The 57,671-nt window shown below is 62.6% G+C and carries 50 protein-coding genes and 2 pseudogenes (2 of these 52 only partly in view); 25 read left to right on the plus strand and 27 right to left on the minus strand.

Annotation, left to right across the window (positions count from 1 at the left end; translation table 11 throughout):
- Positions 1-3,657 carry the 3' portion of a translocation/assembly module TamB domain-containing protein gene (locus IB264_RS17030; RefSeq protein WP_025425023.1) on the plus strand. The gene continues 519 nt to the left of window position 1, outside the view, so the window shows 3,657 of its 4,176 coding nt (coding positions 520-4,176); the start codon falls outside the window, past its left edge; its stop codon occupies positions 3,655-3,657.
- A gap of 141 nt (positions 3,658-3,798) precedes the next feature.
- Here IB264_RS17030 and IB264_RS17035 read toward each other — a convergent pair whose 3' ends face one another.
- Positions 3,799-4,884 (minus strand): MerR family transcriptional regulator, encoded by a 1,086-nt coding sequence (locus IB264_RS17035; protein WP_025425024.1) that lies wholly within the window; start codon positions 4,882-4,884, stop codon positions 3,799-3,801.
- A gap of 301 nt (positions 4,885-5,185) precedes the next feature.
- On the opposite strand from IB264_RS17035, the gene IB264_RS17040 reads away from it, so the two are divergent.
- A complete protein-coding gene (locus tag IB264_RS17040) occupies positions 5,186-5,977 on the plus strand; it encodes an APH(3') family aminoglycoside O-phosphotransferase (protein ID WP_025425025.1) in 792 nt (263 codons plus the stop codon).
- A gap of 37 nt (positions 5,978-6,014) precedes the next feature.
- Here IB264_RS17040 and IB264_RS17045 read toward each other — a convergent pair whose 3' ends face one another.
- Together IB264_RS17045 and IB264_RS17050 are read right to left on the minus strand one after the other, a co-directional pair.
- A complete protein-coding gene (locus IB264_RS17045) occupies positions 6,015-6,512 on the minus strand; it encodes a VOC family protein (protein ID WP_025425026.1) in 498 nt (165 codons plus the stop codon).
- A 115-nt stretch (positions 6,513-6,627) separates the two neighbouring features.
- A complete protein-coding gene (locus tag IB264_RS17050; protein ID WP_025425027.1) occupies positions 6,628-7,062 on the minus strand; it encodes an Lrp/AsnC family transcriptional regulator in 435 nt (144 codons plus the stop codon).
- A 141-nt stretch (positions 7,063-7,203) separates the two neighbouring features.
- Between IB264_RS17050 and rocF the strand changes: the two genes are divergently transcribed.
- From rocF to IB264_RS17070, 4 genes are all read left to right on the plus strand, one after another.
- Positions 7,204-8,127, plus strand: coding sequence for an arginase (gene rocF / locus IB264_RS17055; RefSeq protein WP_025425028.1), 924 nt, complete (start codon positions 7,204-7,206; stop codon positions 8,125-8,127).
- Between the two features lie 24 nt (positions 8,128-8,151).
- Positions 8,152-9,357 (plus strand): ornithine--oxo-acid transaminase, encoded by a 1,206-nt coding sequence (gene rocD / locus IB264_RS17060; protein ID WP_025425029.1) that lies wholly within the window; start codon positions 8,152-8,154, stop codon positions 9,355-9,357.
- 431 nt (positions 9,358-9,788) lie between these two features.
- Entirely contained in the window at positions 9,789-10,268 is a 480-nt protein-coding gene (locus IB264_RS17065) for a chemotaxis protein CheW (protein WP_025425030.1), read from the plus strand.
- A gap of 448 nt (positions 10,269-10,716) precedes the next feature.
- The gene (locus IB264_RS17070; protein ID WP_025425031.1) at positions 10,717-12,501 is read left to right on the plus strand and encodes a PAS domain-containing methyl-accepting chemotaxis protein; all 1,785 of its coding nucleotides are present in this window, start codon (positions 10,717-10,719) and stop codon (positions 12,499-12,501) included.
- A gap of 174 nt (positions 12,502-12,675) precedes the next feature.
- Here the strand turns inward: IB264_RS17070 and IB264_RS17075 are convergent, their stop codons facing one another.
- The 7 genes from IB264_RS17075 to IB264_RS17105 all read right to left on the minus strand — a co-directional run bounded on the left by IB264_RS17075 (position 12,676) and on the right by IB264_RS17105 (position 20,526).
- Complete coding sequence (locus tag IB264_RS17075; protein WP_025425032.1) at positions 12,676-12,906, minus strand: formate dehydrogenase subunit delta; 231 nt, start codon at positions 12,904-12,906, stop codon at positions 12,676-12,678.
- Positions 12,896-13,750: a formate dehydrogenase accessory sulfurtransferase FdhD gene (fdhD, locus tag IB264_RS17080; protein ID WP_025425033.1), complete on the minus strand. Its 855-nt coding sequence runs from the start codon at positions 13,748-13,750 to the stop codon at positions 12,896-12,898. The genes IB264_RS17075 and fdhD overlap by 11 nt, the downstream gene beginning before the upstream one ends.
- A gap of 5 nt (positions 13,751-13,755) precedes the next feature.
- Positions 13,756-16,635, minus strand: a complete 2,880-nt coding sequence (gene fdhF, locus IB264_RS17085; RefSeq protein WP_025425034.1) for a formate dehydrogenase subunit alpha — start codon at positions 16,633-16,635, stop codon at positions 13,756-13,758.
- Between the two features lie 11 nt (positions 16,636-16,646).
- Positions 16,647-18,203, minus strand: coding sequence for an NADH-quinone oxidoreductase subunit NuoF (locus IB264_RS17090; RefSeq protein ID WP_025425035.1), 1,557 nt, complete (start codon positions 18,201-18,203; stop codon positions 16,647-16,649).
- Positions 18,200-18,679: a formate dehydrogenase subunit gamma gene (locus IB264_RS17095; protein ID WP_025425036.1), complete on the minus strand. Its 480-nt coding sequence runs from the start codon at positions 18,677-18,679 to the stop codon at positions 18,200-18,202. Before IB264_RS17095 ends, IB264_RS17090 begins: the two co-directional genes overlap by 4 nt.
- A gap of 172 nt (positions 18,680-18,851) precedes the next feature.
- Complete coding sequence (locus IB264_RS17100; RefSeq protein WP_025425037.1) at positions 18,852-19,748, minus strand: LysR family transcriptional regulator; 897 nt, start codon at positions 19,746-19,748, stop codon at positions 18,852-18,854.
- 10 nt (positions 19,749-19,758) lie between these two features.
- Positions 19,759-20,526: an SDR family NAD(P)-dependent oxidoreductase gene (locus tag IB264_RS17105; protein ID WP_025425038.1), complete on the minus strand. Its 768-nt coding sequence runs from the start codon at positions 20,524-20,526 to the stop codon at positions 19,759-19,761.
- Between the two features lie 173 nt (positions 20,527-20,699).
- On the opposite strand from IB264_RS17105, the gene IB264_RS17110 reads away from it, so the two are divergent.
- From IB264_RS17110 to IB264_RS17145, 8 genes are all read left to right on the plus strand, one after another.
- A complete protein-coding gene (locus tag IB264_RS17110; protein WP_025425039.1) occupies positions 20,700-21,464 on the plus strand; it encodes a DeoR/GlpR family DNA-binding transcription regulator in 765 nt (254 codons plus the stop codon).
- A 130-nt stretch (positions 21,465-21,594) separates the two neighbouring features.
- Positions 21,595-23,112: a glycerol-3-phosphate dehydrogenase gene (glpD, locus tag IB264_RS17115; protein ID WP_025425040.1), complete on the plus strand. Its 1,518-nt coding sequence runs from the start codon at positions 21,595-21,597 to the stop codon at positions 23,110-23,112.
- A gap of 51 nt (positions 23,113-23,163) precedes the next feature.
- Entirely contained in the window at positions 23,164-24,234 is a 1,071-nt protein-coding gene (locus IB264_RS17120) for an ABC transporter ATP-binding protein (protein ID WP_025425041.1), read from the plus strand.
- A 23-nt stretch (positions 24,235-24,257) separates the two neighbouring features.
- A complete protein-coding gene (locus tag IB264_RS17125) occupies positions 24,258-25,328 on the plus strand; it encodes an ABC transporter ATP-binding protein (RefSeq protein WP_025425042.1) in 1,071 nt (356 codons plus the stop codon).
- A 2-nt stretch (positions 25,329-25,330) separates the two neighbouring features.
- Positions 25,331-26,197 carry a carbohydrate ABC transporter permease gene (locus IB264_RS17130; RefSeq protein WP_025425043.1) on the plus strand — a complete coding sequence of 289 codons (867 nt, stop codon included), beginning with the start codon at positions 25,331-25,333 and terminating at the stop codon, positions 26,195-26,197.
- Between the two features lie 20 nt (positions 26,198-26,217).
- Positions 26,218-27,042 carry a carbohydrate ABC transporter permease gene (locus tag IB264_RS17135; protein WP_057210833.1) on the plus strand — a complete coding sequence of 275 codons (825 nt, stop codon included), beginning with the start codon at positions 26,218-26,220 and terminating at the stop codon, positions 27,040-27,042.
- Between the two features lie 12 nt (positions 27,043-27,054).
- The gene (locus tag IB264_RS17140; RefSeq protein WP_025425045.1) at positions 27,055-27,339 is read left to right on the plus strand and encodes a DUF2160 domain-containing protein; all 285 of its coding nucleotides are present in this window, start codon (positions 27,055-27,057) and stop codon (positions 27,337-27,339) included.
- Positions 27,340-27,417: 78 nt separating this feature from the next.
- A complete protein-coding gene (locus tag IB264_RS17145) occupies positions 27,418-29,139 on the plus strand; it encodes an ABC transporter substrate-binding protein (RefSeq protein ID WP_025425046.1) in 1,722 nt (573 codons plus the stop codon).
- 95 nt (positions 29,140-29,234) lie between these two features.
- On the opposite strand, the gene IB264_RS17150 is transcribed toward IB264_RS17145, so the two are convergent.
- Together IB264_RS17150 and IB264_RS17155 are read right to left on the minus strand one after the other, a co-directional pair.
- Positions 29,235-30,455, minus strand: coding sequence for an MFS transporter (locus IB264_RS17150; RefSeq protein ID WP_025425047.1), 1,221 nt, complete (start codon positions 30,453-30,455; stop codon positions 29,235-29,237).
- A 115-nt stretch (positions 30,456-30,570) separates the two neighbouring features.
- Complete coding sequence (locus tag IB264_RS17155; protein ID WP_025425048.1) at positions 30,571-30,930, minus strand: antibiotic biosynthesis monooxygenase; 360 nt, start codon at positions 30,928-30,930, stop codon at positions 30,571-30,573.
- 160 nt (positions 30,931-31,090) lie between these two features.
- On the opposite strand from IB264_RS17155, the gene IB264_RS17160 reads away from it, so the two are divergent.
- Complete coding sequence (locus tag IB264_RS17160) at positions 31,091-32,002, plus strand: LysR family transcriptional regulator (RefSeq protein ID WP_025425049.1); 912 nt, start codon at positions 31,091-31,093, stop codon at positions 32,000-32,002.
- Positions 32,003-32,017: 15 nt separating this feature from the next.
- Here the strand turns inward: IB264_RS17160 and IB264_RS17165 are convergent, their stop codons facing one another.
- Positions 32,018-32,479 (minus strand): hypothetical protein, encoded by a 462-nt coding sequence (locus tag IB264_RS17165; protein ID WP_128090430.1) that lies wholly within the window; start codon positions 32,477-32,479, stop codon positions 32,018-32,020.
- Positions 32,480-32,770: 291 nt separating this feature from the next.
- Between IB264_RS17165 and IB264_RS17170 the strand changes: the two are divergent.
- A pseudogene (locus tag IB264_RS17170) lies at positions 32,771-34,314 on the plus strand (nucleobase:cation symporter-2 family protein).
- A 39-nt stretch (positions 34,315-34,353) separates the two neighbouring features.
- Complete coding sequence (locus IB264_RS17175; protein WP_192433865.1) at positions 34,354-35,265, plus strand: DMT family transporter; 912 nt, start codon at positions 34,354-34,356, stop codon at positions 35,263-35,265.
- A 72-nt stretch (positions 35,266-35,337) separates the two neighbouring features.
- On the opposite strand, the gene IB264_RS17180 is transcribed toward IB264_RS17175, so the two are convergent.
- Positions 35,338-35,766, minus strand: a complete 429-nt coding sequence (locus tag IB264_RS17180; protein WP_025425052.1) for a Fur family transcriptional regulator — start codon at positions 35,764-35,766, stop codon at positions 35,338-35,340.
- A gap of 121 nt (positions 35,767-35,887) precedes the next feature.
- Between IB264_RS17180 and IB264_RS17185 the strand changes: the two genes are divergently transcribed.
- The 4 genes from IB264_RS17185 to IB264_RS17200 are packed head-to-tail and all read left to right on the plus strand — an operon-like array spanning position 35,888 to position 39,430.
- Complete coding sequence (locus tag IB264_RS17185) at positions 35,888-36,793, plus strand: metal ABC transporter substrate-binding protein (protein ID WP_025425053.1); 906 nt, start codon at positions 35,888-35,890, stop codon at positions 36,791-36,793.
- Complete coding sequence (locus tag IB264_RS17190; RefSeq protein WP_025425054.1) at positions 36,790-37,725, plus strand: manganese/iron ABC transporter ATP-binding protein; 936 nt, start codon at positions 36,790-36,792, stop codon at positions 37,723-37,725. The genes IB264_RS17185 and IB264_RS17190 overlap by 4 nt, the downstream gene beginning before the upstream one ends.
- On the plus strand, positions 37,722-38,582 hold the full coding sequence (locus tag IB264_RS17195) for a metal ABC transporter permease (RefSeq protein ID WP_025425055.1): 861 nt from the start codon (positions 37,722-37,724) through the stop codon (positions 38,580-38,582). The genes IB264_RS17190 and IB264_RS17195 overlap by 4 nt, the downstream gene beginning before the upstream one ends.
- Complete coding sequence (locus IB264_RS17200; protein ID WP_025425056.1) at positions 38,579-39,430, plus strand: metal ABC transporter permease; 852 nt, start codon at positions 38,579-38,581, stop codon at positions 39,428-39,430. Before IB264_RS17195 ends, IB264_RS17200 begins: the two co-directional genes overlap by 4 nt.
- A gap of 47 nt (positions 39,431-39,477) precedes the next feature.
- On the opposite strand, the pseudogene IB264_RS17205 reads toward IB264_RS17200, so the two are convergent.
- Positions 39,478-40,223, minus strand: a pseudogene (locus tag IB264_RS17205) (F0F1 ATP synthase subunit A).
- 362 nt (positions 40,224-40,585) lie between these two features.
- Positions 40,586-41,491 carry an aminoglycoside phosphotransferase family protein gene (locus tag IB264_RS17210; protein WP_025425057.1) on the minus strand — a complete coding sequence of 302 codons (906 nt, stop codon included), beginning with the start codon at positions 41,489-41,491 and terminating at the stop codon, positions 40,586-40,588.
- A gap of 334 nt (positions 41,492-41,825) precedes the next feature.
- Between IB264_RS17210 and IB264_RS34650 the strand changes: the two genes are divergently transcribed.
- Complete coding sequence (locus IB264_RS34650) at positions 41,826-42,041, plus strand: LysR family transcriptional regulator (RefSeq protein WP_025425058.1); 216 nt, start codon at positions 41,826-41,828, stop codon at positions 42,039-42,041.
- 148 nt (positions 42,042-42,189) lie between these two features.
- A complete protein-coding gene (locus IB264_RS17220; RefSeq protein WP_025425059.1) occupies positions 42,190-43,134 on the plus strand; it encodes a DUF6030 family protein in 945 nt (314 codons plus the stop codon).
- Between the two features lie 122 nt (positions 43,135-43,256).
- Here the strand turns inward: IB264_RS17220 and IB264_RS17225 are convergent, their stop codons facing one another.
- Positions 43,257-43,688, minus strand: coding sequence for an Lrp/AsnC family transcriptional regulator (locus IB264_RS17225; RefSeq protein ID WP_038575742.1), 432 nt, complete (start codon positions 43,686-43,688; stop codon positions 43,257-43,259).
- A gap of 126 nt (positions 43,689-43,814) precedes the next feature.
- Here IB264_RS17225 and IB264_RS17230 point away from each other — a divergent pair, with 126 nt between their 5' ends.
- On the plus strand, positions 43,815-44,918 hold the full coding sequence (locus IB264_RS17230) for a saccharopine dehydrogenase family protein (protein WP_025425061.1): 1,104 nt from the start codon (positions 43,815-43,817) through the stop codon (positions 44,916-44,918).
- 125 nt (positions 44,919-45,043) lie between these two features.
- Here IB264_RS17230 and IB264_RS17235 read toward each other — a convergent pair whose 3' ends face one another.
- The 8 genes from IB264_RS17235 to IB264_RS17270 form a co-directional block, all read right to left on the minus strand.
- Positions 45,044-46,471 carry a mannose-1-phosphate guanylyltransferase/mannose-6-phosphate isomerase gene (locus IB264_RS17235; protein ID WP_025425062.1) on the minus strand — a complete coding sequence of 476 codons (1,428 nt, stop codon included), beginning with the start codon at positions 46,469-46,471 and terminating at the stop codon, positions 45,044-45,046.
- Between the two features lie 267 nt (positions 46,472-46,738).
- Positions 46,739-47,143: a F0F1 ATP synthase subunit epsilon gene (locus tag IB264_RS17240; RefSeq protein ID WP_025425063.1), complete on the minus strand. Its 405-nt coding sequence runs from the start codon at positions 47,141-47,143 to the stop codon at positions 46,739-46,741.
- Between the two features lie 126 nt (positions 47,144-47,269).
- Entirely contained in the window at positions 47,270-48,784 is a 1,515-nt protein-coding gene (gene atpD, locus IB264_RS17245; protein ID WP_025425064.1) for a F0F1 ATP synthase subunit beta, read from the minus strand.
- Positions 48,785-48,808: 24 nt separating this feature from the next.
- Positions 48,809-49,690, minus strand: coding sequence for a F0F1 ATP synthase subunit gamma (locus IB264_RS17250; RefSeq protein ID WP_025425065.1), 882 nt, complete (start codon positions 49,688-49,690; stop codon positions 48,809-48,811).
- Between the two features lie 27 nt (positions 49,691-49,717).
- Positions 49,718-51,247, minus strand: a complete 1,530-nt coding sequence (atpA, locus tag IB264_RS17255) for a F0F1 ATP synthase subunit alpha (protein ID WP_025425066.1) — start codon at positions 51,245-51,247, stop codon at positions 49,718-49,720.
- Complete coding sequence (locus IB264_RS17260) at positions 51,247-51,813, minus strand: F0F1 ATP synthase subunit delta (protein ID WP_025425067.1); 567 nt, start codon at positions 51,811-51,813, stop codon at positions 51,247-51,249. The genes atpA and IB264_RS17260 overlap by 1 nt, the downstream gene beginning before the upstream one ends.
- Positions 51,814-52,070: 257 nt before the next feature.
- Positions 52,071-52,457: a hypothetical protein gene (locus IB264_RS17265; protein ID WP_025425068.1), complete on the minus strand. Its 387-nt coding sequence runs from the start codon at positions 52,455-52,457 to the stop codon at positions 52,071-52,073.
- A gap of 132 nt (positions 52,458-52,589) precedes the next feature.
- On the minus strand, positions 52,590-54,794 hold the full coding sequence (locus IB264_RS17270) for a primosomal protein N' (RefSeq protein ID WP_025425069.1): 2,205 nt from the start codon (positions 54,792-54,794) through the stop codon (positions 52,590-52,592).
- 178 nt (positions 54,795-54,972) lie between these two features.
- On the opposite strand from IB264_RS17270, the gene fsa reads away from it, so the two are divergent.
- The gene (gene fsa, locus IB264_RS17275) at positions 54,973-55,626 is read left to right on the plus strand and encodes a fructose-6-phosphate aldolase (protein WP_025425070.1); all 654 of its coding nucleotides are present in this window, start codon (positions 54,973-54,975) and stop codon (positions 55,624-55,626) included.
- 49 nt (positions 55,627-55,675) lie between these two features.
- On the opposite strand, the gene IB264_RS17280 is transcribed toward fsa, so the two are convergent.
- Positions 55,676-56,812, minus strand: a complete 1,137-nt coding sequence (locus IB264_RS17280; protein ID WP_025425071.1) for an AAA family ATPase — start codon at positions 56,810-56,812, stop codon at positions 55,676-55,678.
- A gap of 39 nt (positions 56,813-56,851) precedes the next feature.
- Positions 56,852-57,671 carry the 3' portion of a GNAT family N-acetyltransferase gene (locus tag IB264_RS17285; protein WP_025425072.1) on the minus strand. It continues 104 nt past the right edge of the window, so only the last 820 of its 924 coding nucleotides appear in the window; the start codon falls outside the window, past its right edge — the gene reads right to left on this strand; its stop codon occupies positions 56,852-56,854.

The following is a 57,671-nucleotide window of genomic DNA, read 5'->3' on the forward strand; positions in this document are numbered from 1 at the left end:
GAGAGCATCGCGCTCGCCATAACGGCGGCCCAGCGCGACCGGCCCGAGGCCCGTGCCGTTGCCGACATCGTCTTCAATCCGGCCGGCAACGAACTGAAACTTGAAGCGACCGTCAATGAGCCCGCCAACGGCGTTCTGGCGAAGCTCCTGCGCCTGCCGAACGAACCCGCCGTCAACATCAAGGTAACCGGCGAAGGACCGCTTTCGGACTGGGCCGGCGCCGGGACGGCTGCGCTTGACGGCACCGAGATCCTCAAGCTAGACGGCCGTCACGTCCAGTCTACCGATGGCATGCATCGGCTGACGCTTTCCGGCGGCGGCGGCTTCGGCTCGCTGATGCCGCCGGCCTTGCGCCCGATGTTCGAGGGCCAGACCAGCATCGATCTTGCTGCTGCCTTCGACGGCAAGGGCATGGTGCGCGTCGACAAGGGGCACGTGGCGACCGGCGCGCTTGCCTTCGCCGCCTTCGGCACCTTCGACAGCAAGGGCGAGAACAATCTGCAGGCAAGGCTCGCCGGTACCAATGGCGCCATCGATTTCCGCTGGCCACTGGAAAAGGGCGAGGCCCGCGTCCTGATCAATACCGTTAATCTGTCGCTGATCGGCGATGCCCAATCGGCAATCCTTGACGCGGCCGCCGACGTCGCCTCTGTCGCACTGCCGGACGTGGCCCTCGGCGCCATCAAGCTGTCGGCTGCGAGCGATGGCTTCAACCTGGCGACACAGTCGGGTCCGATCAAGACGACGGTCGAGGTCGGCCAGGTCGGCTTCGACAATGCCGATCTCGTCCGGCTGGTCCAGGCGCCGATGAAGATCGTCGGCGACATCACTGTTGCCAAGGACAGCATCACCTTTGCGCCGGTGACGCTGGAAAGCCCCGGCGTTGGCGGCACCGTCGAAGGCGCCTTCTCGCGCGAAACCAATACGGTTGCCGCGACCTTCAAGCTCTTCACGGTCCCAGGCGCCCTGCCGCCCGCTGCCGCTGCAAAATTCGACGGCACGATTGCGCTTGCCGGGAGCATCAAGACCGGCGCCAACGGCAGCGTCACCGTCGAAAACATCGATCTCAAATCCGGGACGATCGAGGCTGCCGGCTCCGTGGCGCTCGCTGAAGGCAATCTGACGGCGGATCTTAAAGGTGTCCTGCCGGATCTCGGCAAGCTGCTCGCCGACGCCAAGGGCAAGGCCGACTTCACCGCCGCTGTGACCGGACCGCTCGCCGAACTCGGCATCAAGGCGGAACTGTCCTCGAGCGGCGCGACGCTCGCCGGTCGCACGCTCAGCGACCTGACCATCAAGGCCGACGCCACCGCAAACCAGAGCAGCCCGCAGGCCAAGCTGACGGCAACCGGTGCGCTCGACGGTCAACCGATCGACGTGCGTGCCGACGTCGTCTCGAAGGACGGTCGCACATCGATCCCGGTGCTCGAAGCCACGATCGGCGAGAACACGCTCAACGGCGCCATCAACTTCACCCCCGACTTCAAACCCGACGGCACTGTCGATTTCAATCTTCCGGACCTTGGGCTGCTTGCCGCCATGGCCGGCCAGAAGGCGTCCGGAGATCTCTCTGGATCGGCGGCGATCCGGACGGCCAACGGCATCACCTCCATCGTGCTCAAGGCCGGCGGCAGCGGCATCAAGCGCGATGACCTGACGATCGCCAAGCCGACGGCCGACATCACCATTGCCGACCTTTCGGCACTGGCGATCAAGGGCAGCGTCCGGGCAGAGACAATTGCCCAGGGGGCCAACCGGGTTTCCGGATTGAGCCTCGACTTCACCCAGCAGGCCGGCAAGACAGGCTTTGCCATCGACGGCAAGTATGACGGCGGGCCTTTGACGGCGAGGGGCGACCTGACGAGTTCGAACGGGCGCACGGAAATCCGTCTTTCCTCCTTCGGCGCGACGCCGAAACAGATTGCACTAAAGCTCGCGGCGCCGACCGTGATCGCGATCGAGAAGGGCACCGTGCGCCTGAATGCGCTCACGATCCAGGCATCGAAAGGCACGATCGCGGTCAGCGGCACCGCCGGCCAAAAGCTCGATATTACCGCAAAGCTGAACGCCCTGCCGGCAGCCCTGGTCAATGCCTTCGCACCGGGCCTCGGCGCGGAAGGGGCAATCGGCGGCACCGTCGATGTCGGCGGAACGGCGGCAGCGCCGGTCGTCGCCTATAACCTCAAATGGTCCGGCGCCTCGCTGGCAGCCGCGCGCACCGCCGGCGTCGGTGCCTTCGACATCTCGGCCAATGGCAAGTTTGCCAACAACCGCGTGACGCTCGACACCACGCTCTCCGGCGCCGGCGGCCTCGCATTCAAGGGCGGCGGCAATGTCGATATCGGCGGCAACATGCCGATCGCCATGAAGTTCAACGGCAATGTGCCCTTCGCGCTCGTTGCCAACCTGATGGCCCAGCAGGGCTTCACGCTCACGGGCCAGGCCTCCGTCGACCTTTCGATTTCCGGCTCGGCCAAGGCACCGCAGATTGCCGGCACGATCACCACCTCAGGCGGACGCCTTGTCGACGTCCGGCGCAACCTCGCGCTCAACAACCTGACGGCCAACGTGGCGCTCGACGGCAAGCAGGCGACGATCTCCAAGCTTTCCGCCAACCTCGCGACCGGCGGCTCGGTCGAGGTCACCGGCACGGTCGGCACCGTACCCAGCTCCGGCTTTCCGGCCAACCTGATCATCAGGCTCAACAACGCCACCTATGTCGACGGCACGCTGTTCACTGCGCAGCTTGCCGGCGAGATGACCTTGACAGGTCCGCTGGTCGCCACCCCGACACTCGGCGGCAAGGTGACGATCCGCAAGGCAGCAATTACCATTCCCGAGAAACTGCCGACCTCGCTCTCGGCTATCGACATCAAGCACAAGAATGCGCCGGCCAAGGTCAAGCGGATGGCCAGGGACATCCGCAAGGACGAGAAGCCGGCAGGCGCCAATGCCAGCGGCGTCATCGCCTTCAACCTTGGCGTCACGGCCAATCAGGTCTTCGTGCGCGGCCGCGGCATCGATGCCGAACTCGGCGGCGACCTGACGATCCGCGGCACGGCCGTGCAGCCGACCATTTCGGGCGGTTTCGAGATGCGCCGCGGCCGTTTGGAAATCCTCGGCAAACGCCTGACCTTTACCGATGGCACCATCGGCTTCGGTGGCGACCTGATCCCGACACTCAATCTCAAGGCGACATCGACCGCCGGCGCGACGACCATCACCGTCAGCGTCACAGGCCTTGCCAACAATCCGCAGATCACCTTCTCGTCGTCGCCAGCCCTGCCCCAGGACGAAATTTTGGCGCAGCTGATCTTCAACCGCTCGCTGTCCAACCTCTCGGCCTTCCAGATTGCTCAGCTTGCCTCTGCCGTCAGCCAGCTGGCGGGCGGTGGCTCGACCTCGCTGCTCGACGGTCTGCGCAACAAGCTCGGCGTCGACGATCTCGACGTCACCACCGACGAGAACGGCGGCGCCTCGGTGCGCGCCGGCAAGTATCTTAACGACCGCACCTATATCGAGCTGCAGCAAGGCTCGGATTCAGGCTCCAGCAAGGCCGTGATCAATCTCGATGTCGGCAAGGGCGTCAAGCTGAAGGGTGCGGCCGGCGGTGACGGCTCCGCATCGGGCGGCATCTTCTTCGAAAAGGAATATTGAGGCGGCGCGTCATCAATACCGTTTTGACTGACGGCGTGCCTACCTTCGCCACAAAGAATACGCCCGCGGGTCGCTAACGATCCGCGGGCGTATTCTTTGTCGTCTTCCGTCTTCGGACGGCCGGGACGGATCAGTCGTCCGTCACAGCCCCGGGCGAAAATAGATGCCACTGAGCTTGCCGCCGGGGGCAAGCATCAGCCCGCATTCCAGCGTTCCCTTTTCGAAGCGCACGTCATAGACATCCCAACCTTCTTGCAGCACGCCCTTGAACGCCACGCTCTGCAGTGACCCCAGGCGGTCGAGTTCGGCTTTGGCGAGGGGCGCCTGCTCGCGCGCCACCGCTGCGAGCGGCGGCGTCATGCCTTCGTAGTCGGGCTCGCCGCGCTGGTGCTCGGCGATGACGCGGCGAAGCAATGCCTCACTGTCGGGAAACGGGATCTTATCCTTCACGCGCTTCTCCAGGTCGTCGGCAACGGCACGCGCCTTCGTCTCGTCGATGCGTTTCGCCGCCTGTTCGTAGCCGCCCTGATGCAGCACTACGCCTTCCACCTCACCTTGCTCGTTGCGGGTGAAAGAGAGTTGCGCCTGGACGATGCGATAGAAGAACAGGTCATCCGCTTCGGGATAGATTTCGAGCGCATTCTGCCCGGTCAACTGCGCCATCAGTCCGCCCTCGCGGCGGGTGACGCTGAGCACATCGCCGGCCTCGAACTGGAAGTCGCCCACAACAGAGCCGTGTTTTTCGGGATCGAAACGAACCTCGGTTCGAGGCCGTGCCTGCTCATAACGTCGCCACGCGACGGTATCCGGCGATAGGTCGGTCATCCTGGTCTCCTTGGCAAGAGTGATGAGTTCGCTGATAGAGACGGCCCGACCGCTCGATATTTTCTGCAGCGCCGCGCCGATCAGCGACAGGCTGTGCTCGACCCGATCACGCAGATCGACGAGCGCGGATTGCTGGATCGTCAGTGTCTGGCCGAGATCCGGCGCGGCGCCCGCCAGCAACACGGTGATCCGGGTCAGGCTCAGGCCGAGACGCTTCAATGCGAGGATCTCGGTCAGCCGGGCGATTTCCGCAGCGCCATAGAGCCGCCAGTTCTTTTCCGTCCGGCGCGGTGCGATCAGCCCACGATCCTCGTAGACACGCAGCGCCCGCACGGTCAGGCCGAGACGATCGGCACATTCGGCGGCGGACAAAAGGGGATCATGGTTTCGCTTGTCGCTCATGGGAGCCTCCTGGAACTATCTTCTAAGGTATGACCTTAGGTTCGGCTCAAGCGATATTTGGTGTGGGTAGAATCAAGATTTCGCGGAGGATGCTCGCGCTTGGGTCGGGTCGCCATGGATTTTGCACAATTCCGTCCCTACCTGCCCTCTCGCGCAAATTGCATGTTTCCCTAAATCGTATCCGATTTAAGGCTAAAAACATGCAACGGTTCATAGTGCCACAGCGACCTTTGTACGTCGAAAAAGACGCGCGGCGCTGTAGGCCGCAATTTCGGAACAACCCGTATTTTCAGGTGGTTTTTTGTCTCTCCAGCTTCTCGATATCGATCTTCCGCCCACCCTGGCACCGCTGCTCGCAGGTTATGACTGCCGAAAGGATAGCCTCGGCCAGTCAGACTCCAGCGTCTTCCTGTTCGACGCAAAAGACCGCCCGCCCCTCGTTCTCAAGGTCGAAGAGGCCGGTCCCTTTGACGAGCTTGTCGATGAGGCCGAGCGGCTCGAATGGCTGGGCAAGCAGGGAATGCCCTGTCCGCGCGTCGTCGCCCGCGACGTGTACGCGCAAAAGAACTGGCTGCTGATGGAGGCGGTCGAAGGCATCGACCTCGCCTCAAGCACCCTTGCCGCCTCGGAGCAGGTTGTTCTGCTCGCCGAAGCGCTACGCCGCATGCATGCGCTCGATGTCGATGCCTGCCCGTTCGATCACCGGATTGGTGCGCGTGTCGCGATCGCCAGGCTGCGTGCAGAAGCGGACCTGGTCGATGAGACCGACTTCGACGACGAGCGCCTCGGCAAGACCGCCGACGAACTCTTCGTCGAGCTTCAGGCGCGCATCCCTCAGGAGGGAGAGCCGGTCGTCACCCATGGCGACGCCTGCCTTCCAAACATCATCGTCAGGGATGGCCGCTTCGCCGGTTTCATCGATTGCAGCCGTCTGGGCGTCGCCGACCCCTATCAGGATCTGGCGCTGACCTGCCGCAGCATTGCCTACAATCTCGGGGAGGAATGGGTTCAGCCGTTTCTCGATCTCTACGGCATCCGTCGTGCCGATCCCGAAAAACTCGGCTTCTATTGCCTTCTCGACGAGTTCTTCTGACCTCGGGGAAAGCAAGCGCAGGATGGCCCGCGCCGCCTTATGCGGCGTCGCGGGCCTCGATATTGAGATCGACGATATCGGCATCGCCGAGGTCGATGTCTTCCAGGGCGTTGAACAACGCCCAGATATGGCCGAACGGGTCGATGAAGGCACCGACGCGGTCTCCGGTCGACAGCGTCTCCGCCGGGTTTCTGAGGGCGGCACCCGCCCCGATCGCCCGGCCGATGACCCGGTCGACATCCTTCACATGCAGTTCGAGAATGACCGCCGTCGTGCCGAGCGCATGCGGCGATCTCGGCCCGCCTAGTTTCGGCTCCGCGTCCCGCCGCGGATTGGCACCGGCGATCCGGAAGACGGATTCGCCGATCCTGAGATCGGCGCTGGTTAAAATCCCGCTCGGCCATTCATGCCGTTGCACCAGTTCGGCACCCAGCACATCACGATAAAAGGCAATGGCGCGATCCTCGTCGCCATGCCGGACAAATAGCTTCACACAGATCTGCCGATCGGCCAGCCTGCCGCCATTGATGACCATGACATCCTCCAATCTCGGGTGAGGCGCACATCATATACAAAAACGAGAACAAATCAAGAACGACTGGCGCAAAAACGCAACTTTCGACCCTCGCCCTCCACGCGGAAAGAAGGCACTAAAATGCGCCCGTCAGCTTGCTGGTCTTCAACAGGATGTTCGTCTCCGTCACGGTAATGCCGTCGATCAGCCGGATCCGCCTCAGCGTCTCGTCGAACGACACCAGGTCCCTGTCCTCAAGCTCGGCGATGAAGTCCCAGCGGCCGTTGGTGCTGTGCAGCGCCCTCACCTGTGGCAGACCGCGCAACTGCCCGGCGACCCGGTCGGCCATCTTGCCGTGGACCTCGATCATCACCACGGCCCGCACGCCGGAGGCCGGGATTTCCTGTCCCGTGCGAATGGTAAAGGCGGCGATCGTCCCGTTGGCGACCAGCCGGTCGATGCGTGCTGCAACGGTTGCGCGCGATACGCCGGTCCGCGCCGAAAGGGTCGAAACAGGCAGACGGGCATTTTGGCGCAGGGCACTGATCAGCGCCTGATCAAGGTCGTCCATATCTCTCACTTTGCAAAATCGGACTTAGCAATCTGTCGATCTTACCTTTCCAATCGACAGTTTTCCATCTTTTTGCTGTCACGCGTTTTGAGGATAATCCGCGCCATCCACGGGAATCATGACAGAAGGAACAGGGCGGATATGACGACCATCACGCTGATCGGCGCACCCATCGAGGAAGGTTCTGGACGACGCGGCGCGGCCATGGGCCCCACGGCACTTCGTATCGCCGGTATCGACACCGTTCTGCGCGAACTCGGCCACACGGTTTACGATGAAGGCGACGTCAAGCCGCTGCCGGCACGCGACCTCGCCAACCACCCCGGCGCCAACAACCTGCAGATCGTCGCCGCCTTCGCCCGCGCGCTGCACGATTCGGTCCATGACACCGTTCGCAAGGGCCATTTCCCGATCATTCTGGGCGGCGACCACGCGCTTTCGATGGGCAGCGTTTCCGGCATGGCGCGTTACGCCGCCGAAGTCGGCCGACCGCTGTTCGTGCTCTGGCTCGACGCCCATGCCGACTTCAACTCCCCGGCAACCTCGCCGTCGGGCAACATGCATGGCATGCCGGTCGCCTTCTACTGCGGCAAGGCCGAGTTTGCCCCGATCCTGCCTGCGGACCGGCCTATGGTCGATCCGACCAAGGTCTTCCAGGTCGGCATCCGCTCGGTCGACGACCGCGAACGCGAAGAGATCGCCGAACATGGCGTGCGTGTCTACGACATGCGTGCGGTCGACGAGCTCGGCATGGCGCACATCATGCGTCATATCCTCGATGAAGTGCGCTCGGCCAACGGCCTCCTGCATGTCAGCCTCGACGTCGACTTCATGGATCCCGAGCTGGCACCGGGCGTCGGCACCACCGTTCCGGGCGGCGCCACCTTCCGCGAAGCCCACCTGATCATGGAAATGCTCTGGGAGAGCGATCTCGTGTCCTCGCTCGACGTCGTAGAACTTAATCCGTTCCTCGACGATCGCGGCAAGAGCGCGCGTGTCCTGGTCGAGCTGACCGCGAGCCTTTTCGGCCGCCGTGTCCTTGACCGCCCGACCCGCAGCGCCTGAAATAGAAACAACGGAGGACGACGGATGAACACCACGGCAGACCTGATCGAAACCGAATACCGGCTCGGCGCACACAACTATAAACCGCTCGACGTTGTGCTTTCACGCGGCGAAGGCGTCTATGTCTGGGACATGGAAGGCAACCGCTACCTCGACTGCCTGTCGGCCTATTCCGCCGTCAACCAGGGCCACTGCCACCCGAAGATCTTCCAGGCGATGATGGAGCAGGCGCAGAAGCTGACGCTCACCTCCCGCGCCTTCCGCAACGACCAGCTGGCGCATTTCTATGAAGAGATCGCAGCACTCACCGGTTCGCACAAGGTGCTGCCGATGAACTCGGGCGCAGAAGCCGTCGAGACCGCCGTCAAGGCGGTGCGCAAGTGGGGCTACGAGGTCAAGGGTGTCGCGGAAAACAAAGCGGAGATCATCGTCTGCTCCAACAATTTCCATGGCCGCACGATGGGCATCGTCGGCTTCTCGACCGATCCGGACGCCCGCACCGGCTTCGGCCCGTTTGCGCCGGGCTTCAAGGTCGTCCCCTTCGGCGACATCGACGCCTTCCGCGCCGCGATCAACGAGAACACCGTCGCCTTCCTGGTCGAACCGATCCAGGGCGAAGCAGGTGTTCTGGTTCCCACCTCCGGCTATTTCCCGGCAGTGCGCGAGCTTTGCACCAAACACGGCATCACGCTGATCCTGGACGAGATTCAGACCGGCCTCGGCCGCACCGGCAAGCTGCTGGCTGAAGAACACGAGGGCATCGAAGCCGATGTGACGCTGATCGGCAAGGCGCTTTCGGGTGGTTTCTACCCGGTCTCGGCCGTGCTTTCGAACTCGGAAGTGCTCGGCGTGCTTAAGCCCGGCCAGCACGGCTCGACCTTCGGCGGCAATCCGCTTGCCTGTGCCATCGCCCGCGCGGCGCTGAGGGCCCTGACCGAGGAAGGCATGATCGAGAACTCGGCGCGCATGGGCGACCGCTTCCAGAAGGGCCTGACCGACATCCGTTCGAACATCATCAAGGAAGTTCGCGGCCGCGGACTGATGCTGGCGGTCGAGCTGGTGCCGGAAGCCGGTGGCGCCCGCAAATATTGCGAAGCGCTGAAGCAGCTCGGGATCCTTGCCAAGGACACCCATGGCGACACGATCCGCATCGCGCCGCCGCTGGTGATCACCGCCGAACAGGTCGATTGGGCGGTGGAACAGTTCGCCAAGGTTCTCGCTTCCGCTTGATCCCCTGACATTCTTTGTGTTCCATTGCGCCCCGGCTTCGACCGGGGCGCAATGTCTTACTACCAACCTGCGCCGATACTGGCCTATTGCGCCGGAGCGATTTTGGTTTCCGGCAAGGAGAAAACCGGAACCGGACCCAGCGTCCGGTGAGGATCGACGCAGGCTGGAGGCCAATATCGGCACAGGTTGGTATTAGCACTTGCAAAAGCAAGTCTTAACGAATCCCGGCCTATAGTCCCTTCCCAAAGCGCAAAGCGGTTCCTCCGCGCATGATGCAGCTGCGCCCCGCCGGATGTCGTCGGCGGACTTTTGAAAACTCTCCCCATCGGCTCAATGGCCGCGCCAGCCGCGACCGCACCGCACGGAGATGTAACGAGTTTGGCGGTGTCGCGCGCCTTAAGGCGTCGACCGGAAAGCTGGAAGGACCTTCGATGACAAGCACACTCAGGACGGCTGGTTTCGACGGCGAGACGCTGGAAATCATCGCGTTCCGCCTCCACGATCAGGAATTCTGCGTCAAGACCACCACGATCCGCGAGATCCGCGGCTGGGCCCCCTCGACCCCCATTCCGCATTCGCCACCCGAGGTCATCGGCGTGATGAACCTGCGCGGCACCGTGATCCCGATCATCGACCTTGCCCACAAGCTCGGCATGAAATCGACCACGGCCAATGAGCGCAGCGCCATCGTCGTCGCCGAAGTGCACAACATGGTGATCGGTCTCGTCGTCGACCGTGTCTCCGACATCCTCACGGTCCAGGGCAACCAGGTGCAACCGGTTCCCGAAGTCACCGCATCCTTCGACAAGAGCTTTGCCGAAGGCATCATCGCCAACGAGAACGGCATGATCTGCTTCCTCAACCTCGCTCGCATGTTCAAGGAACGCGAAGTCGAGGAAATGGCCGCCTAAACAACAGATTCTGCGTCGCATCAAGGCCCGCTTTGCCCTGGGCAAGGCGGCCTTTTTGCGTTCGGGCGGCGTGGCCCCGTGGCGCCACCCATGATTCGTAAACGATGAGTTGCTAATTCAACCTAGAAACAGCATACGAGTTTTCACAACTAAAATTTGATGTTTGCTATTTTAACAGCTGCTTAATAAGCCTGCCACTAATCTAGATTGTATAAGCAAGACGTCATGGGCATGAACGCCCACGAGTTCGAACTCCCCCCTCGAAGCACGAAAACGCTGACCCCGTTTGGGCCGGCGACGACGGACCAGACAATTTTCGGCAAGCCGGCATTTGTCCTTGTCCCCGGAGTCTGCGCCGCTCTTGGCCCCGCACGCCCTGTCGACAGCACAAGCAACAATGATCCGGCTTTCCGGTTTGAAACAACAAGAACCAAACCAGAGGGTAATCATGTTCTCTTTCGGGCAGAGTCTGGATTCACGCCAGATCGTCGCCGCGCTTTCAAAGTCGCAGGCCATGATCCAGTTCGATCTCACGGGAAAAATTTTGACGGCCAACGAAAACTTCTGCCAGGCACTTGGCTACAACCTGCAGGAGATCGTCGGCCAGCACCACCGCATGTTCTGCGCGCCGGATTATGTCCAGACCCAGGAATATCGCGACTTCTGGGCGCGGCTCGGACGCGGCGAGTTTGACGCCAATGCCTACAAGCGCGTTGCCAAGGGCGGCCGCGAAATCTGGATCCAGGCGACCTACAATCCGGTGTTTCACAACGGCAAGCCCTACAAGGTCGTAAAATTCGCAAGCGACATCACAGCGGCCAAGATCAAGGCCAACGAGGATGGCGGCAAACTCGATGCCATATCGAGATCGCAGGCGGTGATCGAATTCACCCCCGGGGGCGAAATCCTCATGGCCAACGAGAACTTCTGCAACGCACTCGGTTACAGCCTTCAGGAAATTCAGGGCAGGCATCACAGCATGTTCTGCGAACCCAGCTATGTGCGCGGCACTGAGTATGCCGAATTCTGGAAGAAGCTGGCCGCCGGCGAGTTCATCTCCAACGAGTTTGTCCGTTACGGCAAGGCCGGCAAGGAGATCTGGATCCAGGCGGCCTATAATCCGATCCGCGATCCGAGCGGCAAGGTCTACAAGGTCGTCAAGTTCGCGACCGACGTCAGCGAGCGCATGGGCGCAATCAAGGCGCTCGGCCTCGGCCTGCAGGCGCTTGCCGAGGGCGACCTCACTCACAGCCTGCCGACACCCTTCGTTCCCAGCATGGAAACGGTGCGTACCGATTTCAATGGCGCGATCGATCGGCTTTGTCGGGCGATGCAGACTGTTGGCGACAATGCCAACGCCATCGCTTCCGGCGCCCGCGAGATCCGCTCGGCCGCCGACGATCTTTCCAAACGCACGGAGCAGCAGGCGGCCTCTGTGGAGGAAACCGCAGCCGCCCTCGACGAGATCACCACGACAGTCGTCGATTCCAGCCGTCGCGCCGAAGAAGCGGGCGGACTGGTCGCCAAGACCAAGGCGGGCGCCGAACGCTCCGGCAACGTCGTCAAGAACGCGATCGGAGCGATGGATCAGATCGAGCAATCGTCACGCGAGATCTCCAACATCATCGGCGTCATCGACGACATCGCCTTCCAGACCAACCTCCTGGCGCTCAATGCCGGCGTCGAGGCGGCACGTGCCGGTGAAGCCGGCAAGGGCTTTGCTGTCGTCGCCCAGGAAGTGCGCGAACTCGCCCAGCGCTCGGCCCAGGCCGCCAAGGAGATCAAGGCGCTGATCACCGCCTCCAGCGACCACGTCAAGAACGGCGTATCGCTTGTCGGACAGACGGGGGCGGCGCTCGAGGAAATTCTGGTCCAGGTCCAGGAGATCAATCTCAACGTTTCGGCCATTGTCGAGGCCGCACGCGAGCAGTCGACGGGGTTGAAGGAGATCAACCAGGCGGTCAATTCGATGGATCAGGCAACCCAGCAGAATGCAGCGATGGTCGAGGAAAGCACGGCCGCAAGCCACAACATGTCGCGGGAAGCCGAAGCCCTCCACGCCCTGCTACGCCAGTTCCGCATCGGCCAGGACACGGCGCCGTTCGAGATGCAGCGTCACGCCGAGGAACGACAGCAGGCAACACGACTGAACGCCACCGCCCGCGCCATGCGCGGCGGACAAAGACAAGCGCTCGCCGGCGCACCATTGAACGACGGATGGCAGAATTTCTGAGCGCAATCCCTGCACCCCGCGCTCAGGAATGAGGGAAGGTGGCGACCGGTCGCCGCCTTCCCTAAAAACTCTATGGGATCGCGCCATCGCCGCATGGCGAGTACCGATCGACAGCCGCTCTCCAGTGTTCGACATCGTCAGGCGGTTCCGCAAACAAGCAGACAATCAAGATCCTCAGGCCGCTTCCGGGCGCTTGATCTTCGACGCCGCTTCAAGCACCAACGGGCTCAGACCCTCGCCGCCGCCATCGATATGCCGGAACAGCTGTCGCCGCATGCGCGGCTCCCAGAACTTGTTGATATGCGTCGCAACGCCCTCAGCGGCTTCGTCCTGCGGCTGGCTCTTGAAGAAGGTGGCGATCTGGTTCGCCATGTAGATCAGCTTGGCATTGGTGTCATGCGACATCGGCGACGGCTCCGGACTTGATGCGTTCGGCATGGGTGAAGATTTCGAATTCGTCGCCGCGCACCAGCGCGATCAACGTCATGCCCGCCGCTTGCGCCGTGCGGATCGCCAGCGCCGTCGGCGCCGAGATCGCGATGATGACTGGGCTGCCGACGACAGCGGTCTTCTGCACCATCTCGACAGAAACGCGGCTGGTAACGATGACGGCGCCGTCGCAGCCGCGGAAGCCGGCACGCGCTGCCGCGCCGACGAGCTTGTCCAGCGCATTGTGACGGCCGACGTCCTCGCGCACCGCGATCAATCCCTTGCCCGGCACATAGAATGCGGCGCCGTGCACGGCGCGCGTTTCGAAATGCAGCGGCTGCTGACCGTTGAGCAGCGCGACCGCCTTGACCACGTCTTCCTGCGACAGACGAAGCGTCGATGCCGAAACGTCGGGCGTCGGCCGCACCGCCTGCTCGATCGATTCGATGCCGCAGAGACCGCAGCCGACAGGGCCGGCCATATGGCGGCGGCGCAGGCGCAGCATGTCGTTCTGCTTGTCCTTGAGCGTGATCTGCAGGTCGATGCCGAGGTTGCCGGCAACCTCGTCGGCCATCGCCTCGACCGCTTCGATCTGGCCGGGCTCGGTGATGATACCCTCGGTCAGGCTGAAGCCGACGGCGAAGTCCTCGAGGTTCCCGGGGGTGGCCATCATCACCGCATGGGTCGAACCGCCAAAGGTGAAGGCCACCGGCGTCTCCTCCGGGACCACACGGGACCCGTCCCGCAAGGCCCCATTGCGACGGGCGGCTTCCGGCACGGTCTTCGACATCTGGAATTTCGGCATTGATGGCCCGGACATGGAGGCTACTCCGCAGCCTCCAGCTTGCCGGCGATCCGGCGTGACTGCCGCGCCTGCTCGTCATAATCCTGCTGCCAGTCCGACGGCCCGTTGGACGGCATCACCTGAACCGCCGTCACCTTGTATTCCGGGCAATTGGTCGCCCAGTCGGAGAAGTCGGTGGTGATGACGTTTGCCTGCGTCGTCGGGTGGTGGAAGGTGGTGTAGACGACACCGGGTGCCACCCGATCGGTGATCTGCGAGCGCAAGGTCGTCTCGCCGGCGCGGCTGGCAAGCCTGATCCAGTCGCCATCGTGGATGCCCCGTTGCTCGGCGTCGTGCGGGTGGATTTCCAGCCGGTCCTCCGCATGCCAGACGACATTGTCGGTGCGCCGCGTCTGGGCGCCGACATTATACTGGCTGAGAATGCGGCCGGTGGTCAGAAGCAGCGGGAAGCGCGGACCGGTGCGCTCGTCCGTCGCGACATATTCGGTGCGGATGAATTTGCCCTTGCCGCGTACGAAGCCGTCGACATGCATGATCGGCGAGCCCTCCGGGTGTTTCTCATTGCAGGGCCACTGCACGGAACCCATCTTGTCCAGATAGTCGTAGGAGACGAGCGCAAAGCTCGGCGTCGTCGCGGCGATCTCGTCCATGATTTCGGAGGGGTGGCGATAGCTCCAGTTGAGACCCATGGCCTGCGCCAGCTTCTGCGTCACTTCCCAGTCGGCATAGCCGTTCTTCGGCGTCATCACCTTGCGCACGCGGTTGATGCGGCGCTCGGCATTGGTGAAGGTGCCGTCCTTCTCGAGGAAGGTCGAGCCCGGCAGGAACACATGAGCGTAGTTGGCCGTCTCGTTGAGGAAGAGGTCGTGCACGACGACGCACTCCATCGCCGCAAGGCCGGCGGCCACATGCTTGGTATCCGGGTCGGACTGCAGGATGTCCTCGCCCTGGATGTAGATGCCCTTGAAGGTGCCGTCGACCGCGGCGTCGAGCATGTTCGGGATGCGCAGACCCGGCTCGTTGGAAATCTCGACACCCCAGAGCTTCTCGAAGGTCTCGCGCGTTGCATCGTCGGAGACGTGGCGGTAACCCGGCAGCTCGTGCGGGAACGAGCCCATGTCGCAGGAGCCCTGTACATTGTTCTGGCCGCGCAGCGGGTTAACGCCGACGCCCGGCCGGCCGATATTGCCGGTGACCATCGCGAGGTTGGCGATCGCCATGACGGTGGTCGAGCCCTGGCTGTGTTCGGTGACGCCGAGGCCGTAATAGATCGCGCCGTTGCCGCCGGTGGCATAGAGCCGTGCCGCCCCACGCACCAGTTCGGCAGGGACGCCGGTATAGGCCTCGGTCGCTTCCGGGCTGTGATAGGGCTCAGCGACGAAGGCTGCCCAGTCCTCATATTCCGACCAGTCGCAGCGTTCGCGGATGAAGGCCTCGTTGGCGAGGCCCTCCGTAACGATGACATGCGCCAGCGACGTCAGAATGGCAACGTTGGTGCCGGGCTGCAGAGGCAGGTGATAGGATGCTTCGATATGCGGCGAGCGCACGATATCGGTGCGGCGCGGATCGATGACGATCAGCTTTGCGCCCTCACGCAAACGCTTCTTCAGCCGCGAAGCAAAGACTGGATGGCCGTCCGTCGGGTTGGCGCCGATGATCACCGCAACGTCGGTGAACTCGACCGAATCGAAGTTCTGCGTGCCGGCCGAGGTGCCGAAGGCCTGGCCGAGGCCGTAGCCGGTCGGCGAGTGGCAGACGCGGGCGCAGGTGTCGACATTGTTGTTGCCGAAACCGGCGCGCACCAGCTTCTGCACCAGATAGGTCTCTTCGTTGGTGCAGCGCGACGAGGTGATGCCGCCGACCGAATCGCGGCCATACTGATACTGGATGCGCCGGAACTCCGCGGCCACATGCGCATAGGCCTGCTCCCAGGTCACTTCGCGCCAGGGATCGGAGATCTTTTCGCGGATCATCGGGTTGAGGATGCGATCCCCATGGTTCGAGTAGCCATAGGCAAACCGGCCCTTGACGCAGGAATGGCCGCGGTTCGCCTGGCCGTCCTTCCACGGCACCATGCGCACCAGTTCCTCGCCGCGCATCTCCGCCTTGAACGAGCAGCCGACGCCGCAATAGGCGCAGGTGGTGACGACGGAATGCTCCGGCTGGCCGATCTCAATCACCGACTTTTCCGTCAGCGTCGCCGTCGGGCAGGCCTGGACGCAGGCGCCGCAGGAGACGCATTCCGACGACATGAAGTCTTCGGCCATGCCTGCGGAAACGCGGCTGTCGAAACCACGGCCGCCGATCGTCAGCGCGAACGTGCCCTGCACTTCCTCGCAGGCGCGCACGCAGCGCGAGCAGACGATGCATTTCGCCGGATCAAAGGTGAAGTAGGGGTTGGATTCGTCCTTCGGCTGCCATTTGGCGTTGATGCCGCCGTTGTTGCGCGCCTTGACGTGATTGTCACCCTCATAGCCGTAGCGAACATCGCGAAGGCCGACTGCGCCGGCCATGTCCTGCAGCTCGCAGTCGCCATTGGCGGCACAGGTCAGACAGTCGAGCGGATGGTCGGAAATATAGAGTTCCATCACCCCGCGGCGAACGTCCTTCAGCCGCGGCGTCTGGGTCGACACTTCGAGCCCCGGCGCCACTGGCGTGGTGCAGGAGGCGGGCATGCCGGCCCGGCCCTTGATCTCGACGAGACAGAGCCGGCACGACCCGAAGGCGTCCATCATGTCGGAGGCGCAGAGCTTCGGCACCTCGATGCCGGCATCCATCGCCGCCCGCATGATCGACGTGCCCTCGGGCACCGTCACCTCACGGCCGTCGATAGTCAGCGTCACCATGGTTTCGGAGCGGGAGGCCGGCGTTCCATAGTCGATTTCATGAATGAGAGACATGGTCTTCCTCCTCACTCCGCCGCTTCGACAAGCGGAGCCGGTTTAAAATCATCCGGAAAATGCGTCATGGCGCTGACGACGGGATAGGGCGTGAACCCGCCGAGCGCGCAGAGCGAGCCGAACTTCATGGTGTTGCAGAGATCGGAGAGCAATTCGCGGTTCTTCTCCGGCTCGATGCCGGCGGCGATCTTGTCGGCCACCTCGACGCCGCGGGTCGAGCCGATGCGACAGGGCGTGCACTTCCCGCAGCTCTCGATGGCGCAGAATTCCATGGCGAAACGCGCCTGTTTCAGCATGTCGGCGGTATCGTCGAAGACGACGATGCCGGCATGGCCGATCAAACCGTCCCTTGCGGCAAAGGCTTCATAGTCGAACGGCGTGTCGAACAGCGCGCGCGGGAAATAGGCGCCGAGCGGGCCGCCCACCTGCACCGCCTTGACCCGACGGCCGCTCGCCGTGCCGCCGCCGATATGATCGATGATCTCGCCGAGCGCCAGGCCGAAGGCGGTTTCGAATAGGCCGGGATGCTTGACGTTGCCAGCGATCTGGATCGGGATCGTGCCGCGCGAACGGCCCATGCCGAAGTCGCGGTAGAAGACAGCACCCTTGTCCATGATGACAGGAACGGAGGCGAGCGAGATGACGTTGTTGATGACGGTCGGACAGTCGAACAGGCCCTTGTGTGCCGGCAACGGCGGCTTGGCGCGCACGATGCCGCGCTTGCCCTCGAGGCTGTTCAGGAGCGCCGTTTCCTCGCCGCAGACATAGGCGCCGGCGCCGGTGCGCACCTCCATGTCGAACGCCCGGCCGGAGCCGAGCACCGATGGCCCGAGCACGCCAGCGGCACGCGCGATCTCGATCGCCTTAGCCATCGTCGCGATCGCATGCGGATATTCGGACCTCGTGTAGATGAAGCCCTTGGTCGCACCGGTCGCGAGCCCTGATATCGCCATGCCTTCGATCAGCACGAAGGGATCGCCCTCCATGATCATCCGGTCGGCAAAGGTGCCGCTGTCGCCCTCGTCGGCGTTGCAGACGATGTATTTGCGTGCGCCAGCGGCTTCGAGCACGGTCTTCCACTTGATCCCGGTCGGAAAGCCGGCGCCGCCGCGACCGCGAAGACCACTGTCGGTCACCTGGGCAACGATTGCCATCGGCTCCATGGCGATGGCGTTCTCAAGTCCGCGAAGACCGCCATGCGAGCGGTAATCGTCGAGCGACAGCGGATCGATGACGCCACAGCGCGCAAACGTCAGCCGTGTCTGCTGCTTCAGGAACGGAATATCCTCGGTCTTCCCGAGACAGAGCGCGTGATCGCCGCCGGCAACAAGCCCGGCATCAAGCAGAGAGACAACATCACGGGCCTTCACCGGCCCATAGGCGACGCGCCCCTCCGAGGTTTCCACCTCGACCAGCGGCTCCAGCCAGTGCAGTCCGCGCGAACCGTTGCGCACAATGGCAACGTCGAGGCCGCGCGCGGCGACCGCGTCCTCCATCGCCTTTGCAACCTTGTCGGCGCCCAGCGCCAATGCTGCGGCATCACGGGGAATGTAGATCTTTGTTGTCATCGGCGCGCCTCCGCGACGAGAGCTTCGAGATCGTCGGCATCGACCCGGGCATGCACCTCTCCGTCGAGCATCGCGGAGGGTGCGCAGGAACAGAGCCCGAGACAGTAGACCGGCTCGAGCGTCACCGCGCCGTCGGGTGTCGTCTCGTGGAAGTCGATGCCGAGCAGGTGCTTGGCGCGTTCCGCAAGCGCATCGCCGCCCATCGACTGGCAGGCTTCGGCGCGACAGAGCTTCAACACATGACGACCGGCCGGGTGCTCGCGAAAATCGTGATAGAAGGAAAAGACGCCGTAGACTTCGGCGCGCGACAGGTTGAGCTCCCGCGCGATGACAGGCAGACAGTCCTGCGGCACATATCCGAACTCGTGCTGGATCTCATGCAGGATCGGCAGCAGCGGCCCTTCGAGCCCCTTCAGTTCCTCGACGATCGCAAGCGTGCGTCCGGGCACATCGCCACGCGGCTGGTGAATATTCACTCAGGAGCCCTCCCGGCTCGCGGCTGCAGCGCCCCTTGTACGGACCTCGCCCAGCTCGAATTGGCATCTTCTGGGAAGGCCGTTTCCTCCACGCCCTTGCCCAAGAGTGAAAAGCTTCGCCCTTCTGGCCGGAAGGGTCAATAAGGCTGTTTCGTTGATTGATAGAAAAAATCTATTGAACCTGATTTCGTTCGCCGAGAATGCGCGCTTCGTGCAAAAGCGCCGATACCAGCGGCGTGAATGGTTCACGATGGGTCGCAACCAGGCCAACGGTGTGGCGGGCATCCGGTTCGACGATCGGAATCATCTTGATATCATCGTGAAAGCCGAATGATTTCGCGACGTTAAACGGCATGATGCTCGCCCAGCGACCGGTGCGCACATGGGAGAAAAGCACGATCATCGAGTTTGATTCGAGCGTCGGCTCAGCGACGACGCCGGCCTCGGAAAGATGCTGGTTGACGATGCGGCGGTTCTGCATATCGGCGGTCAATAGACAAAGCCGAACGTTGCTAACCTCCTTCCACGTCACGGTTTCGCGATCGGAAAGCGGCGTTCCGGTGGCCGTCACGAGGTGATATCGCTCGATCTGCAGCGGAACGCTGGTCACGCGCCCGAGCGGCTCGTTCTCCAGATAGGTCAGTCCGGCATCGATCTCGAGGTTTTCGAGCAGCGCCAGGATCTGCAACGAGGTGGTCGACAGCACCGAGAACGTCACATCCGGATGCTTCTCCTGAAACGGCGCGGTGATCATCGGCACCATGGCAAGCGTCGTCGGGATCGCCGCCAGCCTGATATGCCCGGAGAGCCCCTTGCGCGCCGCGCGCATTTCCTCGCGCATCGTGCGGGCATCGCCGACGATGCGCCGCGCCCATTCCAGCACCCGCTGCCCCTCCGGGGTCAGCCCCTGAAAACGCGAACCGCGGCTGACGAGCATGACGCCGAGCTGTTCTTCCAGCTGGCGGATTGCCGCCGACAACGTCGGTTGCGTCACGCCGCATTCAAGCGCCGCCCGGCCGAAGTGCCTTTCGCGAGCGAGCACCAGGAACATTTCCAGCTTGTCGATCATCACACGTGTCTCAAGCGATCAACTGGCCGCCGTTGACCTCCAGCACTTGGCCCGTGATGTAGCCGGCAAGCGCATGGGAGGCGAGGAAGAGATAGGCCGGCGCGCAGTCTTCGGCGGTTCCGAGCCTGCCGATCGGGATTGTCTTGCGCGTTGCCTCCAGTTTCTCCGGCGACGAGTAACGCTCGTGAAACTCTGTCGTGATGGTGCCGGGCGAAACGCAATTGACCCTTATGCCTTCCGGGGCCAGTTCGCGCGCCAGCGCCTTGGAATAGGTGGAGACGAACGCCTTGGTTGCCGAATAGATCGAGGAGCCGGCGCTGCCGCCGGTCAGCGCCGAAATCGACACGGTGTTGACGATCGCCGGATGCGTGCCTTTGCGAAGAAGCGGCAACATGGCGCGTGTCATCTCGACCACCGAGGTCTGGTTGAGCTGAACGACGGTGCGATACTGTTCGTCCGTCAGTTCCGCCGCCGGAAAGCGGCCAACCATCGTGCCGGCATTGTTGACAAGGATATCGACGCTGTCGAATCGGCTGCGGATCGCCTCCGCCAAAGCCTCGACGCCGCCATCCGCCAGGAAGTCGGCTGCAGCCACATGCGCCCGGCCCTCGGTCGCTGCCGTCTCCAGAAAATCCGGCAGTTCCCCGACCGATCGCCCGGCATGCACGAAGACACGCGCGCCGCAATCGAGGAACTGGCGCGCCACCTCAAGGCCGATGCCGCGTCCGCCACCGGTCACCACCACATTCATGCCCTTGAACAAGGCCGGATGAAACATGTCTTTTCCCTCTTCCCGTCATTGCCAAAGTCGCCTATCGCCGAGGCGATTGCAACGCGCGCAATCGACATAGCCGACGACGAAAGCAGATTCGCGACAAACGCCGATTTCTGAAATTGCACAGCTTTCGTTTTTGCATATTATGAAAAAAAACGAAAACGGGAGGTTTCGGAATGTATCTGACGGGGCGGCAGGCGGAAATCCTGGAACTGGCGAAGAACGAAGGACGCGTGCTCGTCGAGGAGCTGGCGCAGCGCTTTTCGGTGACGCCGCAAACCATCCGCAAGGACCTGAACGACCTCTGCGACGCCAAGATCCTGAACCGGATTCACGGCGGCGCGATCTTCCCGAGCGGCAAGGAAAACGTCAAATACGATGCCCGCCGCCAGATCGCCGCACCGGAGAAGCAGGCGATCGGCAGGGCGGCCGCCGCCCTCATCCCCGACAACGCCTCGCTGTTCATCAACATCGGCACGACGACGGAAGCGGTCGGCGAAGCACTTCTCGACCACAAGGAATTGATGGTCATCACCAACAATATCAACGTCGCCAACCACTTGCGCGTCTTTCCCTCGATCGAGGTGGTTATCACCGGCGGCGTCGTTCGCGGCTCCGACGGCGGTATCGTCGGCGAGGCTGCGGTCGATTTCATCAAGCAGTTCAAGGTCGACTTCGCCGTCATCGGCGCCTCGGCCATCGACCATGACGGCGCGCTGCTCGATTTCGATTTTCGCGAAGTGAAAGTCGCCCAGGCGATCATCGCCAATGCCCGCCATGTCATCCTCGTTTCCGACTCGACAAAATTCGAAAGAACGGCCCCGGTCCGCATCGGCCATATCTCCCAGGTTCAGACCTTCATCACCGATCGCTGTCTCATTGATAACGTGCGGAAAATCTGCGCAGAGCAGGACGTTCGCCTGATCGAAACCGAGGCTTGAAGATCGTTTTTTAGACTGTCCTGAGATTCGAACAACATTCGTTTGACATTCGATATCTTTTCGCTTTAACTGATTTCGCTTTCGCGACTGCATCAATTTGTGCATTGCGAAACGTGGGAGGGGAAAAGCAGTGGCAGAGCAGGCAATCTTCGACGTCTTCATTATCGGCGGCGGCATCAACGGATGCGGCATTGCGCGTGATGCGGTCGGTCGGGGATACTCCGTCGCGCTCGCTGAAATGAACGACTTTGCCTCCGGCACGTCGTCCGGCTCGACCAAGCTCATCCACGGCGGCCTGCGCTATCTCGAACATTATGAGTTCCGCCTGGTGCGCGAGGCGCTGATGGAGCGCGAAGTGCTCTGGGCAATGGCACCGCACGTCATCTGGCCGATGCGCTTCGTCCTTCCCTATCATAAGGGCGGCCCGCGCCCGGCCTGGCTCATCCGCCTCGGCCTGTTTCTTTACGACCATATTGGCGGCCGCAAGCTGCTGCCGGCAACGGCCACGCTCGACATGACGCGCGATCCGGCCGGAAAGCCGCTGAAGCGGCTCTTTACCAAGGCTTTCGAATATTCCGACGGTTGGGTCAACGATGCCCGACTGGTCGTGCTCAATGCCCGCGATGCCGCCGACCGCGGCGCCCGGATCATGGCGCGCACCCGGGTGATCTCGGCAAAGCGCGACAACGGCAACTGGGTGGTCGACACGGAAAATGCCGCGACCGGCGAACGTCGGCAGATCCGAGCGCGCATGCTGGTCAATGCCGCAGGCCCTTGGGTCGATGCGGTACTATCAGGCGCGCTCGGCAAGAACGACGTTCACAATGTGCGCCTGGTCCAGGGCAGCCACATCGTCGTCCGCAAGAAGTTCAACGACCCCCGCGCCTATTTCTTCCAGAATCCGGATGGCCGGATCATGTTCGCCATCCCCTATGAGGACGATTTCACGCTGATCGGCACCACCGATCGCGACTATACCGGCAACCCGGCCGACGTCCGCATCAGCGACGCCGAGGTCGACTACCTCTGCAAGGCCGCGAGCGAGTATTTCCTCGAGCCGATAGAAAAGGACGACATCGTCTGGACCTATTCCGCCGTTCGCCCGCTGTTCGACGACGGCGCCAGCAAGGCGCAGGAAGCAACCCGCGACTACGTTCTTCGCGTCGAAGGCGACAGGGCCGCGGCCCCGCTCCTCAACGTTTTCGGCGGCAAGCTGACGACCTATCGCCGCCTGAGCGAATCCGCGCTCGAGAAGATCGGCGATGCCATCGGCGTCAAGGGTGCCAAGTGGACCGCCGGCTCAAGCCTGCCGGGCGGGGACTTCCCGGCCAAGGGCTACGCCGACGAAGTCGCAAAACTTCACAAGAAGTATCCCTTCCTTGCCGCCGGCCATGTGCGTCGGCTGGTACGCCTCTACGGCACGCGCGCGTCCGCGCTCATTGGAGCGGCAGCGAATGAAGCAGCCCTTGGCCATCATTTCGGCGCCGACCTCTATGAGGCGGAAGTGAAGTGGCTGATCGAGCAGGAATGGGCCCGGCACGCCGAGGACGTGCTGTGGCGGCGCACCAAACTGGGATTGAAGCTGACGTCCGGCGAGGCGACGGCGCTGGAGGAATACATGCGGGGCGCGGCGCACGCCGCCGCCTGAGGGCCCCGCATTCAAGACTGCCGATGGCTGGGTGGAACACCGGAGAATTCAATGCTTGAAATGAAGAAGATATCCAAGGTCGTGGGTGGGGAGACGCATATCCTCCCGACCGATCTTGTGCTGGAAAGGGGGTCGCTCAATGTGCTGCTCGGCCCGACCCTTTCCGGCAAGACGTCGCTGATGCGGCTGATGGCCGGCCTCGACAAGCCTGCCTCCGGCTCGCTGATCTTCGACGGCACCGACGTCACCGGCCTGCCGGTGCAGAAGCGCTCCGTAGCGATGGTCTACCAGCAGTTCATCAACTACCCGTCGATGACCGTCTATGACAACATCGCCTCGCCGATGCGCATCAAGGGTTCGGACGCAGCCACGATCGACCGCGAAGTGCGCAAGGCCGCCGAACTGCTCAAGCTCACGCCCTATCTCGACCGGACGCCGCTCAGCCTTTCCGGCGGCCAGCAGCAGCGGACGGCGCTGGCGCGCGCCATCGTCAAGAATGCCGATCTCGTGCTGCTCGACGAACCGCTCGCCAACCTCGACTACAAGCTGCGCGAAGAACTGCGCGAGGAACTGCCGAAGCTCTTCGCAGCCTCCGGCGCGATCTTCGTCTATGCGACCACCGAACCTTCCGAAGCTCTGCTTCTCGGCGGCAACACCGCTACGCTTAGCCAGGGCCGGATCACCCAGTTCGGCAAGACCATCAACGTCTTCCGTCGCCCGGTGGACCTGGTGACGGCACGCACCTTCGCCGATCCGCCGCTGAACACGATCGAGCTCATCAAATCAGGCTCGATCTTCACCTTTGACGGCAAACACGTGCTGTCGGTTCCCGCCCATCTGTCGGCGTTGCCGGACGGCCCCTGCACGGTCGCCTTCCAGCCGCACCATCTGTCGTTCGACCGTCCCTTCGACGGCGCGACGCCGCTGACGGTAAAGACGGCAATCTCGGAAATCGCAGGTTCCGAAAGCTTCATCCACGTCGGATTTTCCGGCGCGCGCTGGGTCATGCTGGCGCCGGGCATTCACGACATCGAACCGGACGCAACCCTCGAGGTTTTCGTCGATATCCGCCACCTGATGGTCTTCGGGCCGGATGGGCGCGCGATCGGCGGAACCGCCTGAGGAGGCGCTGGGAGGAAACGAAAATGGCACGCATCGATCTCGAACATATCCGCCACGCCTATGGCGCCAAGCCGAAGTCGGAAAACGACTACGCGCTCAAGGAAGTGCACCACAAATGGAACGATGGCGGCGCCTACGCGCTGCTCGGTCCGTCCGGTTGCGGCAAGACCACGCTGCTCAACATCATCTCGGGCCTGATCAATCCGTCCGAGGGACGCATCCTCTTCGACGGCAAGGACGTGACGCACCTGTCCACGCAGGACCGCAACATCGCCCAGGTGTTCCAGTTCCCGGTCATCTACGACACGATGACCGTCTACGACAATCTCGCCTTTCCCCTGCGCAACCGGCATGTGCCGGAGACCGAGGTCGATCGCCGCGTCAAGGAGATCATCGAGATGATCGGCCTTGGCGGCTGGGCGGGCAAAAAGGCGCAAGGGCTGACGGCCGACCAGAAGCAGAAGATCTCGCTTGGCCGCGGCCTGGTGCGCTCCGACGTCAGCGCCATCCTGTTCGACGAGCCGCTGACCGTCATCGACCCGGAAATGAAATGGGTGCTGCGCTCGCAGATCAAGCGCCTGCACAAGCAGTTCGGCTTCACCATGGTCTATGTCACCCACGACCAGACCGAGGCGCTCACCTTCGCCGACAAGGTCGTCGTCATGTATGACGGCCAGATCGTGCAGATCGGCACGCCGGCCGAGCTTTTCGAGCGGCCGCGCCATACCTTCGTCGGCTACTTCATCGGTTCGCCGGGCATGAACGTGCTGCCGGCCAGGATCGACGGCAGCACCGCGACGATCGGCAGCGAGACCATCGCTCTCAACTTCCGGCCCGAGATCAAGGCCGGCGCCAAGACCGAACTCGGCATTCGCCCGGAATTCGTGTCGATCGGTCGCGAGGGCATGCCGGTTGCGATCACCAAGGTCGAGGATATCGGCCGCCACAAGATCGTGCGCGCCCGCTTCGCCGACCAGCCGATCTCGATCATCCTCGACGAGGACGGCGCCATTCCGGCCGAGCCGCGCATCGCCTTCGACCAGAAGGCCATCAACATCTACGCCGATTCCTGGCGCGTCGGCGGGGAGGCCTGATCATGGAAAAGACCTGGAACAACAAAGCCTGGTTCATGGTTCTGCCGGTGCTGGTGCTCGTCGCCTTCTCGGCGGTGATCCCGCTGATGACCGTGGTCAACTACTCGGTTCAGGACACCTTCGGCAACAACGAGTTCTTCTGGGCCGGCACCGACTGGTATGTCGACGTGCTGACCTCAGACCGGTTCTGGGACGCGCTCACCCGCAACCTGATCTTCTCGGCGATCATCCTCGCCATCGAAATTCCGCTCGGCATCATCATTGCGCTCAACATGCCCAAGAAGGGCCTCGGCGTTCCGGTCTGCCTCGTCCTGATGGCACTGCCGCTTTTGATCCCGTGGAACGTCGTCGGCACCATCTGGCAGGTCTTCGGCCGCGTCGACATCGGCCTGCTCGGCCACACGCTGGAAGCGTTGGGCATCAACTACAACTATGTACAAAACCCCATGGACGCCTGGGTGACGCTGATCGTCATGGACGTCTGGCACTGGACGAGCCTCGTCGTACTTCTGTGCTATGCCGGTCTCGTCTCGATCCCCGACGCCTACTACCAGGCCGCCAAGATCGACGGCGCATCGCGCTGGTCCGTCTTCCGCTACATCCAGTTGCCGAAGATGAAGCGCGTGCTCCTGATCGCCTTCCTGCTGCGTTTCATGGACTCATTCATGATCTATACCGAGCCCTTCGTCGTCACCGGCGGCGGCCCCGGCAACTCGACCACCTTCCTGTCGATCGACCTCGTCAAGATGGCCATCGGCCAGTTCGACCTCGGTCCGGCGGCAGCCCTGTCGATCATCTACTTCCTCATCGTCCTGCTGCTCTCGTGGATCTTCTACACCGTGATGACCACAAGCGACGCGCAGAGCTGAGCCGGAAGGGAGGAAAAACCATGACCGCTACAACACAACCCCTGTCGCAACGCCTCTCCTGGCTGATCCCGACGGTCTATATCCTGTTTCTGCTGCTGCCGATCTACTGGCTCGTCAACATGAGCTTCAAGGAGACGAGCGAGATCCTCAGCACGTTTTCGCTGTGGCCGCAGAACCCGACCCTGCGGAACTATACGGTGATCTTCACCGATCCGTCCTGGTACAAGGGCTATATCAACTCGATCATCTATGTCGTCATGAACACGGTGATCTCGGTGGCAGCCGCCCTGCCTGCAGCCTACGCCTTCTCTCGTTATCGCTTCCTTGGCGACAAGCACCTGTTCTTCTGGCTCTTGACCAACCGCATGGCGCCGCCGGCCGTTTTCGCCCTGCCGTTCTTCCAGCTCTATTCGGCCTTCGGCCTGATCGATACGCACATTGCCGTGGCGCTTGCCCACTGCCTGTTCAACGTGCCGCTGGCGGTCTGGATCCTGGAAGGCTTCATGTCGGGCGTGCCGAAGGAGATCGACGAAACCGCCTATATCGACGGCTATTCGTTCCCGCGCTTCTTCGTGAAGATCTTCACGCCGCTGATTGCCTCCGGCATCGGTGTCGCGGCCTTCTTCTGCTTCATGTTCTCCTGGGTCGAGCTGCTGCTGGCCCGCACGCTGACGACAACCGCGGCAAAGCCGATCGCCGCCATCATGACCCGGACCGTGTCCGCCTCCGGCCTCGACTGGGGCGTTCTGGCCGCGGCCGGCGTGCTGACCATCATCCCCGGCGCGCTCGTCATCTATTTCGTGCGCAACTACATCGCCAAGGGCTTTGCCCTGGGCCGCGTCTAAAGGAGCTTCGTGATGAATTTCTCATGGATGGCATGGACGCTGCCGACGGCGTTGTTCTTCATCACCATCGCGCTGCTGCTCATCGGCATGGGCGTGTGGGAATATGTCTCGCCGGGCGGCAACCCGCGCGTCGGCATCCTGCGCTTCGAAACGACCCGAGGTGACCGGCTCTTCGTCTCGCTGCTCGGCAGCGCCTTCATTCACCTCGCATGGCTCGGCTTCGGCGGCGGACAGGACCTCTGGTGGGCGCTGGCGCTCTCCGTCGTCTATGCCGTCGGCGTCTTTCGCTACGTCTGAGGCGATCGAAATGGCAGGTCCGGGAGGGCCTTCCGACACTGCAATGAACGCAATCGCAAAACCCAAAGGGAGGAAATTATGCGACGGCACCTTTTCACGACGACAGCGGCAGTGCTGCTGGCTCTTACCGGCACGGCATTCGCCGGCATGGACGAGGCAAAACAGTTCCTCGACAAGGAAGTCGGCGATCTCTCCACGCTCGACCGCGCCGGCCAGGAAGCGGAAATGCAATGGTTCATCGATGCCGCCAAGCCGTTTGCCGGCATGGACATCAAGGTCGTTTCCGAAACGCTGACCACGCATGAATACGAATCCAAGGTGCTGGCTTCCGCCTTCACCGCGATCACCGGCATCAAGATCACCCACGACCTGATCGGTGAAGGCGACGTCGTCGAAAAGCTGCAGACGCAGATGCAGTCCGGCGAGAACATCTACGACGCCTATGTCAACGACAGCGACCTGATCGGCACCCATTGGCGCTACCAGCAGGTGCGCAACCTCACCGACTGGATGGCCAACGAAGGCAAGGACGTCACCAATCCCGGCCTCGACATCGCCGACTTCATCGGCACGTCGTTCACCACCGCTCCGGACAAGAAGCTCTACCAGCTTCCCGACCAGCAGTTCGCCAACCTCTACTGGTTCCGCTACGACTGGTTCAACGACGAGAAGAACAAGGCGGACTTCAAGGCGAAGTACGGCTACGACCTCGGCGTTCCCGTCAACTGGTCTGCCTATGAGGACATCGCCGAATTCTTCACCGGCCGTGAGATCGACGGCAAGAAAGTCTATGGCCACATGGACTACGGCAAGAAGGACCCGTCGCTCGGCTGGCGCTTCACCGACGCGTGGCTGTCGATGGCCGGCAACGGCGACAAGGGCATCCCGAACGGCCTGCCGGTCGACGAATGGGGCATCAAAGTCAACGAGAAATCCCAGCCGGTCGGCTCGTGCGTCGCCCGTGGCGGCGACACCAACGGCCCGGCCGCGGTCTACTCGATCGCCAAATACCTCGATTGGCTGAAGGCCTATGCGCCGCCGGAAGCCCAGGGCATGACCTTCTCCGAATCGGGCCCGGTCCCCGCCCAGGGTGCCGTCGCTCAGCAGATCTTCTGGTACACGGCGTTCACCGCCGATGCCGTCAAGAAGGGCCTGCCTGTTGTCAACGAGGATGGCACGCCGAAGTGGCGCATGGCCCCCTCGCCGCATGGCGTCTACTGGAAGGACGGCATGAAGCTCGGCTACCAGGACGTGGGTTCCTGGACGCTGATGAAGTCGACCCCGGAAGACCGCGCCAAGGCCGCATGGCTCTATGCGCAGTTCGTGACGTCGAAGACCGTGGACGTGAAGAAGAGCCATGTCGGCCTGACGCTCACCCGCGAATCCTCGATCCAGCACGAGAGCTTCACCAAACGTGCGCCGGAACTCGGCGGTCTGATCGAGTTCTATCGTTCGCCGGCCCGCGTGCAGTGGTCGCCGACGGGCACCAACGTTCCTGATTATCCGAAGCTGGCTCAGCTCTGGTGGCAGGCCATCGGTGACGCCTCCTCTGGCGCCAAGACACCGCAGGAAGCGATGGACTCGCTGTGCGCCGAGCAGGAGAAGGTGCTTCAGCGCCTCGAACGCGCCGGTATCCAGGGCGAGATCGGTCCGAAGCTCGCCGAGGAACACGACCTCGAATACTGGAACGCTGAAGCCGTCAAGGCCGGCAACCTCGCTCCGCAGCTGAAGATCGAGAACGAAAAAGAAAAGCCGATGACCGTCAATTACGACGAACTGGTCAAAAGCTGGCAGCAGTAACAAGCCCAAGACGACGGCCGCCCGTGCAAACGGGCGGCCGAAGATCAGGAGATGCGGCACCGGGGTCGGCAACGGCCCCGGTTTTTTCATGCCTGTCAGCCGGAGCGGGACGGAAATCCATGCCGGCTAGCCCATGCCACGGCCGGGGCCTGCAGCAGGATCGCCAGCAGGACCGCTGGAAAGATCGCTGCGCCGACACTGTCGAGCAGCACGCCGCCGGCCAAGCCGCCGCCGGCCATCGCCGCGTTCCAGGCCGTGACGATCATCGACTGCGCCGCATCCGCTTCCGTCCCGGCCGCCTTTGCGGAGGCGGTCTGAAACAGCGTCGCTGCACCGCCGAAGGCGAGACCCCAGGCGACAACGCCGATATAGATCGCGGCCGACTGCTCGCCCCAGACGGCAAGCAGCAGTGACGCTGCCGCAAAGAGCATCATGCTCGCCAGCACCAGCAAACGCAGATGCCTATCGACAAGGGCGCCGATGATCGGAATGACAACGAGCGAGGCGATGCCAAAGACAAGAAGTACCGTGTCAGCCCGCGCATCAAGCCCTGACGGTTCCAGGAACGGCACGATGTAGGTGTAGAGGATGTTATGGGCGAAAACGACGGCAAACATCACGAACAGAATGGGTCGGATCCCGGGCAGCCGGAACACCGACGAAAGCGCCAGGCGTCGTTCGGCGCGCTGCCCCGGAGAGTTGGGAAGCGACCATAAAACCCAGCCGACGAGCAGGGCCGCCATGATGCTCAGGAGGCCGAAGGTCAGGCGCCAGCCGGCCATAGCGCCAAGCAGGGTGCCGGCGGGAATGCCTATCGAAAGCGCCACCGGAGCACCGAGCATGGCAACGGTGATCGCCCGCCCCTGCTGCTGCGGCGGTACCATGCGGCTGGCGTAGCCGGCGGCCAGTGCCCACAACAGCCCGGCAAAGACGCCGGCAAGGAAACGCGCCGCCATCGTCACGACATAGTCGGTCGAGAGCGCTGTGACCGTGTTGACGACGGCAAATCCCGAGATCGCCGTGATCAGCAGCGGCCGCCGACGCCAGGTCTTCGTCAGCGCCACGAGCGGGATGGCCGCGACCAGCGAGCCGATCGCATAGATCGTCACCATCTGCCCGGCCAGGGACTGAGAGACGTCGAGATCGGCGCTGATCTGCAGCAACAGGCCGGCCGGCGACGCCTCCGTGAGGATGGTGATGAAGCCGGCGGTCGCAAGCGCAAGCAGCGCCGCAAGCGGCAGCCCGGCCCCGGCGACAACGACGGGCGTGGATGCTGCTTCCTGCGGAGCCGGAAGCGCGCAGTCGGTGGATTGCATGGATAGTGTCTTTCAGGATGATCGCCAGTGACGTCTCTCTTGACGGCAATAGCGGAATGGAAGCGCGTGCCAGGTGTTCGCCGCCGGCCGAAGCGGGCGGCGATCTCGTTTGTGCCTAAGCTGCGGTTACGGCGCGCTTGGGCAGCACGATGTCATCGACGCGATAGGTGTGAAACTCGCAGGTTGAGACCGAATTCAGCGCCCTGAACTTTTCCAGGAAGACCGCGTCGGTGAAGAACTCCTCGACGTTTCCTTCGCCGGCTATCGCTTCGATATTGACCACCGTCTGGCCGTCGGTGCTCTTGGAGAGGTTGCTCCAGAGAAAGCCCTCCTTGCGCTCGGCCACATAGTTCACGACGTCCTGGATCAGCCGGAACGCTTCCTCCTGCTTGCCCGGGTGGGCGTGGATGACATTGACGATGAAGACGGTCGGTTCCGGATCCCTATGGAAACCCGCCACAAGTGCCTGCTGCATGTTTTCTCCTTCTGTCGCCGACGATGTTTTCGCACGTCACGAACGCGCGTTTGTCGGACGGGCGGACTATGACGAGCTTCCAATCAGAGAAAAATACGCTACAGCTCCGAAGATATCGGACAAAAATATCCACAATTCCCGAAACGGATGAGGACGGCGGATGGACAGCCTTGGTGCACTCAATGCTTTCGTGCAGGCGGCGGACTTCCGCAGCTTTACGGAGGCCGCAACCCAGCTCGGCGTTTCACCCTCCGCCGTCGGCAAGGCGATTGCCCGGCTGGAGGAGCGGTTGAGCGTTCGCCTCTTTCATCGCAGCACCCGCAGCGTCACGTTGACCCCGGAAGGCACGCTGTTTCTCGAACGCTGCCGGCGGATTTTTTGCGAAATCGAAGCGGCCGAGGCCGAACTGGTTCAGAGCCAGGAGGCTCCGCGCGGCAAGCTGCGCGTCAGCCTGCCCATGGCCGGCATGCTGCTGATGCCGACGCTGACGGCCTTCATGCGCGCCTATCCGGAGGTCGAGATCGATCTCGATTTCTCCGACCGCATGGTCGACGTTATCGAGGAGGGGTTCGACGCGGTCGTGCGCAGCGGGGAAATCGGCGACTCCAGGCTGATGACGCGTCAGCTTGGCACGTTTCACCCCTATCTCGTCGCATCACCCGACTACTTCGAAAGACATGGGAAGCCGGAGGCGCCTGCGGATCTCGAACAACACCACTGCCTGCACCATCGCTTTCCCTCGACGGGCAAGCTCGAGCCCTGGCCGCTGGTGCAGGACGGCGCCGAAGCCAACGTCGATGTGCCGGTAACGGCCGTCTCCAATGCCCTGGAGCCGCTGATCCATATGGCCGAGGAAGGGCTCGGTATCGCCTGCCTTCCCAACTTCACGATCAGACGGCAGATGCGCGAGGGAACACTCGTATCGGTTCTCGATAACCAGCTGCGCCGCTACGGCACCTACCGGATCCTGTGGCCGTCCAGCCGGCATCTCGCGCCGAAACTGCGCGTCTTCGTCGACTTCATGGCTGCCAATCTCTTCCCGACCAGTGGTGCGTCATCGGGCTCGGCTTGACCGATAGCGGCCGCACTACGATTTCGCCATCACGCGGCGCGCGGTTTTGCCCGGCCGATCCTTGTCGAAAATCGCTCTGATTGCCTGTTTCGTGCCATCGTCCATCAGCACGATCATGTCGAGGTAGAGCTGCTTGTCGACGATGACGAAGCGGACATCGAACGGCTTGCCACCATAGTGGCCGCTGACGTTCTCGCTCCATCGGCCGATGCCGGCCGCAGTCGTGGAGCCCGTCTTCAGGTCCGCATGGGCAAAGGCAAACCAGCCGTTGTTGGAAGACACCTTCAGGATAGGCCCGTGCTGCTTGATCGCCAGCCAGCAGGTTCCGCAGGTGCCGGCGTTCGACACCATCTGTCGCCACTGCCCCGGAAAATCTTCGGTTTCGGCGTTGGCGGCAAACGGCCACAGAACAATGGCGACGGCAATCAATGCGCCGACCAAACGGCGAAACGTGCCAGCAGGCGACGAAAATCTCATATGCTGCAATCCCATGGACACCGGCGGAGGCGAGCCTTCGCCTCGACGCCAGTGCACACTGCCTGCGCTGCATTGCGGCAACGTTGCATCCGTTGGCGTCTTTTTCCGCGGTGCCTTCGGTGCAGCATTCCCTTTGCCCACTCCCCCCGGATTCCCGAAAGTGTTTACTCCACGGTTGCACTTGCGGCACTCTGTCTCGGCACCAAAGATACCCTTTACCCTGTTGGAGGATGGGGCCCCCTGTTGGAGGACGGGGGAAGCGGACTGGTCGACGTGATGGGAGGAGTAACCATGAGCGACGCATCCAGCATACACCCGGTGGACGAGAGCCAATCGGCAAGCTCGCGACCCTCGGGATTCAGCATGTCCTTGTCATGTACGGTGGCGCCGTCGCGGTTCCGCTGATTGTTGGCCGGGCCCTGCAGCTCAGCCCTCAGGACGTCGCTTTCCTGATTTCCGCCGATCTTTTCGTCTGTGGCCTCGTCACCATCATCCAGTCTCTCGGCATTACCCGGAGCGTCGGCATCCGTCTTCCCGTGATGATGGGCGTGACCTTCGCTTCCGTCGGCCCGATGGTGTCGATGGCAACGATGACGCCCGGACAGGAGGGCGCCCGACTGATCTTCGGCGCCATTATCGGCGCCGGGTTGGTCGCGCTGCTGCTCGCCCCGATCATGGGGCGGCTGTTGCGTTTCTTCCCGCCGATCGTCACCGGCACCATCATTCTGGTGATCGGCGTGACCTTGATGCGCGTCGGCGTCAACTGGATCTTCGGCAATCCCTTCGGACCGACGGCACCGAAGCTGGTCGATCCGACCCACGCCGAATGGCTGGCCGAGCTGAAGAAGCTCGCCACGACAGGCGGCCCGGCCGTTCCCGACGGCGTCGTGCTTGGCGCAACGGTGCCGAACCCTGCTTATGCCGAACTGAGCCATGTGGTACTTGCCGCCTTCGTGCTCATCTCCATCCTCGTGGTCGCGCGCTACGGCCGCGGGCTGATCAGCAACATTGCGGTTCTGACCGGCATCGTCATCGGCTGCGTCTTTGCAGCGAGCCTTGGCATGATGCATTTCGACCGGGTTGCGGATGCCGGCTGGTTCGCGGTCGTCACGCCGTTGCGTTTCGGCATGCCGATTTTCGATCCGGTGCTGATCGCCACCATGTCGCTGGTGATGATCGTCGTCATGATCGAATCGACAGGCATGTTCCTGGCGCTGGGCGAAATAACCAACAAGGAAGTCTCGCAGCAGCAGCTGACGGCCGGCCTTCGCGTCGACGGCATCGGCACGATGATCGGCGGCCTGTTCAATACCTTCCCCTACACCAGCTTCTCGCAGAATGTCGGTCTCGTCGGCGTCACCGGCGTGAAGAGCCGTTATGTCTGCGTCATGGGCGGCGTGATCATGATCGTGCTCGGCCTGATCCCGAAGATGGGCGCGCTGGTCGAGGCGGTTCCAACCTTCGTGCTCGGCGGCGCCGGCCTGGTGATGTTCGGCATGGTGGCAGCCACCGGCGTGCGCATCCTGTCGACCGTCGACTTCAAGTCATCGCGCAACAACCTGTTCGTCGTTGCCGTCTCGGTCGGTTTCGGCCTGATCCCGCTGATCGCGCCGAACTTCCTGATGTGGATGCCGCATGCGATCCACCCGATCATCGAATCGGGCATCGTGCTCGCCTCGATCTCGGCAGTGGTGCTCAACGCCTTCTTCAACGGATTGAGCGTCGAACGCTCTGCCCGGCCCCCGCGAGGAGGCCGGGGCTTTGTCATCAGGCCGTTCCAAAAAGCCCCGACACTTCGATCGCCAACGAAGCATCGACAGGTGTCGGCACGGTAGAAAGAGGACAACGAAAACGCCCCGAAGGATTCGACGACGATGGCCAAGACCAACCTCACCCTCGAGCTTCTGCTGCTCGCTCTTCTCGCAACGCTTTGGGGCGCATCCTATACCTTCATCAAGATCGGCGTCGAAACCATTCCCCCGGTGACGCTGATTGCCGCCCGCACGCTGATCGCCGGCACCATCCTGCTCGCCGTCCTCCGCTTTCGCGGCATCAAGCTGCCGCGCGACGCAGCCACATGGAAGCGCTTCCTGTTCCAGGCCTGCCTCAACAGCGTCTTCCCGTTTACCCTGATCGCCTGGGCAGAGCAGACGATCGACGCCGGCGTCGCCTCGATCCTCAACGCCGCCACCCCCATCTTCGCCTTCCTGCTGACGGCGCTGATCACCCGCCACGAGCCGGCATCGACAAGAAAGCTGATCGGCGTCGTGGCCGGCATGGCCGGCATCAGCCTGATCATCGGCGTTGAAGCCTTCGGCGGCCTGGGTGACCAGCTGCTGGCCCAGCTTGCCGTGGTCTTCGCAACCGTCTGCTACGCCGGCGCCGCCATCTTCGGAAAGAGCTTCAGGGGCCTCGACCCGATGGTTCCGGCCGCAGGCTCGCTCCTTGCAGGTGCCGTGCTTCTCATCCCCGCAAGCCTTGTCATCGACCAGCCATGGACGCTTGCCCCTTCCGCTCAGTCGGTGATCGCGCTCGTCTGCTTGGCGGTGTTGTCGACGGCGCTGGCCTTCGCCATCTATTTCCGGCTGATCCAGACGCTCGGTTCGGTCGGCGCTACCGCGCAAGCCTACCTGCGCGTTCCCGTCGGGGTCACCATCGGCGTTCTCTTTCTCGGAGAAAGATTGTCGGACACGATCTGGATCGGCCTTGCCTGCGTCGTCATCGGCGTCGCAGCCATGACCATCCCGGCGCGCCGGGCCGGGCCGGCCCTTGCCGATCGCGGCTAGTCTCAAGGCCAAAACGGAAAAGGCGCAGCGATTGCCCCGCTGCGCCTTTCGTCAGTCACGGCGCTATGTCGATCAGTCCTTGCGCTTGCGGCAATAGAGCTCGAGCCGGTGACGAACCAGGTCGTAACCGAGTTCGGCGGCGATCTCCGCCTGCAGCTGCTCGATCTTGTCGGAGCGAAACTCGATCACAGCGCCGGTGTCGATGTCGATCAGGTGGTCATGGTGCGGAGCGTCGGCCGTCTCGAAACGGGCGGTGGCACTTTCAAAGGCGTGGCGATGGACGACGCCCTGGTGCTCCAGCGCCGACAGTGTCCTGTAGACCGTCGACAGCGAAACGGTGGCATCGATTTCCTTGGCGCGGCGGTGCAATTCGCTCGCATCCGGGTGGTCTTCGGCGGTCGCGAGAATCTTCAGGATTGCCGCACGCTGCCGCGTCACGCGCACACCACCATCTCTCAGGACGCCTTCCAGCTCTTCGATGCGATTTTTGTTCTGTTTCATGGTCGTACACTAGCCAAGGCCGATAAGTTTGAAAATAGCTAGTTGCGAATGCTTCTCATGTGCATTGACTTATGCAAATCATTCGCCTAGTCCTGTGAACGACAACATCGGGGAGTATGGAATGATCGATCACATGAGACGCGCGATCCTGGTTGCCGCCACGGCATTGGCAGGTTTCGCGCTCGTTCCGGGTGCCGCTTGCGCGCAGGAAAAGTTCAAGGCCGTCACCACCTTCACGGTGATCGCCGACATGGCCAAGAACGTCGCCGGCGACGCGGCAATCGTCGAATCGATCACCAAGCCCGGCGCCGAGATCCACAACTATCAGCCGACGCCGCGCGACATCCTGAAGGCGCACGATGCAAAGCTGATCCTCTGGAACGGCCTCAATCTCGAACTCTGGTTCGAAAAGTTCTTCCAGAACTTCGACGAGGTGCCCGGCGTCGTGGTTTCTCAAGGGATCGAGCCAATGGGCATCGCGGAAGGCCCCTATAGCGGCAAGCCGAACCCACATGCCTGGATGTCGCCTTCGGCGGCGCTGATCTATGTCGACAACATCCGCGACGCTTTCGTCAAATACGATCCCGGCAACGCCGAGACCTACAAGGCCAATGCCGAAGCCTACAAGCAGAAGATCGAGGCGGCGATCGCCCCTATCCGCGCCGAGATCGGCAAGATCCCGGAAGACAAGCGCTGGCTGGTGTCGAGCGAGGGCGCCTTCAGCTACCTCACCCGCGACTTCGGCATGAAGGAACTCTATCTCTGGCCGATCAATGCCGATCAGCAGGGCACGCCGCAGCAGGTTCGCAAAGTCATCGACGCGGTGCGCGCCAACAATATACCGGTCGTCTTCTCCGAAAGCACGATTTCGCCCGACCCGGCACAGCAGGTGGCGCGGGAAACCGGCGCAAAATACGGCGGCGTGCTCTATGTTGATTCCCTGAGCGAAGCGGACGGTCCGGTACCGACCTATATCGACCTCTTGCGCGTCACGTCCGAAACCATCGCGAAAGGCCTTTCGCAATGAACCTTCAGGTAAAACCTCGCTCCGGCCCGGAAGCCGCCTCCGGGGATGCAGGCGGTGGCATCCGCGTCTCCGGCGCGACCGTGACCTATCGCAACGGCCACCGCGCGCTTCTCGATGCCTCCTTCGAGATCCCGACCGGCACGATCACAGCACTGGTCGGCGTCAACGGCAGCGGCAAGTCGACCCTCTTCAAGGCGATCATGGGCTTTGCCCGGCTGGCGCGCGGAGAAATCTCCATTCTCGGCCTTTCGGTCCAGGAGGCGCTGAAGAAGAACCTTGTCGCCTATGTTCCGCAAGCCGAAGAGGTCGACTGGAATTTTCCGGTTCTGGTCGAGGACGTGGTGATGATGGGCCGCTACGGCCATATGAACATGCTGCGCATCCCGAAGAAGGCCGACCATGAGGCGGTGGGGGCCGCGCTTGCCCGTGTCGGCATGAGCGACTTCCGCAAGCGCCAGATCGGTGAGCTCTCCGGCGGCCAGAAGAAGCGCGTGTTCCTGGCGCGCGCCCTTGCCCAGGACGGCCGCGTGATCCTGCTCGACGAGCCCTTCACCGGGGTCGACGTCAAGACCGAAGATGCCATCATCCGCCTGTTGATCGGCCTGCGCGACGAGGGCCGCGTCATGCTGGTCTCGACCCACAACCTCGGCAGCGTGCCGGAATTCTGCGACCGGACCGTTCTCCTGAAGAACACGGTGCTGGCCTATGGCCCGACGGAAACCACCTTCACCCGCGAAAACCTCGAACTCGCCTTCGGCGGCGTCCTCAGGCATTTCGTGCTCGGTGGCGACAGCCTGCATGACGACGCGGATCCGCGGCAACTGTCCGTCATCACCGACGACGAGCGTCCGCTGGTGATGTATGGCGCCAAGGGGCAGATGGTGTCGCAACCGGCCAAGCCTGAGAGCGACCCGGAGGCAGCAGGCAAATGATCGCCACGCTCTTCGAGCCCTTCACCTACAACTACATGGTCAACGCCATGTGGGTCAGCGCGCTGGTTGGCGCCGTCTGCGCCTTCCTGTCGTCCTATCTGATGCTGAAAGGCTGGTCGCTGATCGGCGACGCGCTCTCGCACTCGATCGTTCCGGGCGTTGCCGGCGCCTATATGCTCGGCCTGCCCTTCTCGCTCGGCGCCTTCTTCTCCGGCGGGCTTGCGGCCGGCGCGATGCTGTTTCTCAACCAGCGCACCCGGTTGAAGGAAGACACCATCATCGGGCTGATCTTCACCTCGTTCTTCGGCCTCGGCCTGTTCATGGTGTCGCTGTCGCCAACCTCAGTAAACATCCAGACGATCGTTCTCGGCAACATCCTCGCCATCACGCCTGCCGACACGTTGCAGCTTGCGCTGATCGGCGTCATCTCGCTGATCATCCTGACGGCCAAGTGGAAGGATCTGATGGTCACCTTCTTCGATGAGAGCCACGCACGCTCGATCGGTATCCCGACGACCTTCCTGAAGGTGCTGTTCTTCACGCTGCTGTCCGCCTGTACGGTCGCCGCGCTGCAGACGGTCGGCGCCTTTCTCGTCATCGCCATGGTGGTGACACCGGGCGCCACCGCCTATCTGCTCACCGACCGCTTTCCGCGGCTGATCGTCATCAGCGTCGCGATCGGCGCGCTCACCAGCTTCTTCGGCGCCTATTTCAGCTACTTCCTCGATGGCGCTACCGGCGGCATCATCATTGTGCTGCAGACGCTGATCTTCCTCTTTGCCTTCGTCTTCGCGCCCAAGCACGGATTGCTGGCTGCCCGCAGGCGCAGCGCCGAAGCCCTGGAGGTCACGCAATGATCTCGCTCGACCTTTTGCTTGCCGTCTTCGAATTCGAGTTCATGCGCAATGCGCTGCTGATCTCGGTCCTGGTGGCGATCCCGACGGCCCTGCTCTCCTGCTTCCTCGTGCTCAAGGGCTGGTCGCTGATGGGCGACGCCATCTCGCATGCGGTCTTTCCCGGCGTCGTCATCTCCTACATCGTCGGCCTGCCGCTCGCCGTCGGCGCCTTTGCCGCCGGCATGTCCTGCGCGCTTTTGACCGGCTACCTCAAGGAAAACAGCCGCATCAAGCAGGACACTGTCATGGGCGTGGTGTTCTCCGGCATGTTCGGCTTCGGCCTGGTGCTCTACACCAAGATCCAGAGCGACGTGCATCTCGACCATATCCTCTTCGGCGACATGCTCGGCATCGGCTGGCCCGACATCATCGAAACCGGTCTGATCGCCCTGGTGGCAACCGGGATCCTGGCGGTAAAATGGCGCGACTTTCTGCTGCACGCCTTCGACCCCGCACAGGCCAAGGCCGTCGGCCTGCGCGTCAACTGGCTGCATTACGGGCTCTTGGCGATCCTGTCGCTCACGATCGTCGGCGCGCTGAAGGCCGTCGGCCTGATCCTTGCCATCGCCATGCTGATCGCGCCCGGCGCCATCGCGTTTCTGATCACCCGCACCATGGGCAGCATGCTCATCGTTGCGGTGCTGGTGGCAACCGTCGCCTCGTTCTCAGGCGTCTATCTCTCGTTCTTCATCGACAGCGCCCCGGCACCGACCATCGTGTTGTTGATGACCGTGATCTTCCTCGCAGCTTTCCTCTGGTCGTCCTGGCGGACGGCCCGCATCGAGGCCCAGCGAACGACGGTCGAATGAGGGCGGGGCTCCCCTCCCCCCGGGAAGGGAGCCTCTCCACTGCAACCTCAATGGCTCGGATGCAGCGCGTCGTTGAGATACATGCAGGTCAGCATGGTGAAGATATAGGCCTGGATGACCGACATCAGCAGTTCCAGACCCGTCAGCGCCACGGTCATCATCAGCGGCATGACCGCGCCGAGCGTACCGAGCGCGCCGAAGCCACTGAGGCTGACGACGAAGCCGGCGAACACCTTGAGCGTGATGTGACCGGCGAGCATGACGGCGAAAAGACGAACCGAATGGCTGACCGGGCGCGACAGGAAACGACCTCGATCGGGATGATGATCGGCGCCAGCACCAAAGGCACGCCCGACGGCATGAACAGCCTGAGAAAGCCGAAACCGTGTTTAATCAAGCCGTAGAGCGTCACGGTCAGGAACACGAGCAGCGCCAGCGCAAAGGTCACCGCAATGTGGCTCGTCACGGTGAAGGCATAGGGAAACATGCCGATTAGGTTGGCGACCAGGATGAACATGAACAGCGAGAACACCAGCGGGAAGAAACGCATGCCGTGCTCTCCGGCATTCTCGCGCAACGTCTTCGATACGAACTCGTAGAGGATCTCGGCCGCCGACTGGGCAAGGTTCGGCACCAGGCCGCGCCTGCGCGTCGAAAGGATCAGGAAAAGGCTGGCGATCGCCACGGTCACGGCCATGTAGACGGCCGAATTGGTAAAGCTGATGTCGTGTCCGCCGACCTCGGCGATGTGGAAGAGCGACTTGATCTCGAATTGTTCGATGGGTCCGGCCATCATGAACCTCGTGCGTTGGCAACGGAGCAACCACGGCGCGGCGGCCGCGGGCGCATCAATGTGTGTGGGAAGCGGGTGAAAGCCGATCGCGAGACGGGGCGCGATGGCGCCCGAAGCAAACGTTCAGCTCTGTCAGGAAGGAAAAGCTCACGCGGGCGTGCCGCAGGCCAGGATGCTGCATGATGCGATCGACTCCATTATCTCAAGCGGTCGAGATAGTGGGGCCGTCCCCAGGCGAAGCATCGACGCGGGTCGTCCCGCGTGCGCCTGACCTAGAGACAATTTTTGATGAGGTCAAGCCGAGACGATACCTGCCGATAGGCCTGCGGCATCGGGGCCGGCATCAATCTGCCCGCCGAGGCTCAGCCAAATTGCCGATGGTCGGCAAGCACCTGCTCGATCACCGCCAAGCTCTTTTCCGCTTCGGCGGAGTTGGTACCGGGAAGACCAGCATAGACGATCAGCGCCTTCCACAGGGTCCAGCCGCGACCGCGCGCCCAGGTGCCGGCGTCGAGCGCCACGCCGGCGCGAAACGCCTCCCGGCTTTGCCCGTGGAACAGCGTCCAGGCAATGGCAAGGTCGCAGGCGGGATCACCGATACCCGAGGTGCCGAAATCGATGACTGCGCTCAGGCGACCGTCTTCGACCAGCAGATTGCCCCAACTGATATCGCCGTGGAACCAGACCGGCGCGCTCTGCCAGCTTGCCGCCAATGCGGCCTCCCAGACATCGCGCGCCGCTTCCGTGTCGATGCGTCCCTCGAGCGCGACGAGCGCGCGGCGGGTTTCCTCGTCATAATGGGCAGGTGGCCCGCCGCGAAGGAAATTGTGCGGGCCAGGCAACGGCCCGCCGCGCGCATCGACCTGCCGCAAGGCGACAAGAAAGCGCGCCAGATCCTGCGCAAAGACCTTGAGGTCGCCGATCCGATCATCCGTCGCCGTCTCACCCGGCCGCCAGCGATAGACCGACCACGGCCATGGATAGCCCTCGCCTGGCACGCCCCTTGCCAAGGGCACCGGGATAGGCAGCGGCAGGTGCGGCGCCAGCTTCGGCAGCCAGAACTGCTCCTTTTCCACCTGCAGCGCATAGGACTCAGCACTCGGCAGACGCACGGTCATGTCTCGCCCGAGATGGAAGGTCCTGTTGTCCCACCCGCCGGGCAGCACCGGCCTGATGTCGAGTGCGGCCCACTGCGGAAACTGTGCAGCGATCAGGCGCCGGACGAGCAGCGCGTCGATGGTGGGAGTGATCGTCGATTGATCGGACATAACGGGACAAATGCCTCACGCCAGAAACTCGGACGCCTGTTTTAGCCGATCGTCGCCTGTTCGCAACTTTTCCGCTCGGGGATGGCGAACGGACAACCCGATCCAGCCGAAACGCGTCGCCTTCAACCTGCCTTCGTCGAGCACCACACCGGGCCGGACGCGTCACCGTCCCGATGGTCGCATGGATATTGTCTGCCAGGCGGATTCCGGGAATGATGGAAGTGGAAAAGGACAGGCCGTCTTCCGGTCGCCGTGGGATGATCGCTTTACCCCGCATCACAATCTGATATTTTCAACTCCACCGAATTTTCGGCCTTTTTGATAACCTGAGATCATGGAACACCGGCTGCTCGACCGCATATCGCTGGAGGCTTTTCGCGTTTTCGACGCGGCCAGCCGGCATATGAATTTTTCTGGCGCCGGTCGCGAGATCAACATCACTCATGCCGCCGTCAGCTGCCGCGGCAAGGACCTGGAATTGACGCTGCTGGGCGAGCGGCTGTTTCAGCACGTACGGGCGATCATCCCCGCTGGCACCTGTCGCCGCTGATGGCAGAGGAGCTCTCGTCGGTCACATCATCAGACTATCTCGCTTCGCGCGCCCTCGACGCGGAAAGGCTGGCCTCTCTCGGCCTGCCCCGCAACCGGCCATCGAGGGACGAGGCGCTGCGCCTGCACGCCGCACTCGGAAGATCGACATGAGCGGCGGACGCGGAAAGGCGACGACACCGCCAAAACAGCCGAGCCGCACCGGCATCGCCTTCTTTCTCGTTGCCTTTGCATTGATCGCAACAGTGATCCTGGCGACCGCTCTGCTCGCCAACGGACAGAGGAACCTGAGACAGTTGCTGAAGGCACTCGATCTTCCGACGACGTTTCTCGATCCGGAGAAGCCGGTGGCGCAGGCCCCGGAGGTCCACGTCAAGCGACAGCCGCCGCGCATCGCCCTGCCGGTCTGGACGTTTCAGGATCTGCAGACGCCGGAACAGCAGTTCCTGCGGGTGCTCCGCAGCGATCCCCGCGCTCTCTGCGATGAGCTGCGCGAGGCCGGATTCCGCGAACTCGAATGGAAATCGAGCGCCGGCGAGCGTGGCCAGTGGGAATGCTCCTCACTCGTATCCTTTCCGCGCCCTGGGGTCGACAAGATCTCGTCGATCTTCATTTTCATCAAGGGCAACGGCGAAGAAGAGATCACCTCGTTTCGCGTCAAGCTCAACATCGAGCGCCCGGAGGACGCGCAGGTGGTGACAACAAGCGCCGCGCGCGCCGCGTCGGTCTTCCTCGACCATGTCCGCTGGGCCGATGGCGGCAGCATTGCGCTGCAGATCCAGGCGTTGAAGGAATTTGACGTAAAGCGCTTCGGCAGCCGCGTGCAGTTCAAGCGCGAAACGGACGAGACCACGGCACGCTACAATTTCCTCGCCAACCAACCGGCCCGCGCCCGCCCGAAGAGCATTGCCGAACTCTATTTCGACCGTGAAAAATGGCTCGCCTATGGCAACGCCGATGCGCGTAGCTTCGTTCTCGGCCCGACGGCGTGGAATGGCCCGGCGAAGATACCCGAAGGCGGCGACGCCGTAGCAGACCCGGCATCACCAGAGGGTGCCGGCACTGCGAAGGCAAACACTGACGCAAGACCCTGACTTGAAGCGCGTCGCGGTCTCTACAGCGGCGCGCGTCTTATTGGACGCTGCGCTTTAAGCTCGTGTTTCGCGCATGTCGTTATCGCAAAGCCGCTACGCACTTTTGCGCGACATGCTTGAGGTCAGCGATCGATCCGGGTCGAAAGGATGATCGACGACAGCGTGCGGTCGACACCGTCGATTTCACCGATACGATCGATCAGCAGGTCGAGTTCGCTGATCGATGCTGCCGCAACGACGGCGATAAGGTCGAAGCTACCGCTGACGGAATGAAGGGTGCGGATCTCGCGGATGGCAGCAAGTTCCGGGGTGACGCGGCTGAGTGCCCTTGGCGCGATGGTGATCAGCACATGCGCCTTGACCAGACCCTTCTCATAGCTCTCCGACAAGCGGACGCCATAACCGGCGATCACGCCCTCGCGCTCCAGCCGCTCGATCCGGGCCTGCACGGTCGTCCGCGACAGGCCGAGCCTGCGGGCAATCGTTGCTGTCGGCATGCGGGCGTTTTCGCTGAGCACGGCGAGGAGCTCGCGATCCTTGTCGGTAATCTGCATTTCGTCGGTCCATATAGGCATTCTGCCGAATATCTATAGGCGATTTAGTCATATTACAGCTTCAAATCAACAGCTCTCGGTCGGACAATAGGGTCTGAAACGCATTTCATACCCTGGGGGAAAGTCATGAAGGACATCGTCGTCATCGGAGCAGGCAAGATCGGCTCCACCATTGCTCGCATGCTCGCGCACACCGGCGATTACAGCGTCTGCGTTGCCGACCGTAGCGCCGAGCAGCTGGGCCAGATCGAGAAGCATGCCGCCATCACGACGGCAGCCGTCGATATCGGCGACAAGAAGGCGCTCGTTGCCCTTCTCTCCGGCAAGTTCGCCGTTCTCAGCGCCGCCCCGTTCCACCTGACGGTTGCCATTGCGGAAGCCGCTGCCGAAGCCGGCATCCACTACCTCGACCTGACCGAAGACGTCGAATCCACCCGCCAGGTCAAGGCGATCGCCGCCAAGGCCAGCACCGCCTTCATTCCGCAGTGCGGCCTCGCACCGGGCTTCATCTCCATCGTCGCCAATGACCTTGCCAGCCGCTTCGAGACGCTCGAAAGCGTGCGCATGCGCGTCGGCGCGCTGCCGCAGTACCCGTCGAATGCGCTCAACTACAACCTGACCTGGAGCACCGACGGCGTCATCAACGAGTATATCGAGCCCTGCGAAGCGATCGTCGAAGGCAGCCTGATCGAAGTTCCCGCCATGGAAGAGCGCGAAGAATTCTCGCTCGACGGCGTGACCTACGAAGCCTTCAACACCTCGGGCGGCCTCGGCACGCTCTGCGAATCGCTGAAGGGCAAGGTCCGCACCCTGAACTACAAGACGATCCGCTATCCCGGCCATGCCGCCATCATGAAGGCGCTGCTGAACGACCTTGGTCTGCGTCATCGCCGCGAAGTCCTCAAGGACATCTTCGAAAACGCGCTGCCGACCACCACCCAGGACGTCGTCGTGATCTTCGTGACGGTTTCGGGCTTCCGCGAAGGTCGCCTGATCCAGGAAACCTACGCCAACAAGGTCTATAGCGGCGTCGTCGCCGGCCGCATGCAGAGCGGCATCCAGATCACCACCGCCGGCAGCATCTGCGCCGTGCTCGATCTGCTCGCCAACGGCAAGATCGCATCCAAGGGCTTCGTTCGCCAGGAAGACATCGCTCTCGATACCTTCCTCGCAAACCGCTTCGGTCACTACTACGCCCAGAAGGGCGAGACAGAACGCGTCGCCGGCTGAGGCCACTCGGCTCGTCTGCGCTGACTATAATGCCCGGGTCCTGCCCGGGCATTTTTTATGTGTCGAACTGAACGTCGCCGCTTCGATTACCGCGGTTTCGACCCGAAACGTGTTGGATGGCCGTATTATGTCCGGCCGAACTCATCCTCGATGCGGATGATGTCGTCCTCGCCGAGATAGGACCCGGTCTGAACCTCGATCAGCTCCAGCGGGATCTTGCCTGGATTGTGCAGTCGGTGGACGGTCCCCTGCGGGATATAGACGGACTCGTTTTCATGCAGCAGACGGGTTTCGCCGGCCATGGTGATCTCCGCCGTGCCACGCACGACAATCCAGTGCTCGGCCCGATGATGATGCTTCTGCAGCGAGATCTTCTTGCCGGGGCTGACCTTCAGTCGCTTGACCTCGTAGCGCTCGCCGCTGGAGACCGAAGAGACCGCGCCCCAGGGCCTGTAGGACGTCGGGTGCTCCTGTGTAAGCCCTAAGGTTGCCTGCGACCGTGCGAGCACCTTGACGATGTTTCCAACGCTCTGGCTGTCTTCCAGGCGCCCGACATAGACGGCGTCTTCGCTGGCGATCACGGCGATATCGTCAAGCCCCTGCACAGCAAGGTGGATGTCGCGGGAGAGCACTAATGAGTTGCGCGTGTTCGCTACCGTCGCCTTGTCGGTAACGACATTGCCGTCACCGTCCTTGCGACCGATCTTCCACACGGCATCCCAGCTGCCCAGATCCGACCAGGCGAATGAGGATGGAACGACGGCAGCGCGAACGGTCTTTTCGAAGACCGCGTAGTCGACGGAAATATCCGGCGCCTTGGAGAAGGCCTTCGCTTCCAGCCGGCTGAAATCGAGATCCTTGCTGGCGCCCTCGACGGCCGCCTTTGTCGAGGCATAGACGTCAGGCGCATAGAGCTGCATCTCGTCGAGGAACACCTTAACCGGCAGCATGAACATGCCGGAGTTCCAGAGATAGCGCTCGGTCGCCAGCATCGCCTCTGCCTTGGCGCGATCCGGCTTCTCGACGAAACGGGCAACCCTGTTGGCGCCGGCCGGCAACGCTTCCCCAAGTTCGATATAGCCGTAGCCGGTCGCGGGCTCCGTCGGAGTGATGCCGAACGTCACCAGTTCACCGGCCTCGGCTGCCAGCTGCGCCCGCAGCATGCAATCGATGTAGACCGCTCCGGCATCGATCTCGTGATCGGAGGCGAGCACCTGCATGATCGCCGCCTCCCCGAACTTGGCGAGCACGACGAAGGCGGCCGCCGCCAGTGCCGGCGCCGTGTTGCGTGCCACCGGCTCGAGCAGAATATCGCTGAGCGGCGCATCGACGGCGCGCGCCTGTTCGGCGACGATGAAGCGGAAATCGCTGTTGGTGACGATGATCGCCGGCTCATACAGCCTGCTATCGCTCACCCGTTCCAGCGTCTGCTGGAACAGCGATCGATCGGACAGGATCTGCAGAAACTGTTTCGGCGCGCCCGAGCGCGACAGCGGCCACAGGCGCGTACCTTTTCCACCCGCCATGATCACGGGAACGATCTTAGACGTCATGCCAAGCCTCTGCGCGCATCGAACGAGAGTCCATCCATACAGGACCGATGCTAAAGAATGCCTGAAGCCGGCCGTGCAAACAAACCGCACCAAAGGTGAGGCATGCCCCTCACTTCGGATAGGACGCCAGCTTGCCCATCGTCTTACGCCGTACCAATTCGCATCGGCACAACGATGAGGCGGCTCTGTCGCGGCCATCGCGGGCAACAAAAAACCCCGCTCGAAGGCGGGGCTTTTTCATTGGTTTATCCCGTCGGGATGTCCCTTTCAGGCCGGGATCACGATTTCCCCGAGCTTCGTCAGTTCGGCGATGAACTGCTCGGCGCGCGTCTTCTTCTCGTCGCCGGCACCGTCCAGCTCGGCACGGACCGCCTCGATGCGCTTTTCAAGCGCGGTGCGGTCGAGTTCGTCGACGTGCACGGCGGATTCGGCAAGCAGAGTGCAGCCGGTCGGCAGGATATCGGCAAAGCCGCCGAAGACGGCGAACCGCTCGGTCTTGCCGTCAGCCGTTTTCACGGTAACGACGCCGGGCTTCACCGTCGTCATTGTCGGGGCATGATTGGCCATCACGGTCATCTCGCCCTCGGTCGCCGGAATGACGACTTCCGTCACCTTCTCGGAGAGGAGCAGGCGCTCGGGGGAAACAAGCTCAAAATTGAAACTGTCGGCCATGACCATTCACTTCTCGTGGGCGCGCCACCTGAGGTGGCAGGCTGTGCATGTCTTCCCTGCTCCGCAATATGGCGGAACGCAGGATGAAAGCCTCGGCGCATCGCTGCGCCGAGGCTCACGATGCTATCAAGCGGCTTCTGCAGCCAGCTTCTTGGCCTTTTCGACCGCTTCTTCGATCGAGCCGACCATGTAGAACGCGGCTTCCGGAAGATGGTCGTAGTCGCCGTTGACGAGGCCCTTGAAGCCCTTGATCGTGTCTTCGAGAGCGACGAGCTTGCCCGGAGAACCGGTGAAGACTTCGGCCACGAAGAACGGCTGCGACAGGAAGCGTTCGATCTTACGAGCGCGGGCGACGGCCAGCTTGTCCTCTTCCGACAGTTCGTCCATGCCCAGGATGGCGATGATGTCCTGGAGAGACTTGTAACGCTGCAGGGTCGTCTGGACCTTACGCGAAATCTCGTAGTGCTCTTCGCCGACGATCATCGGGTCCAGCATGCGCGACGTGGAGTCGAGCGGGTCAACGGCCGGGTAGATGCCCTTTTCAGCGATCGAGCGCGACAGAACCGTCGTTGCGTCCAGGTGGGCGAACGAGGTTGCCGGCGCCGGGTCGGTCAAGTCGTCGGCCGGAACGTAAATGGCCTGAACCGAGGTGATCGAACCCTTGGTCGTCGTGGTGATGCGTTCCTGCATCTGACCCATGTCGGTCGCCAGCGTCGGCTGGTAACCCACGGCCGATGGAATACGGCCGAGCAGAGCCGAAACTTCGGAGCCTGCCTGGGTGAAGCGGAAGATGTTGTCGACGAAGAACAGAACGTCCTGGCCCTTGTCGCGGAAGTCTTCAGCGATCGTCAGACCGGTCAGAGCGACGCGAGCGCGGGCGCCCGGCGGTTCGTTCATCTGGCCGTAAACGAGGGCTGCCTTCGAGCCTTCGCCGCCGCCGAGCTTGTTAACGCCGGACTCGATCATTTCGTGGTAGAGGTCGTTGCCTTCGCGGGTACGTTCACCCACGCCAGCAAATACCGAGTAACCACCGTGCGCCTTGGCGACGTTGTTGATCAGTTCCATGATGAGAACGGTCTTGCCGACGCCTGCGCCACCGAAGAGGCCGATCTTGCCGCCCTTTGCGTAAGGAGCGAGAAGGTCGACGACCTTGATGCCGGTGACGAGGATCTGCGCTTCCGTCGACTGCTCGACGTAGGACGGCGCGTCCTGGTGGATGGCGCGCTTGCCCGACGTGATCAGCGGACCAGCTTCGTCGACCGGCTCGCCGATGACGTTCATGATGCGGCCGAGCGTTTCATCGCCAACCGGAACCGTGATCGGTGCCCCGGTGTCGGTGACCGGCTGACCGCGGACGAGACCTTCGGTCGAGTCCATGGCGATCGTGCGGACGGCGTTTTCGCCGAGGTGCTGCGCGACTTCGAGAACGAGGCGGTTACCGTGGTTCTCGGTTTCCAGTGCGTTCAGGATCTGCGGAAGCTGGCCTTCGTCGAACACAACGTCGACGACGGCGCCGATGACCTGCGTTACGCGACCGACAGCGCCGGCTGCCGCAACTGCGGTCTTGGCGGAAGCTGCCTTCCTCGGTGCAGCCGGCTTCTTCGCCGCTGCGGTTTCTTTCGGGGTAGCTGCCTTAGCCATAATCCTTACCCTCTTCTCGTAACCTTAGAGCGCTTCCGCGCCCGAGATGATTTCAATGAGTTCCTTGGTGATCTGAGCCTGGCGCTGACGGTTGTAGTTCAGCGTCAGCTTATTGATCATGTCACCAGCATTGCGCGTCGCATTGTCCATCGCGCTCATCTTTGCGCCCATTTCGCCGGCGACGTTCTCGAGCAGGGCCCGGAAGATCTGCACCGAAATGTTGCGCGGAATGAGGTCGCTCAGGATCGCGCCCGCGTCCGGCTCATATTCGTAGACGGCCGAAGCATCCGATGCTTCCACTGCGACCGGGCCGGCCGAAGCGGGGATCAGTTGCTGTGCCGTCGGAATCTGGGCGATAACGGACTTGAACTCAGAATAGAACAGCGTGCAGACATCGAACTCGCCCTTTTCAAAGAGCGCGATGACCTTGTGGCCGATCTGGTCGGCATTCTGGAAGCCGATCTTCTTGACCTCACGCAGGTCGATACGATCGATGATCAGCGACGCGTATTCGCGACGCAGAATATCGAAGCCCTTCTTGCCGACGCAGATGATCTTCACCGTCTTGCCGGCGGCAAGCAGCTTGCGAAGGTGGTCGCGAGCGTGGCGGGCGATCTGCGAGTTGAAGCCGCCGCAAAGACCGCGTTCCGCCGTGCAGACGACCAGAAGATGCGTATCGTCCTTGCCGGTGCCGGTCATCAGCTGCGGCGCATCGTCGTCCGCGCCAACCGCCTGGGCGATGTTGGCGAGAACGGCAGCCATGCGCTGCGAGTAAGGCCGGGCGGCCTCGGCCGCCTCCTGCGCACGCCGAAGCTTCGCCGCGGCGACCATTTTCATCGCCTTGGTGATCTTCTGCGTCGCCTTGACGGAGGCGATCCGGTTCTTCAGATCCTTAAGTGAAGGCATCCGTTATCCGTCCTAAATGAAATCCGCTCAGGCGAAAGACTTGGCGAAGCTGTCGATTGCAGCCTTCAGCTTGCCCTTGACGTCGTCGGAGATCGCCTTGTCCTTGCGGATGGTTTCCAGGATGTCCTTACCTTCCGAACGCATGTACGAAAGCAGGCCCTGCTCGAACTTGCCGACCTGATTGACCGGCAGCTTGTCGAGGTAACCGTTGACGCCTGCGAAGATGACAGCAACCTGCTCTTCCGTCTTCAGCGGCGAGAACTGCGGCTGCTTCAGGAGTTCGGTCAGGCGTGCACCGCGGTTCAACAGACGCTGCGTAGCAGCATCGAGGTCCGAACCGAACTGCGCAAAGGCCGCCATTTCGCGGTACTGAGCGAGTTCGCCCTTGATCGAGCCGGCAACCTGCTTCATCGCCTTGATCTGCGCGGCGGAACCGACGCGCGAAACCGACAGACCGACGTTAACGGCCGGACGGATGCCCTGGTAGAACAGGTCGGTTTCAAGGAAGATCTGGCCGTCGGTGATCGAGATCACGTTGGTCGGAATGAACGCGGAAACGTCGTTGCCCTGCGTTTCAATGACCGGCAGAGCCGTCAGCGAACCGCCACCATTGTCGTCCGAGAGCTTTGCAGCGCGCTCGAGCAGGCGGGAGTGCAGGTAGAAAACGTCGCCCGGGTAAGCTTCGCGGCCCGGCGGGCGGCGCAGCAGGAGCGACATCTGACGGTAGGAAACGGCCTGCTTCGACAGGTCGTCGTAGCCGATCAGGGCATGCTTGCCGTTGTCGCGGAAGTATTCGCCCATCGCGCAACCTGCAAACGGTGCGAGGTACTGCATCGGAGCCGGGTCGGATGCGGTCGCAGCAACGATGATCGAGTACTGAAGAGCGCCACGCTCTTCCAGAACCTTCACGAACTGGGCAACCGTCGAACGCTTCTGGCCGATTGCGACGTAGACGCAATACAGCTTGTCGCCTTCCGGACCATTGTCGTGAATGGCCTTCTGGTTGAGGATCGTGTCGAGGATGATCGCGGTCTTGCCGGTCTGGCGGTCGCCGATGACGAGCTCGCGCTGGCCACGGCCAACCGGGATGAGGGCGTCAATGGCCTTGAGGCCGGTCGACATCGGCTCATGCACCGACTTGCGCGGAATGATACCAGGAGCCTTGACGTCAACGCGCGAGCGCTGCTTGGCGTTGATCGGGCCCTTGCCGTCGATCGGGTTGCCGAGCGCGTCGACGACGCGGCCGAGCAGTTCCGGACCAACCGGAACGTCCACGATGGCGCCGGTCCGCTTAACGGTGTCGCCTTCCTTGATGTCACGGTCCGAACCGAAAATAACGACGCCGACGTTGTCGGCTTCGAGGTTCAGCGCCATGCCGCGAATTCCACCCGGGAATTCGACCATCTCGCCTGCCTGAACATTGTCGAGGCCGTAGACGCGGGCGATACCGTCACCGACGGAAAGCACCTGGCCGACTTCGGAGACTTCTGCTTCCTGGCCGAAATTTTTGATCTGATCTTTAAGAATTGCGGAAATTTCCGCGGCGCGGATATCCATCAGCCGACCTCTTTCAGTGCAAGCTTAAGGGTAGAGAGTTTGGTGCGAAGGGAGGTGTCAATCTGGCGGGACCCGACCTTGACGATCAGACCTCCAAGAATAGACGGGTCGACGGTGACGTTAACAGTCACGTCTTTGCCGGTGACGCTCTTGAGCGTCGCCTTCAATTCAGTTTCCTGCGCTGCAGTGAGCGCATGGGCCGACATTACGTCGGCGGAGATTTCACCCCGGTGGCGCGCGGCGATCAGGCGAAACGCCTTGATCATGCCCGGCAGCGTGAAGAGGCGGCGATTGCGTGCAACAACCTTGAGGAAGTTACCGACGAGACCAGAAATACCGGCCTTGGCGGAGATCGCCGAAATGGCCTTGAACTGGTCGTCGGCAGAAAAGACGGGGCTTACGATCAGCCGCTTCAGGTCATCGCTGCCGTCGATCAGGGCCTGGACGCGGGTAAGATCCGCACCGACCGCCTCGACGGAACCCGCTTCGAGAGCGAGGTCAAAAAGCGAGGACGCATACCTTTCTGCAACACCGGAAATAAGCTGGGATGTGTCTGCCACGGGCACAAGCTTCTCTCAATTTCATCCAAGAACGGTGGTGGCGGCGAGCCGTCAACTTAACGTTTTGAATTTGCTGCAATAATTTGCAGGATATCGAGGCCTGGCGACCCACTTCCCCCGCAATTCGCGGTTCGTCTAGCATAGGATGTTTGGACTCGCAACACGCGAACGGCAGGAATGCGGCATAAGTCGACCCGGATTGGCCGAATTTTGCCGTAAATTGGTTTCTGAGGATGTGAATCGCGAAAACGCGAGGGCGGCGGTCAGATCATTCCGAAGACATAAGCGAGCGGAAGTATGGCAAGTGCGGCCTGCACCAGGAGCGCCACCCAGTTGTAGAGCGTGCCGCCGTTGTCGCTCATCATGGAGAGAATGCGGCCGAAGGCGGCGAGCGCAAAAGCGGCGCCGACAGCGAGGTAGACCATCGGCTGCGCCAGCAGGATGGCGGCAAGGCCAAGGCCGGCATGCATGCCGCCCATGGTCGAGCGCGCCTCGGCCAGACCGCCGCGACGGCCTTCGGCAATGCCGATGCCGGCGGCGCGAAAGGTAAGCCGCGGCGCAAACAGCATGACGACACCGATCAGCGCCGCCACCGCCGCCGCACAGAAGGCGAGGAACTCGCCGGTTTCCGTCGGAATATAGAACTCCATGCCCCGTTCCCGCAGATGAGCGCCGATCTTGATCACGTCGCCACGGGACCAGTCCCCGTGAGCGAAGCGTCCCAGACCTCTAGCGCATGTTGCAGCCATTGTGAATCGCCCACGGGCCATTCACGGCCGCGATCACAGGAAACTCTGGGGATCGATGTCGAGCTGAACGCTGATCGAGCCGCGCTCCTTCGGGCCGGCGGCAATCATTGCCTTGACGAAGGCCTGCATGTCGCTGTTGCGGCGCCCGTGCACCAAAAGCCGGAACCGATGGCGGCCGCGGATCAGCGCCAGCGGCGCCTCGGCCGGACCGAGGATCGAAATGCCATCGGTGCGCGGCGCTGCACTTCGAAGTCCGCGGGCGTGGGTCTCGGCATCCTGGCGCGTATCGGCCGATACGATCAGCGACGCCAGCCGGCCGAACGGCGGCAGCAGCGCCTTTTCGCGCTCGGCGATCTCGCGGTCGTAAAAGGCATCCGCATCGCCCGAGACGATCGCCTGCATCACCGGGTGCTGCGGCTGGTAGGTCTGCAGCAGGCCGAGGCTCTTCAAACCCGTTCGGCCGGCGCGCCCGGTCACCTGCGACAAGAGCTGGAACGTGCGCTCCGCCGCTCGCGGATCGCCATTGGCAAGCCCGAGATCGGCATCGATGATGCCGACCAGCGTCATCAGCGGAAAATTGTGGCCCTTAGCGACAAGCTGCGTGCCGATGACGATATCCGCTTCGCCACGCGCAATCGCCTCCAGTTCCAGCCGTAGGCGCTTCACGCCCATCAGATCGGAGGAGAGCACGATCGTGCGCGCCTCTGGAAAATGGCGCTCGACCTCTTCGGCGATGCGCTCCACACCCGGACCGCAGGCAACCAAGTGATCGAAGGTGCCGCATTCCGGGCAGGCCTCGGGTGTCTTTTCCGCATAGCCGCAATGGTGGCACTGGATCTGGCCGCGGAAGCGATGCTCGACCAGCCAGCTCGAACAATCAGGGCACTGGAAGCGATGGCCGCAGACGCGGCAAAGGGTCAGCGGCGCATAACCGCGCCGATTGAGAAACAGCAGCGCCTGCTCGCCACGCTCGACGGCCTTGCCGATCTGGTTGATGAGAACCGGCGACAGGAACCCGCCGCGCGCTGGCGGATGCTGGCGCATGTCGACGACGCCGAGCCGCGGCAGCGCCGCATCGCCGAAGCGGGTCGGCAGATGGATCGGTTTATAGCGACCAACCTCGCCATTGACCCGGCTTTCGACCGATGGCGTTGCCGAAACAAGCACCACCGGAAAACCGGTGATGCGCCCGCGCACCACGGCCATGTCGCGGGCATTGTAGAACACCCGGTCCTCCTGCTTGTAGGCGGGGTCGTGTTCTTCATCGACGATGATCAGGCCCAGTTCCTCGAACGGCAGGAACAGCGCCGAGCGGGCACCCGCGACCACGCGCACCGTGCCGGTCGTCACCTGCCGCCAGACTTTTTCGCGCGTCCGCGGCGCGAGATCCGAGTGCCACTCGGCCGGCTTGCTGCCGAAGCGATCCTGGAAGCGTTCGAGGAAGCTTGCGGTCAGGGCGATTTCGGGCAGCAGGATCAGCACCTGCTTGCCGGCCCTGAGCGTCGCGGCAATCGCTTCGAAATAAACTTCGGTCTTGCCCGAGCCGGTGATGCCGTCGATCAGCGACACCGAAAACCCGCCCTGCTCGACAGCGGCCAAAAGGTCGGCAGCCGCATCCTTCTGCGGTCCTTCGAGCCGGTGGGCGGCGAATTCCGGGTCGGGAGCCGCTACTACAGGCGGCGGCGCCATGAAGACGGTCTCGAAGACGCCCTGCTGGGCAAGGCCGTCGATGACGCTCGATGACGCACCGGCCGCATGGGCAAGGCCCGAACGGGTCCAGGCAAAGCCGTCGCCGGCCGCTGCGATGACACGCTCGCGGGCCGTCGTCATGCGCTCCGGGCGCATGTCGGTCAGCCGCAGCGCCTCTACCATCGGTTCCGGATCGAAGGCCGCCGGCGCGCGCAGCGCCATGCGCGCCACCAGACCTGGCGGCGTCACGGTATAGGTCGCCACCCAGTCGAGAAAGCTGCGCATGTCGGGCGTCAACGGTGGGCAGTCGAAGACCTTTTCGATCGACTTCAGCTTCTTCGGATCGACGCTGCCATCATCATCGCCATCCCAGACGACGCCCACGACCAGACGGGGGCCGAGCGGCACCTGGACGATCGAGCCTGGCTCGACCGCCATGCCATCAGGCACCGCGTAGGAATAGGCCTTCGAGGCCGGCATCGGCACCAGAACTGGCACGACGCGACGGCCGGAAACAGGCCCGAATAAATCGGTTGAATCGCGAGTCATTTTGCCGTGACCTTGCCACGTGTTTCGGTTAAAGAAAACTGCGCTGCGAACCGCAGCCTTGCCGGCGCAGGGTTTCTCACGGTTCCACCAGAGTTTCAACGCGCGCGTTCTCTGCCAAAGGAATTCCTCCCGGTAGATATGCGCCCGAACGGCAATCGTGCCCCAAGGGAGTGACCCCATGAAATTTTTCGTTGATACCGCCGACGTCAAGGAAATCCGTGAGCTGAACGATCTCGGCCTCCTTGATGGCGTGACCACCAACCCTTCGCTGATCCTCAAGTCGGGCCGTGACATCACCGAAGTCACCAAGGAAATCTGCGGCATCGTCGAGGGCCCGGTTTCGGCCGAAGTGACCGCCACCGAATACGCCGAGATGATGAAGGAAGCGGCCGTTCTTTCGAAGATCGCCGACAACATCTGCATCAAGCTGCCGCTGACGCTTGACGGCCTCAAGGCCTGCAAGGCCCTGACGTCTGACGGTCATCAGACCAACGTGACGCTGTGCTTCTCGGCCAACCAGGCGCTGCTTGCCGCCAAGGCCGGCGCGACCTTCGTTTCGCCCTTCGTCGGCCGCCTCGACGACATCGCGTTCGACGGCATGGACCTGATCCGCGAAATCCGCCACATCTTCGACAACTACGGCTACGAGACCGAAATTCTCGCCGCCTCGATCCGCACCGTGAACCACGTCAAGGAAGCTGCCCTCATCGGCGCCGATGTCGTCACCGCACCGCCGGCAACACTGAAGGCACTGGTCAAGCACCCGCTGACCGACAAGGGTCTCGAAACCTTCCTCGCCGATTGGGCGAAGACCGGCCAGAAGATCGCCTGATCTTTTCGCGATAAAGATTCGAAGGCTCCGCAGCGATGCGGGGCCTTTTTTATGCGTCATCGTCGTCCATCAGGCCGGTGAGCCGCATGCCGTCGATCCAGGTGGCGCTGTCCTTGCGGATCACCCGGCGGGCGCGAACGCCGCAACGCTCGCGGATGGCATCGGCCAGACGCTCCGAATGGGTGACGATCCAGATCTGGCTGTCGCGCGAAGCACTGGCGATCATGTCGGCGAGCGCCGGCAGCATATCCGGATGCAGGCTGGTTTCCGGCTCGTTGAGCGCGATGAAGGGCGGACGGCGATAGGAAAGCAACGCTGCCGCAAGCGCCAGAAACCGCATCTGCCCGTCAGACAGCTCACGCGTCGAAAACGGCCGCTGCGGGAAATCGGGAAAGACCAGCGAGAATTCAGCAAACTGACCCGGATGCGGCACGTCCAGATAGGCGCCGCCGAAGGCATCGGCGATGGCGCGGTCGAGATCGACGGTGTCCTCGCGGGTATGGCGCAGTGTCGCAAAGACCGCCGCCATGTTGGTACCGTCCTCGTCCAGCATCGGCGCGGTGACCGCAAGGCACGGCAGGCGCAGGGGTGAATCGCGATCGGTGCGGAAGCCGTGGAAGAACCGCCACTGATCGACGGCCCGGCGGAAGGTGCCGATCTCGGGATAGTGCCCGGCATCGCCCAACAGCGCGATGGCCGTCTCCGATTGCAGCGCCTGCTCGGGATAGTCCTCCATCCGCCCGCGGTCGCCGCGCACGAAGATGCCGGGACCGGCGCGCTTCATCATCGTCACCGGACGTCGTCCGGTCTCGACGCTCAGCTCTTCTTCCTTGACCTGCGGTTCATAGGCAAATCCTGCCGCCGCCTTTGGCGGACGCAAGCCGGCTTCGATCCTGTAGCGGAAGGTGATGGCCCGCTCCTCGTCCATCAACTCCGTCTCGAGCCGGATGCGCGCCGGTTTGTCGGCCCGTCGCCGACCGCTCCAAAGTGCGGACGACATGCCGCCCTCCTTGGCGATCTCATGGGCAAGGTTGCCGCGCACAGCCGCCTGCACCAGTTGCAGCGCGCGATAGAGATTGGATTTGCCGACGCCGTTCTCGCCGATAAACAAATTGACACCGGTCAGATCCATGCGGATCGACTTCAGGGAACGGTAATTTTCGGCGAACATCGAACGAAGCAGCATAGCTCTGCTTTAGCGCATTCCCGCCATCACATGAAGGGATCAGCAGGCAACGGAAGCGCGCACCATCGGCCGAAACACCGCATCGGCGTCGCGCGCCAGTTCGGACACCGTGTGACGTTCCAGTGCCTTCGTCACGTCGACAGCGTCCCCGTCCAGCGCCTCTGGCGCAATGAGGTTGCCGATGCGGAAATCGAAGAGGTCACCCTTCTTGTTGAGCAACTCGTGGAACACCGTCATGTCGCGCAGTTCGGTCGACCACTTGGCAAACCAGTAGAACAGGCCGGAGTTGCGCGCGCTCATATGAACCGGCAGGATCGGCAGGCCGTATTTGCGCGCAAAGCCGACCGCCGACGTCTTCCACGGCCGCTCGTTGAGACGGCCATCGGCCCAGTAGGCGATGCGGCCGGAGGGAAACAGCACCGTCGCCTTGCCCTCGCCGATCGCTCGGTTGGTCACCTGCAGCGTTTCACGGGCCTTGAGCTTGCTCTTGTGCTCTTCGCGCCATTCGACCGGAATGACCATCTCAACGAAACGCGGGTTGACGCGGATCGCGTCGCGGTTGGCGAAGAACATCATGTCCGGCCGCCGCGTCTTCAGGAGATCGAAGACGGCGATGCCGTCGGCAATCCCGGTCGGATGATTGCTGACCAGCAGGAACCCGCCCTTGGCAGGAATGCGCTCGGCCCTATCGACACGCACGTCGAGTGAGAGAAGCGAACTCAGATGCTCGAAGGCATGGAAGCCCGGCACGTTGGCCACGGCGTCGGCGAATTCCAGCGCCTTTCGGTAGTTCAGAAGCGTGTAGAGAAAGGGCCGGATAACGGGCCACATCGGGCTCCTGACGATCCTCTGGCCGCGT

Origin of the sequence: Ensifer sp. ENS11, assembly GCF_014851895.1 — a bacterium.
In the GTDB taxonomy this organism is placed as follows: Bacteria; Pseudomonadota; Alphaproteobacteria; order Rhizobiales; family Rhizobiaceae; genus Ensifer; species Ensifer canadensis.

Bases quoted from the DNA above. Each gene is read 5' to 3' on its own strand.
- IB264_RS17035 (WP_025425024.1), bottom strand. From the start codon at position 4,884: ATGAGCGACAAGCGAAACCATGATCCCCTTTTGTCCGCCGCCGAATGT.
- IB264_RS17045 (WP_025425026.1), bottom strand. From the start codon at position 6,512: ATGGTCATCAATGGCGGCAGGCTGGCCGATCGGCAGATCTGTGTGAAG.
- IB264_RS17050 (WP_025425027.1), bottom strand. From the start codon at position 7,062: ATGGACGACCTTGATCAGGCGCTGATCAGTGCCCTGCGCCAAAATGCC.
- rocF (WP_025425028.1), top strand. From the start codon at position 7,204: ATGACGACCATCACGCTGATCGGCGCACCCATCGAGGAAGGTTCTGGA.
- rocD (WP_025425029.1), top strand. From the start codon at position 8,152: ATGAACACCACGGCAGACCTGATCGAAACCGAATACCGGCTCGGCGCA.
- IB264_RS17065 (WP_025425030.1), top strand. From the start codon at position 9,789: ATGACAAGCACACTCAGGACGGCTGGTTTCGACGGCGAGACGCTGGAA.
- IB264_RS17070 (WP_025425031.1), top strand. From the start codon at position 10,717: ATGTTCTCTTTCGGGCAGAGTCTGGATTCACGCCAGATCGTCGCCGCG.
- IB264_RS17075 (WP_025425032.1), bottom strand. From the start codon at position 12,906: ATGTCGCATGACACCAATGCCAAGCTGATCTACATGGCGAACCAGATC.
- fdhD (WP_025425033.1), bottom strand. From the start codon at position 13,750: ATGTCCGGGCCATCAATGCCGAAATTCCAGATGTCGAAGACCGTGCCG.
- fdhF (WP_025425034.1), bottom strand. From the start codon at position 16,635: ATGTCTCTCATTCATGAAATCGACTATGGAACGCCGGCCTCCCGCTCC.
- IB264_RS17090 (WP_025425035.1), bottom strand. From the start codon at position 18,203: ATGACAACAAAGATCTACATTCCCCGTGATGCCGCAGCATTGGCGCTG.
- IB264_RS17100 (WP_025425037.1), bottom strand. From the start codon at position 19,748: ATGATCGACAAGCTGGAAATGTTCCTGGTGCTCGCTCGCGAAAGGCAC.
- IB264_RS17105 (WP_025425038.1), bottom strand. From the start codon at position 20,526: ATGTTTCATCCGGCCTTGTTCAAGGGCATGAATGTGGTGGTGACCGGT.
- IB264_RS17110 (WP_025425039.1), top strand. From the start codon at position 20,700: ATGTATCTGACGGGGCGGCAGGCGGAAATCCTGGAACTGGCGAAGAAC.
- IB264_RS17120 (WP_025425041.1), top strand. From the start codon at position 23,164: ATGCTTGAAATGAAGAAGATATCCAAGGTCGTGGGTGGGGAGACGCAT.
- IB264_RS17125 (WP_025425042.1), top strand. From the start codon at position 24,258: ATGGCACGCATCGATCTCGAACATATCCGCCACGCCTATGGCGCCAAG.
- IB264_RS17130 (WP_025425043.1), top strand. From the start codon at position 25,331: ATGGAAAAGACCTGGAACAACAAAGCCTGGTTCATGGTTCTGCCGGTG.
- IB264_RS17135 (WP_057210833.1), top strand. From the start codon at position 26,218: ATGACCGCTACAACACAACCCCTGTCGCAACGCCTCTCCTGGCTGATC.
- IB264_RS17140 (WP_025425045.1), top strand. From the start codon at position 27,055: ATGAATTTCTCATGGATGGCATGGACGCTGCCGACGGCGTTGTTCTTC.
- IB264_RS17145 (WP_025425046.1), top strand. From the start codon at position 27,418: ATGCGACGGCACCTTTTCACGACGACAGCGGCAGTGCTGCTGGCTCTT.
- IB264_RS17150 (WP_025425047.1), bottom strand. From the start codon at position 30,455: ATGCAATCCACCGACTGCGCGCTTCCGGCTCCGCAGGAAGCAGCATCC.
- IB264_RS17155 (WP_025425048.1), bottom strand. From the start codon at position 30,930: ATGCAGCAGGCACTTGTGGCGGGTTTCCATAGGGATCCGGAACCGACC.
- IB264_RS17160 (WP_025425049.1), top strand. From the start codon at position 31,091: ATGGACAGCCTTGGTGCACTCAATGCTTTCGTGCAGGCGGCGGACTTC.
- IB264_RS17165 (WP_128090430.1), bottom strand. From the start codon at position 32,479: ATGAGATTTTCGTCGCCTGCTGGCACGTTTCGCCGTTTGGTCGGCGCA.
- IB264_RS17175 (WP_192433865.1), top strand. From the start codon at position 34,354: ATGGCCAAGACCAACCTCACCCTCGAGCTTCTGCTGCTCGCTCTTCTC.
- IB264_RS17180 (WP_025425052.1), bottom strand. From the start codon at position 35,766: ATGAAACAGAACAAAAATCGCATCGAAGAGCTGGAAGGCGTCCTGAGA.
- IB264_RS17185 (WP_025425053.1), top strand. From the start codon at position 35,888: ATGATCGATCACATGAGACGCGCGATCCTGGTTGCCGCCACGGCATTG.
- IB264_RS17190 (WP_025425054.1), top strand. From the start codon at position 36,790: ATGAACCTTCAGGTAAAACCTCGCTCCGGCCCGGAAGCCGCCTCCGGG.
- IB264_RS17195 (WP_025425055.1), top strand. From the start codon at position 37,722: ATGATCGCCACGCTCTTCGAGCCCTTCACCTACAACTACATGGTCAAC.
- IB264_RS17200 (WP_025425056.1), top strand. From the start codon at position 38,579: ATGATCTCGCTCGACCTTTTGCTTGCCGTCTTCGAATTCGAGTTCATG.
- IB264_RS17210 (WP_025425057.1), bottom strand. From the start codon at position 41,491: ATGTCCGATCAATCGACGATCACTCCCACCATCGACGCGCTGCTCGTC.
- IB264_RS34650 (WP_025425058.1), top strand. From the start codon at position 41,826: ATGGAACACCGGCTGCTCGACCGCATATCGCTGGAGGCTTTTCGCGTT.
- IB264_RS17220 (WP_025425059.1), top strand. From the start codon at position 42,190: ATGAGCGGCGGACGCGGAAAGGCGACGACACCGCCAAAACAGCCGAGC.
- IB264_RS17225 (WP_038575742.1), bottom strand. From the start codon at position 43,688: ATGCAGATTACCGACAAGGATCGCGAGCTCCTCGCCGTGCTCAGCGAA.
- IB264_RS17230 (WP_025425061.1), top strand. From the start codon at position 43,815: ATGAAGGACATCGTCGTCATCGGAGCAGGCAAGATCGGCTCCACCATT.
- IB264_RS17235 (WP_025425062.1), bottom strand. From the start codon at position 46,471: ATGACGTCTAAGATCGTTCCCGTGATCATGGCGGGTGGAAAAGGTACG.
- IB264_RS17240 (WP_025425063.1), bottom strand. From the start codon at position 47,143: ATGGCCGACAGTTTCAATTTTGAGCTTGTTTCCCCCGAGCGCCTGCTC.
- atpD (WP_025425064.1), bottom strand. From the start codon at position 48,784: ATGGCTAAGGCAGCTACCCCGAAAGAAACCGCAGCGGCGAAGAAGCCG.
- IB264_RS17250 (WP_025425065.1), bottom strand. From the start codon at position 49,690: ATGCCTTCACTTAAGGATCTGAAGAACCGGATCGCCTCCGTCAAGGCG.
- atpA (WP_025425066.1), bottom strand. From the start codon at position 51,247: ATGGATATCCGCGCCGCGGAAATTTCCGCAATTCTTAAAGATCAGATC.
- IB264_RS17265 (WP_025425068.1), bottom strand. From the start codon at position 52,457: ATGGAGTTCTATATTCCGACGGAAACCGGCGAGTTCCTCGCCTTCTGT.
- IB264_RS17270 (WP_025425069.1), bottom strand. From the start codon at position 54,794: ATGACTCGCGATTCAACCGATTTATTCGGGCCTGTTTCCGGCCGTCGC.
- fsa (WP_025425070.1), top strand. From the start codon at position 54,973: ATGAAATTTTTCGTTGATACCGCCGACGTCAAGGAAATCCGTGAGCTG.
- IB264_RS17280 (WP_025425071.1), bottom strand. From the start codon at position 56,812: ATGCTGCTTCGTTCGATGTTCGCCGAAAATTACCGTTCCCTGAAGTCG.